This is a genomic window from Accumulibacter sp., from assembly GCF_036625195.1.
In the GTDB taxonomy this organism is placed as follows: Bacteria; Pseudomonadota; Gammaproteobacteria; order Burkholderiales; family Rhodocyclaceae; genus Accumulibacter.
This window is the reverse complement of the sequence record NZ_JAZKUG010000001.1, coordinates 1,088,968-1,144,664: the sequence shown is the minus strand read 5'-3', so window position 1 is coordinate 1,144,664 and position 55,697 is coordinate 1,088,968. Positions and strand designations below refer to the sequence as shown.

Annotated in this window: 58 protein-coding genes and 2 pseudogenes (2 of these 60 only partly in view); 48 read left to right on the top strand and 12 right to left on the bottom strand. The window is 63.8% G+C overall.

Going from position 1 to position 55,697, the window contains the following annotated elements:
• Together V5B60_RS04990 and V5B60_RS04985 are read left to right on the top strand one after the other, a co-directional pair.
• Window positions 1-329, top strand: partial view of a hypothetical protein gene (locus V5B60_RS04990; RefSeq protein ID WP_332345924.1) — the end only. It extends 403 nt beyond the left edge of the window; 329 of the gene's 732 nt are visible here — the last part of the coding sequence; the start codon falls outside the window, past its left edge; its stop codon occupies window positions 327-329.
• Window positions 330-339: 10 nt separating this feature from the next.
• Entirely contained in the window at window positions 340-924 is a 585-nt protein-coding gene (locus tag V5B60_RS04985) for a methyltransferase family protein (protein ID WP_332345923.1), read from the top strand.
• A gap of 51 nt (window positions 925-975) precedes the next feature.
• Here the strand turns inward: V5B60_RS04985 and V5B60_RS04980 are convergent, their stop codons facing one another.
• On the bottom strand, window positions 976-2,589 hold the full coding sequence (locus tag V5B60_RS04980; RefSeq protein ID WP_332345922.1) for a methyl-accepting chemotaxis protein: 1,614 nt from the start codon (window positions 2,587-2,589) through the stop codon (window positions 976-978).
• Between the two features lie 232 nt (window positions 2,590-2,821).
• Here V5B60_RS04980 and V5B60_RS04975 point away from each other — a divergent pair, with 232 nt between their 5' ends.
• Window positions 2,822-3,277, top strand: coding sequence for an FmdB family zinc ribbon protein (locus V5B60_RS04975; protein WP_332345921.1), 456 nt, complete (start codon window positions 2,822-2,824; stop codon window positions 3,275-3,277).
• 122 nt (window positions 3,278-3,399) lie between these two features.
• Here V5B60_RS04975 and V5B60_RS04970 read toward each other — a convergent pair whose 3' ends face one another.
• Window positions 3,400-4,206, bottom strand: coding sequence for a DUF2189 domain-containing protein (locus V5B60_RS04970; RefSeq protein ID WP_332345920.1), 807 nt, complete (start codon window positions 4,204-4,206; stop codon window positions 3,400-3,402).
• 433 nt (window positions 4,207-4,639) lie between these two features.
• Between V5B60_RS04970 and V5B60_RS04965 the strand changes: the two genes are divergently transcribed.
• From V5B60_RS04965 to nudB, 6 genes are read left to right on the top strand one after another with little or no spacing between them, the layout of a single operon-like run.
• Window positions 4,640-4,969, top strand: coding sequence for an FmdB family zinc ribbon protein (locus tag V5B60_RS04965; protein WP_332345919.1), 330 nt, complete (start codon window positions 4,640-4,642; stop codon window positions 4,967-4,969).
• A complete protein-coding gene (locus V5B60_RS04960) occupies window positions 4,954-5,610 on the top strand; it encodes a DUF502 domain-containing protein (protein ID WP_332345918.1) in 657 nt (218 codons plus the stop codon). The genes V5B60_RS04965 and V5B60_RS04960 overlap by 16 nt, the downstream gene beginning before the upstream one ends.
• A 13-nt stretch (window positions 5,611-5,623) precedes the next feature.
• The gene (gene aspS, locus V5B60_RS04955; protein ID WP_332345917.1) at window positions 5,624-7,426 is read left to right on the top strand and encodes an aspartate--tRNA ligase; all 1,803 of its coding nucleotides are present in this window, start codon (window positions 5,624-5,626) and stop codon (window positions 7,424-7,426) included.
• A gap of 9 nt (window positions 7,427-7,435) precedes the next feature.
• Window positions 7,436-7,837: a ribonuclease domain-containing protein gene (locus V5B60_RS04950; protein ID WP_332345916.1), complete on the top strand. Its 402-nt coding sequence runs from the start codon at window positions 7,436-7,438 to the stop codon at window positions 7,835-7,837.
• Window positions 7,834-8,277 (top strand): barstar family protein, encoded by a 444-nt coding sequence (locus tag V5B60_RS04945; protein WP_332345914.1) that lies wholly within the window; start codon window positions 7,834-7,836, stop codon window positions 8,275-8,277. The genes V5B60_RS04950 and V5B60_RS04945 overlap by 4 nt, the downstream gene beginning before the upstream one ends.
• The gene (gene nudB, locus V5B60_RS04940; RefSeq protein ID WP_332345913.1) at window positions 8,274-8,723 is read left to right on the top strand and encodes a dihydroneopterin triphosphate diphosphatase; all 450 of its coding nucleotides are present in this window, start codon (window positions 8,274-8,276) and stop codon (window positions 8,721-8,723) included. The genes V5B60_RS04945 and nudB overlap by 4 nt, the downstream gene beginning before the upstream one ends.
• 188 nt (window positions 8,724-8,911) lie before the next feature.
• Here the strand turns inward: nudB and V5B60_RS04935 are convergent, their stop codons facing one another.
• The 3 genes from V5B60_RS04935 to bufA2 form a co-directional block, all read right to left on the bottom strand.
• Window positions 8,912-9,682, bottom strand: coding sequence for a DNA-binding domain-containing protein (locus tag V5B60_RS04935; RefSeq protein WP_332345912.1), 771 nt, complete (start codon window positions 9,680-9,682; stop codon window positions 8,912-8,914).
• Window positions 9,679-10,518, bottom strand: coding sequence for an MNIO family bufferin maturase (gene bufB, locus V5B60_RS04930; protein WP_332345911.1), 840 nt, complete (start codon window positions 10,516-10,518; stop codon window positions 9,679-9,681). The genes V5B60_RS04935 and bufB overlap by 4 nt, the downstream gene beginning before the upstream one ends.
• Window positions 10,519-10,585: 67 nt before the next feature.
• Window positions 10,586-10,846: a BufA2 family periplasmic bufferin-type metallophore gene (bufA2, locus tag V5B60_RS04925; protein ID WP_034941564.1), complete on the bottom strand. Its 261-nt coding sequence runs from the start codon at window positions 10,844-10,846 to the stop codon at window positions 10,586-10,588.
• Window positions 10,847-11,120: 274 nt separating this feature from the next.
• Between bufA2 and rpoH the strand changes: the two genes are divergently transcribed.
• Window positions 11,121-11,984, top strand: coding sequence for an RNA polymerase sigma factor RpoH (gene rpoH / locus V5B60_RS04920; protein WP_332345910.1), 864 nt, complete (start codon window positions 11,121-11,123; stop codon window positions 11,982-11,984).
• An 83-nt stretch (window positions 11,985-12,067) separates the two neighbouring features.
• On the opposite strand, the gene V5B60_RS04915 is transcribed toward rpoH, so the two are convergent.
• Window positions 12,068-12,727, bottom strand: a complete 660-nt coding sequence (locus V5B60_RS04915) for a c-type cytochrome (protein WP_332345909.1) — start codon at window positions 12,725-12,727, stop codon at window positions 12,068-12,070.
• 177 nt (window positions 12,728-12,904) lie between these two features.
• Between V5B60_RS04915 and V5B60_RS04910 the strand changes: the two genes are divergently transcribed.
• From V5B60_RS04910 to cyoE, 6 genes are all read left to right on the top strand, one after another.
• Window positions 12,905-13,672: a cytochrome c oxidase subunit 3 gene (locus V5B60_RS04910; RefSeq protein ID WP_332345908.1), complete on the top strand. Its 768-nt coding sequence runs from the start codon at window positions 12,905-12,907 to the stop codon at window positions 13,670-13,672.
• 65 nt (window positions 13,673-13,737) lie between these two features.
• Window positions 13,738-14,454 carry an SCO family protein gene (locus V5B60_RS04905; RefSeq protein WP_332345907.1) on the top strand — a complete coding sequence of 239 codons (717 nt, stop codon included), beginning with the start codon at window positions 13,738-13,740 and terminating at the stop codon, window positions 14,452-14,454.
• Window positions 14,447-15,238 (top strand): cytochrome c oxidase subunit II, encoded by a 792-nt coding sequence (locus tag V5B60_RS04900; RefSeq protein WP_332345906.1) that lies wholly within the window; start codon window positions 14,447-14,449, stop codon window positions 15,236-15,238. The genes V5B60_RS04905 and V5B60_RS04900 overlap by 8 nt, the downstream gene beginning before the upstream one ends.
• Window positions 15,239-15,258: 20 nt before the next feature.
• Complete coding sequence (locus V5B60_RS04895; RefSeq protein WP_332345905.1) at window positions 15,259-16,830, top strand: cytochrome c oxidase subunit I; 1,572 nt, start codon at window positions 15,259-15,261, stop codon at window positions 16,828-16,830.
• Between the two features lie 66 nt (window positions 16,831-16,896).
• Window positions 16,897-17,529, top strand: a complete 633-nt coding sequence (locus V5B60_RS04890; RefSeq protein ID WP_332345904.1) for an SCO family protein — start codon at window positions 16,897-16,899, stop codon at window positions 17,527-17,529.
• A 98-nt stretch (window positions 17,530-17,627) separates the two neighbouring features.
• The gene (cyoE, locus tag V5B60_RS04885) at window positions 17,628-18,530 is read left to right on the top strand and encodes a heme o synthase (RefSeq protein WP_332345903.1); all 903 of its coding nucleotides are present in this window, start codon (window positions 17,628-17,630) and stop codon (window positions 18,528-18,530) included.
• A 33-nt stretch (window positions 18,531-18,563) separates the two neighbouring features.
• On the opposite strand, the gene mpl is transcribed toward cyoE, so the two are convergent.
• Complete coding sequence (mpl, locus tag V5B60_RS04880; protein ID WP_434735361.1) at window positions 18,564-20,054, bottom strand: UDP-N-acetylmuramate:L-alanyl-gamma-D-glutamyl-meso-diaminopimelate ligase; 1,491 nt, start codon at window positions 20,052-20,054, stop codon at window positions 18,564-18,566.
• Between mpl and V5B60_RS04875 the strand changes: the two genes are divergently transcribed.
• The 7 genes from V5B60_RS04875 to V5B60_RS04845 all read left to right on the top strand — a co-directional run bounded on the left by V5B60_RS04875 (window position 20,053) and on the right by V5B60_RS04845 (window position 26,181).
• Entirely contained in the window at window positions 20,053-20,661 is a 609-nt protein-coding gene (locus V5B60_RS04875) for a hypothetical protein (RefSeq protein ID WP_332345901.1), read from the top strand. The two genes, mpl and V5B60_RS04875, sit on opposite strands and share 2 nt — an antisense overlap.
• 139 nt (window positions 20,662-20,800) lie before the next feature.
• The gene (gene aroQ, locus V5B60_RS04870) at window positions 20,801-21,292 is read left to right on the top strand and encodes a type II 3-dehydroquinate dehydratase (protein WP_332345900.1); all 492 of its coding nucleotides are present in this window, start codon (window positions 20,801-20,803) and stop codon (window positions 21,290-21,292) included.
• A gap of 86 nt (window positions 21,293-21,378) precedes the next feature.
• Entirely contained in the window at window positions 21,379-21,834 is a 456-nt protein-coding gene (accB, locus tag V5B60_RS04865; RefSeq protein ID WP_332345899.1) for an acetyl-CoA carboxylase biotin carboxyl carrier protein, read from the top strand.
• 14 nt (window positions 21,835-21,848) lie between these two features.
• A complete protein-coding gene (gene accC, locus V5B60_RS04860) occupies window positions 21,849-23,213 on the top strand; it encodes an acetyl-CoA carboxylase biotin carboxylase subunit (RefSeq protein WP_332345898.1) in 1,365 nt (454 codons plus the stop codon).
• A 16-nt stretch (window positions 23,214-23,229) separates the two neighbouring features.
• On the top strand, window positions 23,230-24,120 hold the full coding sequence (gene prmA / locus V5B60_RS04855; RefSeq protein WP_332345897.1) for a 50S ribosomal protein L11 methyltransferase: 891 nt from the start codon (window positions 23,230-23,232) through the stop codon (window positions 24,118-24,120).
• 2 nt (window positions 24,121-24,122) lie between these two features.
• Complete coding sequence (locus tag V5B60_RS04850) at window positions 24,123-25,097, top strand: DUF3426 domain-containing protein (protein WP_332345896.1); 975 nt, start codon at window positions 24,123-24,125, stop codon at window positions 25,095-25,097.
• Window positions 25,098-25,245: 148 nt separating this feature from the next.
• Complete coding sequence (locus V5B60_RS04845) at window positions 25,246-26,181, top strand: carbohydrate kinase family protein (RefSeq protein WP_332345894.1); 936 nt, start codon at window positions 25,246-25,248, stop codon at window positions 26,179-26,181.
• A 135-nt stretch (window positions 26,182-26,316) separates the two neighbouring features.
• Here V5B60_RS04845 and V5B60_RS04840 read toward each other — a convergent pair whose 3' ends face one another.
• Window positions 26,317-26,739, bottom strand: a complete 423-nt coding sequence (locus V5B60_RS04840) for an MliC family protein (protein WP_332345892.1) — start codon at window positions 26,737-26,739, stop codon at window positions 26,317-26,319.
• Window positions 26,740-26,925: 186 nt separating this feature from the next.
• Between V5B60_RS04840 and V5B60_RS04835 the strand changes: the two genes are divergently transcribed.
• The 3 genes from V5B60_RS04835 (at window position 26,926) to V5B60_RS04825 (ending at window position 29,572) form a co-directional block, all read left to right on the top strand.
• The gene (locus tag V5B60_RS04835) at window positions 26,926-27,855 is read left to right on the top strand and encodes a DUF3616 domain-containing protein (protein WP_332345891.1); all 930 of its coding nucleotides are present in this window, start codon (window positions 26,926-26,928) and stop codon (window positions 27,853-27,855) included.
• 106 nt (window positions 27,856-27,961) lie between these two features.
• Window positions 27,962-29,035, top strand: a complete 1,074-nt coding sequence (locus V5B60_RS04830) for an alkene reductase (protein ID WP_332345890.1) — start codon at window positions 27,962-27,964, stop codon at window positions 29,033-29,035.
• A gap of 135 nt (window positions 29,036-29,170) precedes the next feature.
• Entirely contained in the window at window positions 29,171-29,572 is a 402-nt protein-coding gene (locus tag V5B60_RS04825) for a bacteriohemerythrin (RefSeq protein ID WP_332345889.1), read from the top strand.
• A gap of 616 nt (window positions 29,573-30,188) precedes the next feature.
• Here V5B60_RS04825 and V5B60_RS04820 read toward each other — a convergent pair.
• Window positions 30,189-30,377: a hypothetical protein gene (locus tag V5B60_RS04820; protein ID WP_332345888.1), complete on the bottom strand. Its 189-nt coding sequence runs from the start codon at window positions 30,375-30,377 to the stop codon at window positions 30,189-30,191.
• Between the two features lie 505 nt (window positions 30,378-30,882).
• On the opposite strand from V5B60_RS04820, the gene V5B60_RS04815 reads away from it, so the two are divergent.
• The 3 genes from V5B60_RS04815 to V5B60_RS04805 all read left to right on the top strand — a co-directional run bounded on the left by V5B60_RS04815 (window position 30,883) and on the right by V5B60_RS04805 (window position 33,284).
• Window positions 30,883-31,056: a hypothetical protein gene (locus V5B60_RS04815; RefSeq protein WP_332345887.1), complete on the top strand. Its 174-nt coding sequence runs from the start codon at window positions 30,883-30,885 to the stop codon at window positions 31,054-31,056.
• 99 nt (window positions 31,057-31,155) lie between these two features.
• Entirely contained in the window at window positions 31,156-32,781 is a 1,626-nt protein-coding gene (locus V5B60_RS04810) for a methyl-accepting chemotaxis protein (RefSeq protein WP_332345886.1), read from the top strand.
• A gap of 161 nt (window positions 32,782-32,942) precedes the next feature.
• The gene (locus V5B60_RS04805; RefSeq protein ID WP_332345885.1) at window positions 32,943-33,284 is read left to right on the top strand and encodes a DUF995 domain-containing protein; all 342 of its coding nucleotides are present in this window, start codon (window positions 32,943-32,945) and stop codon (window positions 33,282-33,284) included.
• A gap of 133 nt (window positions 33,285-33,417) precedes the next feature.
• On the opposite strand, the gene V5B60_RS04800 is transcribed toward V5B60_RS04805, so the two are convergent.
• Window positions 33,418-33,843 (bottom strand): YqaA family protein, encoded by a 426-nt coding sequence (locus V5B60_RS04800; protein ID WP_332345884.1) that lies wholly within the window; start codon window positions 33,841-33,843, stop codon window positions 33,418-33,420.
• Window positions 33,844-34,039: 196 nt separating this feature from the next.
• Here V5B60_RS04800 and V5B60_RS04795 point away from each other — a divergent pair, with 196 nt between their 5' ends.
• From V5B60_RS04795 to V5B60_RS04730, 15 genes and pseudogenes are all read left to right on the top strand, one after another.
• On the top strand, window positions 34,040-34,402 hold the full coding sequence (locus V5B60_RS04795) for a hypothetical protein (protein ID WP_332345883.1): 363 nt from the start codon (window positions 34,040-34,042) through the stop codon (window positions 34,400-34,402).
• A gap of 442 nt (window positions 34,403-34,844) precedes the next feature.
• Complete coding sequence (locus tag V5B60_RS04790) at window positions 34,845-36,227, top strand: tyrosine-type recombinase/integrase (RefSeq protein WP_332345882.1); 1,383 nt, start codon at window positions 34,845-34,847, stop codon at window positions 36,225-36,227.
• Between the two features lie 260 nt (window positions 36,228-36,487).
• On the top strand, window positions 36,488-36,982 hold the full coding sequence (locus tag V5B60_RS04785; RefSeq protein ID WP_332345881.1) for a hypothetical protein: 495 nt from the start codon (window positions 36,488-36,490) through the stop codon (window positions 36,980-36,982).
• Window positions 36,983-37,116: 134 nt separating this feature from the next.
• Window positions 37,117-37,548, top strand: a complete 432-nt coding sequence (locus V5B60_RS04780) for a hypothetical protein (protein ID WP_332345880.1) — start codon at window positions 37,117-37,119, stop codon at window positions 37,546-37,548.
• A gap of 93 nt (window positions 37,549-37,641) precedes the next feature.
• Window positions 37,642-38,253, top strand: coding sequence for a hypothetical protein (locus V5B60_RS04775; RefSeq protein WP_332345878.1), 612 nt, complete (start codon window positions 37,642-37,644; stop codon window positions 38,251-38,253).
• Between the two features lie 257 nt (window positions 38,254-38,510).
• Window positions 38,511-38,864: pseudogene (locus V5B60_RS04770) on the top strand (JAB domain-containing protein); the annotation flags it as partial.
• 134 nt (window positions 38,865-38,998) lie between these two features.
• Entirely contained in the window at window positions 38,999-39,499 is a 501-nt protein-coding gene (locus V5B60_RS04765; RefSeq protein WP_332345877.1) for a hypothetical protein, read from the top strand.
• 2 nt (window positions 39,500-39,501) lie between these two features.
• On the top strand, window positions 39,502-39,780 hold the full coding sequence (locus V5B60_RS04760; protein ID WP_332345876.1) for a hypothetical protein: 279 nt from the start codon (window positions 39,502-39,504) through the stop codon (window positions 39,778-39,780).
• A gap of 200 nt (window positions 39,781-39,980) precedes the next feature.
• Window positions 39,981-41,429: a hypothetical protein gene (locus V5B60_RS04755; protein WP_332345875.1), complete on the top strand. Its 1,449-nt coding sequence runs from the start codon at window positions 39,981-39,983 to the stop codon at window positions 41,427-41,429.
• Between the two features lie 288 nt (window positions 41,430-41,717).
• Window positions 41,718-42,347, top strand: a complete 630-nt coding sequence (locus tag V5B60_RS04750; protein WP_332345874.1) for a hypothetical protein — start codon at window positions 41,718-41,720, stop codon at window positions 42,345-42,347.
• A 381-nt stretch (window positions 42,348-42,728) separates the two neighbouring features.
• The gene (locus V5B60_RS22140) at window positions 42,729-42,977 is read left to right on the top strand and encodes a BRO-N domain-containing protein (protein ID WP_434735303.1); all 249 of its coding nucleotides are present in this window, start codon (window positions 42,729-42,731) and stop codon (window positions 42,975-42,977) included.
• A gap of 191 nt (window positions 42,978-43,168) precedes the next feature.
• Window positions 43,169-43,915: a hypothetical protein gene (locus V5B60_RS04745; protein WP_332345873.1), complete on the top strand. Its 747-nt coding sequence runs from the start codon at window positions 43,169-43,171 to the stop codon at window positions 43,913-43,915.
• 371 nt (window positions 43,916-44,286) lie between these two features.
• Entirely contained in the window at window positions 44,287-44,913 is a 627-nt protein-coding gene (locus V5B60_RS04740) for a hypothetical protein (RefSeq protein ID WP_332345872.1), read from the top strand.
• Window positions 44,906-45,652, top strand: coding sequence for a hypothetical protein (locus tag V5B60_RS04735; protein WP_332345871.1), 747 nt, complete (start codon window positions 44,906-44,908; stop codon window positions 45,650-45,652). Before V5B60_RS04740 ends, V5B60_RS04735 begins: the two co-directional genes overlap by 8 nt.
• Window positions 45,649-48,366 carry a hypothetical protein gene (locus tag V5B60_RS04730; protein WP_332345870.1) on the top strand — a complete coding sequence of 906 codons (2,718 nt, stop codon included), beginning with the start codon at window positions 45,649-45,651 and terminating at the stop codon, window positions 48,364-48,366. Before V5B60_RS04735 ends, V5B60_RS04730 begins: the two co-directional genes overlap by 4 nt.
• A 349-nt stretch (window positions 48,367-48,715) precedes the next feature.
• Here V5B60_RS04730 and V5B60_RS04725 read toward each other — a convergent pair.
• Window positions 48,716-49,740 (bottom strand): annotated as a pseudogene (locus V5B60_RS04725) (IS91 family transposase).
• 10 nt (window positions 49,741-49,750) lie between these two features.
• A complete protein-coding gene (locus V5B60_RS04720) occupies window positions 49,751-50,599 on the bottom strand; it encodes a tyrosine-type recombinase/integrase (RefSeq protein WP_332345869.1) in 849 nt (282 codons plus the stop codon).
• 861 nt (window positions 50,600-51,460) lie between these two features.
• Between V5B60_RS04720 and V5B60_RS04715 the strand changes: the two genes are divergently transcribed.
• The 4 genes from V5B60_RS04715 to V5B60_RS04700 all read left to right on the top strand — a co-directional run.
• Window positions 51,461-53,140, top strand: coding sequence for a Mu transposase C-terminal domain-containing protein (locus V5B60_RS04715; RefSeq protein ID WP_198301804.1), 1,680 nt, complete (start codon window positions 51,461-51,463; stop codon window positions 53,138-53,140).
• A 2-nt stretch (window positions 53,141-53,142) separates the two neighbouring features.
• Window positions 53,143-54,051: a TniB family NTP-binding protein gene (locus tag V5B60_RS04710; protein WP_089416951.1), complete on the top strand. Its 909-nt coding sequence runs from the start codon at window positions 53,143-53,145 to the stop codon at window positions 54,049-54,051.
• Entirely contained in the window at window positions 54,048-55,265 is a 1,218-nt protein-coding gene (locus V5B60_RS04705; RefSeq protein WP_089416609.1) for a TniQ family protein, read from the top strand. Before V5B60_RS04710 ends, V5B60_RS04705 begins: the two co-directional genes overlap by 4 nt.
• A gap of 61 nt (window positions 55,266-55,326) precedes the next feature.
• Window positions 55,327-55,697, top strand: the 5' portion of a protein-coding gene (locus V5B60_RS04700; RefSeq protein WP_003155741.1) for a recombinase family protein. It continues 253 nt past the right edge of the window; 371 of the gene's 624 nt are visible here — the first part of the coding sequence; it begins with the start codon at window positions 55,327-55,329; the stop codon falls past the right edge of the window.

Here is a 55,697-nt window from a genome sequence, read left to right as displayed (position 1 = left end):
TCGAGGCTGTCCATTCGCGTGGCGTCGTCCATCTCGACACGCGGGGTGCCGGCAATCTGCTGATGCTGCCGGACGGAGCTCCGGGCATCATCGACTTTCAGGCGAGTGTGTCGACGACATGGATGCCGTCCCGCCTGCGGCGATTGCTCGAAGAACTGGACATGGCCGGTGTCTACAAGAAGTGGGCCGCATGGCAACCACAGGCGATGGATCGCGAACGGCGCGCCCGTTTCGAACGCAGCAACCGTTGGCGCAAATTATGGTTGCCGCGCGGCTATTTTGGCTTGAGCAAGAGGCGGCGCGCCAGTCGCCGCGAACCGAGCTCATGAAAGGCTAGGAATGAAGGAAACCTCGAACGGACTCTTCCACCATCCCGGTTTGCGCCGCCTTCTGGTACGCCTGCGGGCGCCAATCGTCATTCTTGGCATGATCGTCGTCGCCCAGTTCGTGCGCAGCGACTGGTTGCTGCCGGGCTTCGTCGTCTCGATGTGTGGCGAGTTCATCCAGCTCTGGTGTTTCGCCTCGCTCGACAAGAACTCGACGCTCACCGCCCGTGGTCCGTACACGATGGTACGCAACCCGATGTACCTGGGTCGCTTCTTTATCCTTCTCGGCTTCCTGATGCTCTTGGCGAGCGTCTGGATCCTGCTCGCCTACACGATCATCTACTGGCTCTACATGGACGCGCGCGTGCAGCGTGAGGAGGCGCATCTGCGGCCGATCTTCGGCACCGCCTACGAGCATTACTGCACGACCGTACGCCGCTTCCTGCCCGCCTGGCCGGCCACCGGCGAACCGGTCGGCTACTGGAACTGGCGGCTGTTTCGCCAGAACAACGCCGGTTTCAACCTGGCGGCGACGTTGGCGGCCTGGGCCGCCGTCGCCGTCTGGGCGCTCTGGGGCCAGCCGCTGTTCGCGGCGTGAGAACGGATCTCGCCGCTCGGATTGGCGGTTGCCCCTGACGCAACTCCTGGTTCAGATCCGGAACTGGGCCACCGAGTTGCCCAGACCGTTTGCCAACCCTTGGAGTTGCTTCGCTGCGGCGGCAGTCTGCTCGGCGGCGGAGCTGTCCTCCTCGGCGGACTGTGCCACCTGCTCCACCCGGCGGGCGATCTCCTGGCTTGCGACGGATTGTTCGGCGATCGCGTTGCCGATTTCGCTGACCGCGGCCACGAGCTGTTCGACACTGGCGCGGATGTTGCGGATGGCCTCGCCAGCGGTGCCGGCCAGTGCGACCCCCTGGTCGACCTGCTGGACGGCGGTCGCCATCGAAAACAGGGAATTGCGTGTCTCCTCCTGGATCTGCATCACCATCGCGTTGATTTCGCTGGTTGCCCTGCCCGTGCGCTCGGCTAGTTTGCGCACTTCGTCGGCGACCACCGCAAAACCGCGGCCCGACTCGCCAGCGCGTGCGGCCTCGATGGCCGCGTTCAATGCCAGAAGATTGGTCTGATCAGCTACTTCCTTGATTACCTGTACGACCGTCGAGATCTTCGCCGAGCTCTCGTCGAGGGCGTGCATCGCCTTCGAGGTCTGGCGAACGGTATCGGCGATGCGGTTGATTTCGTCCGTCGCCTGTTCGATCACGTCCCTGCCGGCATCCGCAAGACCGGAAGCGGTGCTCGCCGTTTTGAGTGCGGCGCGGGCGTTGTCGGTCACCTCGCTGATACTGACCGACATTTCCTCGACCACCGCTGCCATCGACGCCGCGGAGTCGCTACTCGAGTGCGAAGCTTGTGCAACCTGCTGTGCCGAAGCGACCAGCGACTGCACCGCCTGCTGCGTGCTGGCGGCCGTCGTGGAAACGTCTTTCAGCATCGCCCGCAGCCGTACCTGCATCCGCTGCTGATGGGCCATCACGCTCTGCGTGTCGCCCGTCAACAGCGTGAGGTCCTGGCTCACGTCGCCGCCGGCAATGCGCTCGACCAACTGTCGTGCCCACTCCGGTTCGCCTCCGAGCTGGCCGGTTATCCGGCGAGTGACCAGGAAAGCGACGCCGATGGCCAGCAGCAGTGCCACGGCGAGCAGCGCCAGCATCAGTCGCTCCGCCAGCGACTGCGCCTCGGCTGCAGCCTTTTCGGCCTGAATCTTGCGGTCCTGCTGAACCTGGATGAACCTCTCGCTCTCGCCTGCCAGTTCGCGCTGCAGCGAGCGTGCCTCGCCTTGGACCAGGGAACGCACGGCATCGATCTGGCCCTCCCTGGCCAGCGACTTCACCCGTTCGTTGCCTTGCGCGTAGCGGTCGCTGAGTTCGCGCATGCGGCCCGCGAGCTGCCTCGTTTCCGGGTTGCGTTGCGTCTTCTCGAGATCTTCGGCGAGACGGGAAGCCTCCCTGCCCGCCGTCGTCACGCGTTCCAACTCCTGGTCGCGCTCGTCGGCGGTCACCACCAGCGCATTGAGCTGGTAGCGGCGCATGCTGTTGACCTGCGCTGCGATGTCGCGCGCCAACGACTCGTTACGGGCGGCGCGGACGATGTTGTCGACGTGCCTGTCGATCAGGTTCATCTGCACCGTCGCAGTCACGACGAGAGCGGCCATCATGATGGAGACCGCCGCGAAACCGCTCCAGAGAAGCGTCTTGATCTTCATTCTTGTCGTCTCCGGTGCACGAAGGGCGGTACGACGGCGTGCCCAAGCGCGTAGGCGGGCACACCGCGCGCCCGGCAGTTTCCGTCACCCGGCGCGCGCCTGTCAAGCACGTCGCGGCTTGCGGTCGGCGGTCGCGCTCATGACCTGCCGCTGACGGCTGGCAACCTGCAGAGCCATTGAAACAATGCGAATCCGTGCCGCCGGGACGGCCCTGACAAGCAGGAGCGGGGACATGCTGACGGGCGAGTTCGACGCCGAAATTCACTCTCCTTGGAACCTTTGGCAGCAGGTGCCGACCAGCTGTCCGCGCCCCGGCACATACTCCGCGAAATCGTTCGACCGCCGGCGCCGCGCCTCATCCGCACGCAGGGCGAAAGCTGGTAGCATGTGCCGCTTGCCTTGGCTACCCGCAACTTCGCGGACCGCCGAGACCCTCGGCACCTTTGGGAGGATCGACACCATGCCCATCTTCGAATACGAGTGCGTTGCCTGCGGGCAGGAGTTCGAGAAGCTCGTGCGCCAGTCGTCGCCGCCGCCGCACTGCCCGCAATGTAGCAGTACCGACCTGCGCAAGAAGCTGTCGGCCTTCAATTCCGCCAGCGCTGTTCCGACCAGACGCAGCGATCTGCCGGCGCCCTGCGGCAGTTGCGGACACCCGGACGGGCCCGGCGCCTGCCACCTGCACTGAAAGCCTGCCCTTCGTGATCCCCGTGCCAGCCAAGGCTCGCTGCCAGCCGCCATTGCTCGCCCGCAGCCAGCAGTGCGGCATGACAGGCACGCGGTTTTTGCCGCGATGACCGGACGACCGCCTCATGGCGTTGCCAGAGCCTCGTCCTCATGTTCGGCGACCAGTTCGCGGTAGGCATGCCAAGTGGCATGGCCAACCAGCGGCGTGGCGATGACCAGGCCGGTGAACAGCGTCGCAAAACCGATCCCGACCAAGAGCACGATGCTGCCGGCCCACAGCAGCATCGGCCCCGGGTTGCGGCCACAGACGACAAGGCTGGCGATGGCCGCGGTCACCGCATCCGTCTTGCGATCGAACATCAGCGGCAGCGAAATCGCTCCAATGGCGAAAACGAAGGCAGCGAAGAAGCCGCCGACCGCGAAATAGACGAGTGAGAACTCGGGTTGCTCGAAGGTCAGGACGCTGCGCACGACGTCGGCAAAGGTTGGCAGACCGCCGGTGAAGAAAAGCGCGAAAACGACCATCGACGCGCGTGCCCAGATCAGCAGGACGATCGTCAACAGGGCTGCGAACAGGCCGACGTTGGGGAGATTGGGCCGCCAGGCAGCCAGTGTCGGTACCAGTCGGGGCGATTCACCACGTTCGATGCGGCGACTGAGGTCGTACAATCCGATCGCGAGGAAAGGACCGACCAACAGAAAGCCGGTCGTCAGCCCGGCAAAGAGCGCGTAGGCTTCGGCGAACACGAAGTACATCAACCAGCCCGCGGCGGCGAAACAGACCCCGTAGAAAACGCTCGCGCCCCCCGCCCTGCGGCAGTCACGCCAACCGGCCCCGAGCCAGCGAGGGATCGCCGCGGCATCGACGCTGCGGATGACGGGGAAGTGGCTCGCCGGGTGCTCGGCTTGCCCGCTGTCATTGTGGCTCATTCCTCTACCCTCCTCTGGCTGAGATCTCGGCCGACCGTGCCGCGCCGCCGGTGGGGCCGACCCGGAACGTGTGGCGGGTCGCTCTGCTGCGGCCGGCCGACTGGCGGCTTGCGGCGCGCCAACCGTGGCGCCGGCCTACGAGCGGCGTCGTCGGGCTCCTCCGACCCGTCCTGCCGCGAGATGGCAGGCGATTGCCGCAAGCAGAGAATAACATCAGCTGCCGGCGCTGGAAGACCTTCAGCGGCGCCAGATCGGCAGCGCTCCCGCCAAGGCGGCAGCGACAGCTTGTCCGCGGTGCAGCCACCGGCCACCAGTGCCGCTCGTTCCGCTTGCAGAGCCCGGGCGGGTGGGGGTAGGCTCGGCCGGGGTGCTGCCGATCCTCCCGGCGATCGCGTATAATCACGCTTTTCCCTGTTCTTTCTGAAGGTTAGTCATGCCCATCTATGCCTATCGGTGTGCTTCCTGTGGCTTTGCGAACGACCACCTGCAAAAACTCAGCGACCCGGCCCTCGAGAACTGTCCGGCGTGTGGCCAGGCGACCTATGTCAAGCAGCTGACCGCCGCCGGCTTTCAATTGAAGGGCAGCGGCTGGTACGTCACCGACTTCAAGGGCGGCCAGAAGCAGCCGTCGAGCAAGGAGACATCCGCCGCCAGCGAAGCGACAGCGGCTGCCGGTGACGGGGCGCCTGCTGCTGACAAGACTGCCGCGCCAGCGCCGACGGCCACCAGCACCGACGGAGCCAACGCGTGCGCCGGCAACTGATCAAGCGCTATTTCATCACCGGTCTGTTGATCTGGGTGCCGTTGGCGATCACCGCCTGGGTGCTCACGATGATCATCGGCACCATGGATCAGTCGCTCCACCTGTTGCCGGCAGTGGTCCATCCACGCAGCGTTCTCGGCTTCGACATTCCCGGCAGCGGGGCGATCCTGACCTTGCTGATCATCCTGCTGACCGGTATCATCGCTGCCAATTTCATCGGCCAGCGGCTCGTGGCCTGGTGGGAAAGCTTGCTGGCGCGGATCCCGGTCGTCAATTCGATCTACAACAGTGTCAAGCAGGTTTCGGACACCCTTTTTTCGTCGTCGGGCAACGCCTTCCGCAAGGCGCTGCTGATCGAGTACCCGCGCCGCGGCGCATGGACCATCGCCTTTCTCACTGGCCGCCCCGGCGGCGAGATGGAGCGGCATCTGGCTGGTGAGTACATCAGCGTCTACGTACCGACGACGCCGAATCCCACTTCGGGTTTTTTCCTCATGTTGCCTCGAAGCGAGGTCGTCGAACTCGATATGAGCGTTGACACGGCGCTCAAGTATGTCATCTCGATGGGCGTCGTGGCTCCGCAACCACGGCCAGACGTCGCCGGCATTGCCAGCGGCCTGACGATCAACCGCAACAGCTGAAACGGATCAGAGCATGCGAACACATTACTGTGGGCAAGTCGATGCACGGCTCATCGACCAGGAAGTCACCCTTTGCGGCTGGGCTCACCGGCGTCGCGACCATGGCGGCGTGATCTTCGTTGACCTGCGTGATCGCGCAGGCATTGCCCAGGTGGTCTGCGATCCCGACCGCGCGGAGATGTTCCGCACTGCCGAGTCCGTGCGCAACGAATTCTGCCTGCGCGTCCGGGGCCGCGTCCGCGCCCGGCCGCCCGGCACGGTGAATGCCAACATCGCGAGCGGCGAGATCGAGATCCTCTGCCACGAGATGGAGGTTCTCAACCCCTCGCTGACGCCACCGTTCCAGCTCGACGAAGAGAACCTGTCGGAGAACACTCGCCTCCTGCACCGCGTGATCGATCTGCGGCGGCCGCAGATGCAGACGAACATGCAGTTGCGTTACCGCACGGCGCGCGCCTTCCGACGCTTTCTCGACGATGCCGGCTTCATCGACATCGAGACGCCGATGCTGACCAGGAGCACGCCTGAAGGCGCCCGTGACTACTTGGTTCCGTCGCGGGTCCATCCCGGCCAGTTCTTCGCCTTGCCGCAATCGCCACAGCTCTTCAAGCAATTGCTGATGGTTGCCGGCTTCGACCGCTATTACCAGATCACCAAGTGCTTCCGCGATGAGGACCTGCGTGCCGACCGGCAGCCGGAGTTCACCCAGGTCGATATCGAGACCTCGTTCATGGACGAGGGCGAGATCATCGGGCTGATGGAGGAACTGATTCGCACGGTATTCGCCGAGGTGATGGCGGTGGAGTTGCCCAGGCCCTTCCCTCGCCTCAGTCACCACGAAGCGATGCTGCGTTACGGCTCCGACAAGCCGGACCTGCGGGTGACCCTCGAGCTGGTCGAGGTTTCGGACGTACTTCGGGATGTGCCGTTCAAGGTCTTCGCCAATGTCGCCAACAGTGAGGGCGGCCGCATCGCTGCGCTGCGGGTTCCCGGCGGCGCCAGCCTGACGCGTGGCGAGATCGACGCCTATACCCAGTTCGTCGGCATCTACGGCGCGCGTGGTCTCGCCTATATCAAGGTCAATGACGTCAGCCAGCTGAACGAGACCGGCTTGCAGTCGCCGATCGTCAAGAACCTGCACGCTGCCGCCCTGCAGGCCATCATCGAGCGCACCGGTGCCACCTCCGGTGATCTGATCTTCTTCGGCGCTGACCGGCGCAAGGTGGTCGACGATGCACTTGGCGCGCTGCGCGTCCGCATCGGTCACGAAAAGGGTTTCGTGAACGGAAACGCATGGGAGCCGGTGTGGATCGTCGACTTTCCGATGTTCGAGTACGATGACGAGGCGCGCCGCTGGAATGCCTGCCATCATCCGTTCACCAGCCCGAAGGACGAGCACCTCGGGCTGCTCGCCAGCGACCCGGGGCGTTGCCTCGCCAAGGCCTACGATCTGGCGCTCAACGGCTCGGAACTCGGTGGTGGCTCGGTCAGGATCCACCGCGCCGAGGTCCAGGAACAGGTGTTCAAGGCGCTTGGCATTGCCGACGACGAGGCTCAGTCCAAGTTCGGCTTCCTGCTTGCGGCCCTGCAGTACGGCGCGCCACCGCACGGCGGCTTGGCGTTCGGACTCGACCGCATCGTCACGATGATGGCCGGCGCCGAGTCGATCCGCGACGTCATTGCCTTCCCGAAGACGCAAAGGGCGCAATGCCTGCTCACCGATGCACCGAGCAGTGTCGATGAGAAACAGCTGCGGGAACTGCACATTCGTCTGCGCCAGAGGGTCGACACGCAGGTGGAGATCGGCAAGGCCTAGGTCGTGGCGATGGCGAGAATCCTGGCCGTCGTCCGGCTGCTCGTACTGGCGATCGCCGGCTGCTGTCTTGCCGGCACGGTGGCGGCGCGCGACAGTCGCGAGATGGGCAGCATCGCGCTTGGCGAACTGCCTCCCGAGGCCAGACACACCCTGCTGCTGATCCGTCAGGGCGGGCCCTTTCCCTACCCGCACAAGGATGGCAGCGTTTTCGGCAACTTCGAGAAGCGCCTGCCGCTGCAGCCGCGCGGCTACTATCGCGAGTACACGGTGCCGACGCCCGGCCGGCGTGATCGGGGGGCCCGGCGCATCATTGCCGGCGGCGGCCGCGGTGGTGACGTTGCCCGTTCCGGCGAGTACTACTATACTGCCGACCACTATCTCAGCTTCCGCAGGATACGCGAACAGCCATGAGCCTCGATGAGTTGCTCGCTGTCCTTGAAGACGCGAACGCCGCCGGCGTCTTCCAGCTGCCTGCGCATTGCCGTGAGGCGGTCGGGCGCGCCGCCGCAGAAGCCGGCTTTGCCTGCTTCGAAGTGAGTCTTGCCGACTGTTCGCGCCTCGACGAGGTGCTCGCCAGGCTTGGCGACGATCTCGACTTTCCGGGCTGGTACGGACACAACCTCGACGCACTCAAGGATTGTCTGACCGATCTTTCCTGGGTGGAGGCGGCCGGTTACGTGCTCTTCATCGACCATGCCGGGCCATTCCTCGTGCGCGAGCCCGAGGGCTTTGCCGTGCTCGGGGAGGTTCTTGCCGTGGCCGTCGCCGAGTGGCGGGCCCTGGGATATCCGATGTGGATCTTCTTCGATGCGCAGGCAACCGCGCTGGCTGTCTTCGCCGCGACGGGATGAGTCGCTTCAAGCGGCCGGTATCGGTGCTGGTCGTCATCCATACGGCCGACCTGCAGGTACTGCTGCTGGAGCGTGCCGCGCACCGCGGTTACTGGCAGTCGGTCACCGGCAGTCAGGAGGCCGGCGAGGAACTTCTGGCGACCGCCGTGCGGGAAGTCAACGAGGAGACGGGGATCGAGGCAGTGGCCGCAGAGCTGTGCGACTGGCGGTTGAGCAACCGCTACGAGATCTTCGCCGAGTGGCGGCACCGCTACGCACCCGGCGTGCGTTACAACACCGAGCACGTATACTCGCTGCAGAGGGTGGCGACCGACGCCGTGCGGTTGGCAGCCGGCGAACATCGGGCGTACTGCTGGCTGCCCTGGCGCGAAGCGGCAGAGCGTTGCTTCTCGTGGAGCAACCGCGAGGCGATCCTGATGTTGCCGGAGCGGCTGGCCGGGCGGTAGCCCTGACCCGCCGTTCCAGGCAAGCCCGCCAATAGCACTTCGAACAGCGCGCCGGAGCGCCGGCCATGAGGGGTAGCTCAAGACACCGGCAGGCTGCCTGTGCCACCACCATGCCACAGGTGAAGGGAGCGTCACATCGTGCGCAGCGCTTTTCACCGCCGCTCACGTCGGGCCGTGGCACCGGGGAATCACACACGGGCCAACAGACCGTCGGCGATCCACCTCTGCAGGAAGCCGACGGCGGTTACCGCCGGTTCGGTGTCACCCGATTCAGCAATCAGTTCGCAGCAGGCGGCAAAGGTGGCACCCTTGGCCACGGCTTCGAGGACGTGGGCTTCGAGGCCAGCCGCCGATCGCCAGTGGCACTCCAGCTGCGGGCGCCAGACGAGGAGCAGATGTGGCCCATGTGGCGGTTCTTCGCTGCTCGCGAGTGGGTCGGCATCGAGCGCCTTCCAGATCGGCTCGATCTGCCAGTCGAGCCGCAGCATCTGCAATGACGGCAGGAGAGAGAAACGATGCTGCGGCCAGTCCGCAGCGCGCAGTTCGGCGAGGTCGCCGACAGTGAGGGGTTCGCCGTCGGCGGCGTCGAAAGCCGCCCGCGTTGCCCAGTCCATGCGGGCCAGGTCGACCAGCGAGGGATGCGTCAGATGTTCGGCCGAGGAAGCGAGGAAGTCGGACAGGGCGTCACCGAACCATCGAATCGACCTGAAGCGCGACGGCTTGCTGGCGATGTAGGCGTTCGCCAGCGCAGCAAAGGCGTCATCCCCGAGCGCGCGCAGCAGGACCGGGTAGTTGTCCCGCAGGGCGGCGCTCAGGCGTGCGCGGTAGGCTTGCAGGTAGATGCCGAAGCCACCGTCGCCGGAGTCTTCGTCCGCGAAGAGGCCCGGCAGCGGATCACCGTCGAGGATCGCCTGCTGGCAGCGCTGCTGCTGCTCGCCGAGCGAGTTGGTGGCTCTCATGCGGCGCACCGCGTATCGCCGCTGGCGGTGCTGCTGACACGGCGCGCCCGGTCCAGTTCGGCCAGCAGGGACTCGAGTGGCGGGATGTCGTCGTCACGCTCGATCATCGTCGCCACCGGACCCAGGCGGCCGATGGTGTAGGCATAGAGATCCCACACGGCATCGCAGACCGCATGGTCGTGGGTATCGATCAGGTACGCGCCGTGGTCTTCGTGGCCGGCGAGGTGGATCTGGCGGATCGCTGCTGCCGGCATGGCGTCGATGAAGCTTTGCGCGACGAAGTCGTGGTTGACGCTGCTGACGTAGACGTTGTTCACGTCGAGCAGCAACTCGCAACCAGTCCGCCTGACCAACTCGGCGATGAACTCCCATTCGCTCATCTCGTCCGCGCGGAAGCGGACGTAGCTGGAGACATTCTCGAGGACCAGCGGCCGTCCGAGAAACTCCTGTACCTGCTGCACACGCGGCACGAGGTGCCGCAGGCAGGCCTCGGTGTAAGGCAGCGGCAACAGGTCGTGCAGGTTGAGTGAAGAGGTGCCGGTCCAGCACAGATGGTCGGATACCCAGGCTGGCTGAATCCGCTGCGTCAGGTCGCGCAACTGCTGCAGGTAAGGGCGGTCGAGGGGATCGCTGCTGCCGATCGACAGCGACTCGCCATGCATCACCATCGGATAGTCCCGACGGATGCGGTCGAGATGGTGGATCGGCTTGCCGCCAGCGACCAGATAGTTCTCCGAGATCACCTCGAGCCAGTCCACCCGTTGCGGGGTGGCGATGAAGTCGCGATAGTGCTCGCTGCGCAGGCCAATCCCGAAGCCGCAAACAGGTTCGTGCATCAGCTCTCCCTTCGCTGAGCTGCGGGCGCCGCCGGCGCTTCATCGCCGCCGGCGCCAATTGCGTGCCTTACTTGACGACCTTGCCGCCGGCGTCGGTGCATTCCTTGGCGCTGCCTTTGGTCACCCAGCCCTGACCCTTGCAGGAATTGGTTCCCTTGCACTCGCTCTTGGCGGTCTTGCACTCCGAGGAGCCCTTGCACGAGTTCACGCCCGCACAGCGCACCGTCGCCGCATCGGCGGCGTGGGCGATCGGTGCCAGCAGCGTCCCAGCGGCAAAGAGGGCTGCGGCAGCAGCGGCGATGGCGACACCAGACTTTTGATTTGACATGTGTTTCTCCTTTCGGTGGATGGGGTGGGTCAGACCCGGCCAGATCGCAACCGGTTAGCTGACAACCCTTAGACGCTGGAACCGAAGAATTACTTACATTTGCAGCAAGTTTTTTTGTCTGACCGACGGGTGCCCGTACGATCGGCCATGCGCGCAGCGGAACGACCCCGCCACGGGGGAAATGCGGATCCCGCGAACTCCCGCGGCGATTAGCAGTCTCAAGCGCCGAGTGCTAAAATGATGGTAACGCATGATTGCAGGAGGAATGACTCACATGAACCAGGCCCTGACCTTGCCGGTCGTTTCGGCAACTGGCAGCATCGATTCCTATATCCAGGCGGTGCGGCGCTTTCCGATGTTGAGCGCCGAGGAAGAGGTTTGCCTCGCCACCCGTTACCGTGAGGAAGACGACCTCGAGGCTGCCCGGCAACTGGTTCTCTCGCACCTGCGGCTTGTCGTGGCCGTGGCGCGTGGCTACTTGGGCTATGGACTGCCGCATGCGGACCTCATCCAGGAAGGCAATATCGGTCTGATGAAGGCGGTCAAGCGCTTCGATCCGGGGCACGGCGTGCGCTTGGTCTCCTTCGCCATTCACTGGATCAAGGCCGAGATCCACGAGTACATTCTGCGCAACTGGCGCATGGTCAAGGTCGCGACGACCAAGGCACAGCGCAAGCTGTTCTTCAACCTGCGCAGCCTCAAGGGCAGCAGCGATTCACTCAGCCAGCCGCATGTGGCCGACATCGCTCATCGCCTCAGCGTCAAGCCCGAGGAAGTGGTGGAAATGGACTCGCGCATGGCGGGGCACGATCTGGCGCTCGAGGGCGAGAGCAGCGAGGACGGCACGTTTGCGCCGATCGACTATCTCGCAGACCCGTCGAGCGAGCCCTTGCGAGTGCTCGAGGCGCGGGCGCGCGACCACCTGCAGCAGGATGGCCTGCAGACAGCGCTCGCCGGACTCGACCCGCGCAGCCGGCGAATCGTCGAGGCGCGCTGGCTGAACGATGAGCATACGGCGACGCTGCACGAGCTTGCCGCCGAGTTCGGGGTCTCCGCCGAACGCATCCGGCAGATCGAAGTCAAGGCGATGCAGAAGATGCGCAGCACCCTGGAGCCCATGGTCGCGGGTGTTCGCTAGGGGCGCGGCGAGCCGGCGTCAGTTGTCGCCGGCTTCCCCCCTTGGCGGCAGTTGAGCCCGCTGCCGCACGGCTTCCCGCACGACTACTTGCCGCGTGTCGCGGCATACTCGGCAACTGCGGCGATATCGGCATCGCTCAGGCGCGCCGCAATGTCGCGCATTACCCGGGCTTGGTCATTAGTCCGGCTGCCGTCCCTGTACGCCTTGAGCTGCGTCTCGAGATAGTTCGCATGCTGGCCGCCGATTGCCGGTGCCAACACGGTCGGAGCCCTGCTCATCAGCTTGCCCCAGTCCCGGTTTCCCTCACCCGATCTGCCGTGGCAGCCGATGCACGCCGGCACCACTTGCGGGCGGCCCTTGCCCTTGAAGAAGATCTGCTCTCCCTTGGCCAAGAGTTCCTTGTCGCTGACCTCGTTCGCCTTCATCGTCTGCTTGGCAAAGTAGGCGGCGATGTCGGCCAGGTCCGCTTCGGCGACCGCCTGCGCCTGTGGTGACATCTGCTCGTTCTTGCGCCGTCCGGATTTGAAGTCGTGCACCTGTTTGATGACATACTCGGGCAACTGACCAGCCAGCTTGGGCCAAGGGTCGGCCGGCGGCGGCAGCGCGATGCTGTTGCCATCAGCGCCGTGGCAGGCGGCGCAGACTTCCGCCTTGGCCTGGCCGAGATCAGCGTTCCCTGCGGCGAGCGCGGCGCCGGTTACCCCAAGAAACGCCACTCCGAGCATGGACGCAGTCTTGAACATGTTCCTTCCTTCCTCCCCACGGGGCAAAAACCAGACTTTGCGCGACGCCGTGCATTCTGTCATAATTCTGCGACAAATTGTCACAGTCCGGGTATTATGAACAGTCGTTGCCCGGCTGGCAACCGGGCTCGAGGAGCGCCCGCCGTCTCAACCAGGACCACGAAGGGAGGATTCGCGATGTCCCAGCACGACGCTGCCCACCACCATCCCGGCCATGCACACGCCCACTGGGAATACAGCATCTGGCCGGCGATCATCAGTATCGGCGTCCTCGCCTGGAGCCTGGCGTTCTGCTTCCAGTTCGTCTATCACATGCCCTTCGCGGCCCTGATCGCTTTCGGCCTCGGTTTGCCGATGATTCTGGGCGGTGTCGCCGGCTGGACCAACGAGGCGATCGGCAAGGGTGAGGGTCTGTCGTATGGGGCGATGGGCTGGTTCATCCTCGCCGAGGCGATGATCTTCTTGTCGTTCTTCGCGTACTACTGGTTCATGCGTCTTTCCGCCCCTTCATGGCCACCGGCGGGCACGCCGACGCTGCCGATCGTCTACCCGCTGGTGATGACGGTGATCCTCGTTACGTCCTCTGTCACCATCCACATGGCGGAAGAGGAAGCGATGCATCGTGGTGACCGCGGAACGGTTCTCAAGTGGTTGTTGCTGACCATGCTGCTCGGCTTCACCTTCCTTGGCATGTCGATCTACGAGTGGGGCCACCTGATCGCTGAAGGTTTCACCATTTCCACCAACAGCTTCGGGACGACCTTCTACTCGATCACCGGACTGCACGCATCGCACGTCATCGTCGGCCTGGCGATTTTCACCGCCGGGCTGTTTCCTGCCCTGAAAGGCACCATCCCAGCGGCGTTCTGGCGACCGGCCAGCCTCTACTGGCATTTCGTGGACATCATTTGGTTCTTCGTCGTTTCGCAGGTCTACTTCTGGTAATGGTGTCGGCATTGGCGTACGCAGTGGGCGAGCCAAGCCGCAACAGTTCGCCGGACACCTCCATCATGCGCATCGACGAACCGCAGTTCCTCGGCGCGCGGCTGGACGGTGCGGTCGCGTTCACCGACAGCGAGGGGCAGAGCTTCCTGTTGCGGCAAGTGTTCGGCAAGCCGCTGATCCTGTTGCTGTCCTACTACGGTTGCGACGGGACCTGTCCGACGATGAACAGGGAACTGGCGAAGGTGCTGGCGAAGGTCGACCGGTTCAGTCTGGGGACTGATTACCGCGTCCTGACCGTTTCCTTCGACAAGCGCGATTCGAGCCGCACGGCGGCCGAATTCCTGCGCCAGACGGGAGGAATCCCGGAGCAGTGGCATGCTGGCTGGCGGCACGCAGTCCTCGCTGGCGACGACGTTGAAGCCTTCGTCGCCAGCGTCGGTTTCCGTTTCTTCTGGTCGGATGCAGCGAAGGCCTTCCTGCATCCGAACGTGCTGGTCTTCGTCACACCCGAGGGCCGGGTCGCGCGCTACATTTACGGGACGCGGATGGACGCCACGACCATCGAGATGGCGCTGACCGAAGCCGACTGGGAACGCATCGCCAATTCGACGGCCGTCTTCGATATCGTCACTGGAGCGTGTTTCAGCTACAACTATGAAGAAGGCAGGTACCAACTGAATTACTCGCTGCTTGCGGGTGTGGGGTCCCTGATCCTGGGTCTCGCGCTGATGGGCCTGGGAGCATGGGGATATCGCAGGAGGATGGGGAGGTTGCATGAATAGGTTAGTCAAGCACTGGGCCGCGCTGGCCATGGTCGCAGTCAGCAGCGTTGCCATGGCGGCAAGTGGCGATGGGCAGGGCAGCGCGCAGGCGGCGGCGTCGGGGAAGATGCCGCTCGTTCAGTATCTGCAGAAGGGCGAAGCCCGGATCACCGACCCGGCCCCCGGGTGGGATTACCTCTGGAAAGAGGTGCTGATCGACATCACGGTCATCGGCATCCTCTTTGCGCTGATGACGGCCTATTTCATCTGGCGCTATCGACGGGTTCCAAGCGGACCACAGGTGGGCAGCGCGCCGAAGCTCTCGCCCGCGGCGGCGGTCGGCTGGGTGGTCATCCCGGCCTTCGTCTTCCTTGCCGACGACCTCTTCCTCGCTGCCAACGGCTGGGTGCTGTGGAACAAGTACCGCGACGTGCCGGCGGATCGTCTCGAGATCCACCTCGAGTCGGGGATGTACAGCTGGGACTACACTTATCCGAACGGCGTGCAGACGCAGAACGAGCTGATCGTTCCCGCCGGCAAGCCGATCCTGCTGCGCATGACGAGTCGCGACACGCTGCACAGCCATTTCATACCGGACTTCCGGGTGAAGGAGGACTCGATGCCGGGCCGCACGACCTTTCTCTGGTTCCTGCCGCGAGAGGCCGGCAAGGAACACATCGTGACCTGCGCCGAATACTGTGGTGTCATGCACTCGTACATGGCTGGTCGAGTGATCGTGAAGACGCCGGAAGAGTTCAAGCAATGGTATGAAGCGGGCGGGGCTGCTGCCAAGAAGAGTAGTTGAGTGACGGGAGGAAGTTGGACATGAACCTGAAGGAATGGATCTTCACCACCGACCACAAGCGCGTGGGCGTGCTTTATCTGATCGGCTCCATGGCTGCTTTCATCGTTGCCGGCATCATGGCGATGTTGATGCGGATCGAGTTGTCGACACTGGGGCCGACGATCACCAGCAATCCGTCGAGCTACAACGTCTGGCTCTACGCGCACGGTGCGGTGATGATCCTTGGCTTCCAGATTCCGGCGTTGACCGGATTCTTCGCCAACTATTGCATTCCGCTGATGATCGGGGCCAAGGATGTCGCGTTTCCCCGCGTCAATGCCCTGTCGGTGTGGTTGTTCTACGTCGGCATCATTCTCGCACTGCTAACCTTCTTCATCCCGGATCCGCCGGACGTCATGTGGACCGGCTATCCGCCCTACTCGACGATCACCGCCGGCAACACCGCGCTCTATTCCTTCACGGTGCTGATTCTCGGCTTCGCGTCGATCATCGGTGGCGTCAACTTCCTGACCACCATCGCCTACATGCGCGCACCGGGGCTGACCTGGAACAAGCTCAACATCTTCGTCTGGTGCACCCTCGGTGCCTTCGTTCTGCAGCTCATCTTCGTTCCCGTTCTGGGGACGGCGGTGACGCTGATCAGCATGGACAAATATCTTGGAACAGCCTTCTTCGACCCGACGCGCGGTGGCGACGTCCTCACTTACCAGAACCTCTTCTGGTTCTATTCGCACCCGGCTGTCTACGTCATCTTCCTGCCCTTCTTTGGCGTCCTGTTCGAGATCGTCGCCACCTTCGCCAAGAACCGGGTGTTCAACTACCACGCGGTGGTCTATGGCGGCATCGGCGGCATCATCCTGCTGTCAGGCGTCGTATGGGTCCACCACCTGTACGTGTCCGGCATGATCGACTGGATCCGCATCGGCCAGATGGTCACCACGCTGATGATCTCGGTGCCTGTCGGCCTGATGCTGATCGGCCTGGTGGGAACGCTGTACAAGGGGTCGATCACCTTCGAGACGCCGATGCTCTACGCGCTGGGCGTGCTGTTCCTCTTCCTGATCGGCGGCCTGACCGGGATCCCTCTGGCGCTGCCCTCGCTGACGCTGCACCTGTCCGAAACCTACTACGTGGTCGGACACTTCCACTACGTCATGGCGGTTGCCGGAACCTTCTCGATCTTCGCCGGCGTCTATTACTGGTTTCCCAAGATCACCGGCCGCATGTACAACGAGTTCTGGGGCAAACTGGGTTTCTGGATCACCTTTGTCGGTACCAACATCGTCTTCTGGACGATGATGGACATCGGCGTCAAGGGAATGCCACGTCGCTACTATGACTATTCGCACTTTTCGCAGTTCGAGCATGCGCATCAGCTGATGACCCTTGGTGCAGCCATTGTTGGTGTCGGCTTTGCCATCGCCCTGGTGAACTGGATCGTCGGTGCCATGAAGGGCCCTCCGGCCGGCGATAATCCATGGCAGTCGATGTCGCTCGAATGGACAACGGTGTCGCCGCCGCCGCATGGCAACTGGCCGTCGCCGCCGAGCGTCAGCGCGGAATGGACGCCGTACGCCTACGACAGGCGCTGACTTGCGCGCGTGGATCGGGCGCCTGCGGGCGCCCTTTTTCTTGCCATCGTCGCCGGGTCGCCCGGGATGAGCAGGCGCTTCTGGTTGGCCATCGCGGCAGCCGGGTTCCTCCTCGTGCTGCTTGCTGCGAGCCTCATCTGGCGGGCACTGGTGGTCGAGCGCGCGGCGTCCCTGGACCCGACGCAGATGCGTCTGCAGTCAGCCACGTTGCTCGATGACGATCGGCCGCTGCCCGCCTTCGAACTCGTTCGTGAAGGCGGCCACTTTGCCAACCGCGATCTCATCGGTCGGTGGACGCTGCTGTTCTTTGGCTACACCTTTTGCCCGGACATCTGTCCGACCGCCCTCGCCCTGCTGAAGGAGCTCAAGAGCAGGCTTAGCGAACGGGCGCTGCTCGTGCCGCAGGTACTCATGGTTTCGGTGGATCCGCGTGATGACCCGCAGACGCTGCGTCGCTACACGGGCACCTTCGATCCGGATTTCATTGGCGCCACTGCTGACGACGCCGGATTGGCGCCTCTGGTGCAGCATCTCGGCGTCTACTATTTGCGACACGACAAGGACGGAAAGACGGACTACGCGGTGGACCATTCGGCGGCGATCTACCTGATCGATCCGCGCGGGCGGCTGAAGGCCGTTTTTCCGGCACCGCAGAGCTTGCCGGTGATGTTGCAGGATTACCTGGCACTGGTGCCGTGAAGGCGGGTAAGGAAGTGCCGAGGATCAGGCCGAGATGCTGCTCGGCGCCAGCGCGCCAACGACGCGAATGATTGACCATCTCGATTGCATGAAAGCCCATGAAAGCCACGACCTTTTTCCGCTTGCAACCGACTCTTCGCCGTCTGGGCGCCTTCGTCGCTCTGACCAAGCCGCGTGTGGTTTCGCTGATCGTGTTTTGTGCCGTCATCGGCATGTTCCTGGCCTCGCCGGGGCCAGTGCCGATGCCGGTGCTGGTCTTCGCGACGGTCGGTATCGCTTTCGTCGCCGGTGCCGCAGCGGCCGTCAACTGCCTCGTCGAGGAGCACATCGACGCGCGCATGGCGCGTACGCGGGCACGCCCGCTGCCGCTTGGCGAGGTCAGCGCCTTCGAGACCTTCTTCTTCTCCGGTATCCTGGGCGGGGCGGGGTTGTCGCTTCTTTACCGTTTGGTCAATCCGGTGACGATGTGGCTGACCCTCGTCACCTTCGTCGGCTATGCGGTGGTCTACACGCTTTACCTGAAGCCGCGGACCTCGCAAAACATCGTCATCGGCGGTGCGGCCGGAGCAATGCCGCCGGTTCTCGGCTGGTCTGCCGTGACCGGGCAGGCACCGGTCGAAGCGTGGCTGCTGTTCCTGATCATCTTCGTGTGGACACCACCTCACTTCTGGTCGCTGGCGCTCTACCGTGCCCGCGAGTACGAGGCGGCGGGGCTGCCGATGCTGCCGGTGACCCACGGTGCGGCCTACACCCGCCGCCACGTCTTCCTCTACACGGTCGCCCTGAGCGGCGTGACGCTGCTTCCCTACGCCATCGGGATGAGCGGCCCGCTCTACCTGGCGGCCGCCATCGTGCTCGACGGGATCTTTCTGGCCCATGCCTGGATCATCTGGCGCGACTACTCCGACCTGGCGGCACGCAAGACCTTCCGTTGGTCGATCATCTACCTCGCCCTGCTCTTTGCTGCCTTGCTCATCGATCACGCGTTCGGATTGCGCTAGCGTCATCGCCGCCAAGCCGCGGCAGCAAAGCGCTCAGGCCGGTGCCGGCTTGCCGGCGAGGCCGGCAAGCAGCTTGTCGTGCAGGCCGCCGAAGCCACCGTTGCTCATTACCAGGATCTGGTCTTCCGGCCTGCTCGCCGCGCAGATTCGCTGAACCAGACACGCGAGATCGTCCTCGACATGCAGGCCCTCGCCAAGCGGCGCAAGGGTTTCGCCGGCATTCCAGCCGAGTCCTGCGCTGTAACAGAACACCAGGTCCGCTTCCCGCAGGCTGCCCGGCAACAGGTCCTTCATCACCCCCAGTTTCATGGTGTTCGAGCGTGGCTCGATGACCGCCAGAATGCGCCGTTTGCCGACCTTGTCGCGCAGGCCCTTGATGGTCGTCGCGATGGCCGTCGGGTGGTGGGCGAAATCGTCGAACACCGTTACGCCGTTTGCCGTGCCGCGGACCTCGAGACGACGTTTGACGTTGCTGAAGCCGTGCAGGGACTGCAGCCCGCGCGTCAGCGGGACACCGACGTGACGCGCGGCGAGCAGGGCGGCGACGGCGTTGCTGCGATTGTGTTCCCCGCTCAGATTCCAGGTCGTACTGCCGATCAACTCGCCAGCCTGCAGCAGATGCAGGCTGCCGTCACCGTCACTGCCCTCCGCGTACCAGCCGACGGGGTCGTTGAAACGCTCGACCGGTGTCCAGCAGCCGCGGGCCAGCACCCGCGAGACACCGGTTTCGGCGGCGTTCGCGACGATCAGGCCGGAGCGTGGCAGGGTGCGAACGAAATGGTGGAACTGGGTCTCGATCGCTGCCAGATCGGCGAAAATGTCGGCGTGGTCGAACTCCAGGTTGTTCAGGATGGTGGTCCGCGGGTGATAGTGCACGAACTTCGAGCGTTTGTCGCAGAACGCGGTATCGTACTCGTCGGCCTCGATGACGAAGAAAGGCGACCTTCTGAGCTCCCCGGGCAGACGTGCCGAAACGCCGAAGTTCAACGGTACGCCGCCGATCAGGAAGCCCGGGCTGAGGCCGGCTTCCTGCAGGATCCAGGCGAGCATGGCGGCCGTCGTCGTCTTGCCATGTGTGCCGGCGACTGCAAGGACCCAGCGCTGCCGCAGCACGTACTCGGCCAGCCACTGCGGGCCGGAGACGAAGGGCAGATTGCGGTCCAGGATTTCCTCCAGCAGCGGGTTGCCGCGCGAAATCGCGTTGCCGACCACGTAGCAATCGGGATCGATTGCCGTCTGCGCGGCGTCGTAGCCCTCTATCACTTCGATCTCGGCGGCCGCCAGTTGGTCGCTCATCGGCGGATAGACGCCGCTGTCGCAACCGGTCACATGATGTCCGGCAGCCCGCGCCAGTTGCGCGACACCCGCCATGAAGGTGCCGCAGATGCCGAGGATGTGGATGTGCATGTCGCGAATCCTAGTAGAATCAGCTGCCGAAGGCGCGATTGTAACCTTGCCCGCTGGCTCTGGGGCCGGGAAGGGCCCGACCATCGGGCAAAGCGCCACGCTTCGGGAGCCGTCGATGAACAACAGTCAGGATCGGCAGCGCAGCGCGCCGTTGCGCACTCAGCTTGCTGCCCTCGCAGCGCGCCTGCTGGCCGAGGACGGCATCAGCGACATCGCCCGCGCCAAGCGCAAGGCGGCGCGTCAACTCGGGCTGCCGCAGAACGCTGCCCTTCCTGACGACGCCGAGGTCGAGGCGGCGTTGCGGGCGCACCAGCGGTTGTTCCACGAAGAGGAGCAGCAAGCGCGGCAGCAGCAGCTTCTCGCCATCGCCGCGCGCCTGATGACCGTGATGCAACGCTTCAATCCTTATCTCACCGGGGCGGTACTCGACGGTACCGCCGGGCGCTATGCCGAGATCGACATCCAGCTCTTCGCCGACAGTGCCAAGGACGTCGAGATCTTCCTGCTCAACGAGAAGCTCTGTTTTCGCCACAGCACGCCACGCACCGAACGAGCGGAGGCCGTCCTCACCCTGGTCGCCGACGAGGCGACCGTCAACATGGTGATCTATCCGCGGACTGAAGAACGTGTGAGCTTTCGCACGCGTGACGGCAGGCCGCGCACACGGGCACGTCTCGCGACGGTTCGCCGGTTGCTCGCCGAGGCCTCGGCTGTCAGCCGCTGACCCGCGCAACAACCCGTCTGCGTCTCTTCCGGCGCCGCCCTCAGGTGGCTGCAACCGTCGTTGGTGCGGTGCCGCACGAACCGCGTGCGGCCAAGGTTCTGCTGGACAAAATGCTGCCATTTGCGGCAAACTCGCGCCCATGAAGAAGCAAAAGGACCCGTCGTCGACCGCCGGCCAGCCGCCGGAAGCGCCGCGTCTGCTGGTCCTGCATGGCCCAAATCTGAACCTCCTCGGTACCCGTGAACCAACCCATTACGGCTTGACGACCCTCGCCGAGATCAACATGGCGTTGGCGCATCGTGCGGCTGCCGCCGGCGTTCACCTGGAGGCCTTCCAGAGCAACCATGAAGGTGCCCTGATCGAACGTGTGCACGCGGCGCGGCAGCAGGGCATCCGCTACCTGATCGTCAATCCCGCCGGGTACACCCACACCAGCGTCGCGCTGCGCGACGCCCTCGCCGGTACCGGCCTGCCCTTCGTCGAAGTGCACCTGTCGAACGTGCATGCGCGCGAGCCATTTCGTCATCACTCGTATTTCTCCGACCTGGCGATCGGGGTCATCAGCGGCTTGGGCAGCGAGGGCTACCTGTTGGCGCTCGAGTATCTGTTGCGCCAGATGGCGGCCGAGTGAGCACTTTGTTTACGTCACGTCGCGGTCACCTCTCGGGCGGCTGCATGGTCCTGACCGCAAGAAGGGCAATCATCTGGAGCAAGTGAATGGATCTGCGGAAACTGAAGAAACTCATCGATCTGGTCGAGGAGTCAAGCATCACCGAACTCGAGATCAACGATGCCGAGGAGAAGGTTCGCATCGTCAAGCACGGCGGCATGGTCTCCCATCACTATGCCATGTCGCCGCTCGGGTCGGTGCCGGTGACCGCCGCTCCGGCCACGCCGGTGGCAGCGGTGGTGGCGCCGGCCGAACCGGAACTGCCTGAAGGCGACGCCGTCAAGGCTCCGATGGTCGGCACCTTCTATCGGGCTCCAAGCCCGGGCGCCGAGCCCTACGTCGAAGTCGGCAGCACTGTCAAGGCGGGCGACACCCTGTGCATCATCGAAGCCATGAAGCTGCTCAATGAGATCGAAGCCGAGCGCTCGGGCACCGTCAAAGCCATTCTGGTCGAGAACGGTCAGCCGGTCGAATTCGGTGAAGCGCTCTTCATCGTCGGCTAGGAGATACTTTCACCATGTTCGGGAAAGTCCTCATCGCCAACCGCGGGGAGATCGCCCTGCGCATTCAGCGCGCCTGCCGCGAGCTCGGCATCAAGACCGTTGTCGTGCATTCGGAAGCAGACCGCGAAGCGAAGTACGTCCGGCTGGCCGATGAATCCGTCTGCATCGGCCCGGCGCCCTCGGCACAGAGCTACCTCAACGTGCCGGCAATCATTTCGGCAGCCGAGGTCACGGATGCGCAGGCGATCCACCCGGGTTACGGTTTCCTGTCTGAGAATGCCGACTTCGCCGAGCGCGTCGAGTCGTCGGGTTTCGTCTTCATCGGGCCGCGGCCGGAGACCATCAGGCTGATGGGGGACAAGGTCACCGCCAAGGAGGCCATGCGGATCACCGGCGTGCCCTGCGTGCCGGGATCGGAGGGGGTTCTCCCCGAGGATCCGCGCGACATTGCGCTGCTCGCCAGGGCGGTCGGCTACCCGGTGATCATCAAGGCGGCTGGTGGTGGCGGTGGCCGCGGGATGCGGGTCGTGCATACCGAGGCGGCTCTGATCAACGCCGTCAACATGACGCGGACCGAGGCCCAGAGCTTCTTCGGCAATCCGCAGGTGTACCTCGAGAAATACCTCGAGAATCCAAGGCACGTCGAGATCCAGGTGCTTGCCGACAGCTTCCGCAACGCCGTCTATCTCGGCGAGCGCGACTGCTCGATGCAGCGCCGTCACCAGAAGATCATCGAGGAGGCTCCGGCTCCCGGTATCCCCACCCGCCACATCGTCCGCATCGGCGAGCGCTGCGCCGAGGCTTGCCGCCGGCTCAACTACCGCGGTGCCGGCACCTTCGAGTTCCTGTTCGAGAACAACGAGTTCTATTTCATCGAGATGAACACGCGCATCCAGGTCGAGCATCCGGTGACCGAGTCGATCACCGGCGTCGATCTCGTCGCCGAGCAGATTCGCATCGCCGCCGGCGAGAAGCTGCGTTTTCGCCAGCGCGACCTGACTTTCCGCGGCCACGCAATCGAATGCCGCATCAACGCCGAGGATCCCTTCAACTTCCTTCCCTCGCCCGGAAAGGTCAGTTTCTACCACCCCCCAGGCGGCCCCGGCATTCGTGTCGACTCGCACATCTATCACGGCTACACCATCCCATCGCATTACGACTCGATGGTTGCCAAGGTGATTGCCCACGGCGACAGCCGCGACCAGGCGCTGCGTCGCATGCGTACCGCGCTGTCGGAAATGAGCATCGACGGTATCAAGACCAACATCGCCCTGCATCAGGAACTGCTGCAGGATTCCCGTTTCATCGAGGGCGGCACCAGCATCCACTATCTCGAGCAGTGGCTGGCTGCCAAGGGTGAGGTCAAGAAGGGCGGCTGACCAGCGCCGATGACCGATGGCCTGGCTATCCCTGAGCATCCGCACCGATTGCCTGCACGCCGAGCGGCTTGCCGATGCCTTGCTCGAAGCCGGGGCCCTCGCCGCCAGCATCGAGGACGCGGATGCCGGTACGGCCGACGAGCAACCGCAGTTTGGCGAGCCTGGCTCCATCAGTCGTCCGGGGTGGCAGCGCTCGCTGGTCGTTGCCCTGCTGCAACCGGAAGCCGATGCCCGTGAACTCCTCTTGTGCTGCAGCGTGCAGGCTGGCCTCGCCGAGTTGCCTCCGTACAGCCTGGAAGAAGTGCCCGAGCAGGACTGGGTGCGACTGACGCAATCCCAGTTCGAACCGATACGCGTTGCACAGCGCCTGTGGATCGTTCCTTCCTGGCACACCGCTCCCGATCCCGGGGCAATCGTCCTCGTGCTTGACCCCGGGATGGCATTCGGGACCGGTTCCCACCCGACGACGCGGCTCTGTCTCGAGTGGCTCGAGCGATCCGTCGGTCCGGGCGTGTCTGTGCTCGACTATGGCTGCGGCTCCGGAGTTCTGGCCATCGCTGCCGGCCGACTCGGTGCGAGCGAGATCGTCGGCGTCGACATCGAGCCGCAGGCGGTCGTCGTTGCCCGGACCAACGCCGAGGTCAACGGGGTCGCTGCCCGCTTCCAGGAATCGGCCGATCGACTGAGTGGCCAGTTCGACATCGTCGTCGCCAACATTCTTGCCAATCCGCTGCGGGTTCTGGCGCCGGCTCTCTGTGGCCACCTCCGTATAGGCGGAATGTTGGCACTGTCCGGAATCCTCGTCGAACAGGCCGATGAACTGATCGCTGCCTACAAGCCCCATCTGACGCTGACGGTAGTCGGCACGCGTGATGGCTGGGTCTGCCTGGCCGGCAGCAGGAAGTAGCCATGCGCACCTGCTGCCCGACCTGCCAGACCGTATTTCGCGTCACTCCGGAGCAGCTTCGGTTGCGGGCCGGCAAGGTTCGCTGCGGTCAGTGCAGGGCCGTCTTCAACGCCATCGAGAACCTCGTCGATGGCGAAAGCAATGCGTCATCGCCGACAGCGCCGGCGCAGGCGACGCCCGCAGTCACCGTGGCGCCATCGGCTGCACGCGCCAGCGCTCGCACGGAGCCGGCGCCGAGCCTCGCCGGTGCGGCGCCGGTAACCCCAGTCGTCGCCGGTTTTTCGGCCGCCGCGGGGGCGACCGACCACGCCGCCGCGCCGTCGCCGCCCGCGCCAAGTACTGACGAGCCGGCCCTGGCGGGGGACGAATCACGCTCTGCCGAGCGTCAGCTGCCGGATGCCACGACCGGCGATCGTTCGCCAGCTGGCAATGGCGAGGGCCTGCCGGGGTCGTCGCAATGGCTGACTGAGATGCCCGGGGCGCCAGTGTCGGCGGAGCGCAGCGTGCGCACGACCTTCGTCGTCGCGGCCGTCCTCCTCGCCAGCCTCCTGATTGGACAGATCGCCTTCCACCTGCGTGGCAGCATCGCCATCAGCATTCCGGTTCTGCGGCCGGCGCTCAAGGCGCTGAGTGCGGTCTTCGGCAGCGAGATCCCGTTGCCGCGCCAGGCGGCGCTGGTCAGCATCGAGAGTTCGGACTTGCAGGCAGATCCGGGGCGCGACAAGCGTCTCGTTCTGCAAGCCACGTTGCGCAACCGGGCAGCCTGGGCGCAGGCCTACCCCGCCCTCGAGCTGACGCTCACCGATACGCGTGACAAGGTCGTCGCACGGCGTGTTCTGCTGCCAGAGGAGTACCTTCCACCGGCCGCGATAGAGGACGGCTCCTTCGCGCCAAACGCCGAGATCGAGGTCAAATTGTGGCTGGACGCACAGCAGGTCGAGGCAGCGGGCTACCGGCTGTACGTCTTCTACCCGTAAGGCATGCTGCAGGAATCGTCGCAATCCGGCCGAGATGCCTGGCGGTAAAAGACCCCTGAGCGGGACACTTGGCCGCGACGCCAGGACCCTGTGAACGTCGGTGTTATACTCGCATCCACCCCGCATCCTCCGACCGACACCAGATCCCATGTCCACACTCATCTGCGGCTCCATCGCCTTCGACAACATCATGGTCTTCCATGATCGCTTCAAGAATCACATCCTGCCGGAGCAGATCCACATCCTGAACGTCGCTTTCCTCGTACCCGAGATGCGGCGGGAGTTCGGTGGCTGCGCCGGCAACATCGCCTACAACCTCAGGTTGCTCGGTGGTGATCCGTTGATCATGGCCACTGTTGGCGACGACGCCGATCCCTATCTCGTTCGTCTCGACGACCACGGCGTCCCGCGCACCCATGTGCGCCGGATTACCGGCAGTTATACGGCACAGGCCTTCATCACCACCGATCTCGACGACAACCAGATCACGGCCTTTCACCCCGGGGCGATGAGCTACTCGCACCTGAACCGGGTTGCCGACGTGCACGGGGCCACCCTGGCGATCGTCGCACCCGATGGGCGTGACGGCATGCTGCAGCATGCCCGTGACCTGGCGGCGGCGGCCGTTCCGTTCGTCTTCGATCCGGGACAGGGGCTGCCGATGTTCTCCGGTGACGAGTTGACGGAGTTCATGCGCCTTGCCACCTATGCGTGCTTCAACGACTATGAAGCGAAGCTTCTTTGCGATCGTACGGGGCGCTCGCTCGAGGAACTCGCCACCATGGTCGAGGCGCTGATCGTGACGCGCGGCGGGGCCGGTTCCCACATTCATGTCGGGGGTCTTTGCATGGACATCCCCTGTGTTGCGGCTGTGGCCGTCGTCGATCCGACGGGCTGCGGCGACGCCTATCGCTCGGGCCTGCTTTACGGCATCGCAGCTGGTTGGGACTGGGAGAAGACCGGGCGCCTGGCGGCGGTCATGGGTGCGATCAAGATTGGCCATCGTGGTGGGCAGAACCACCGCCCACAGCGCAGCGAGATCGCCGAGCTCTATGGCAGAGCCTTTGGCAGCGCTCCCTGGTAGGCGCTCAGTCTGGTGCGGACGGGCGCGCGGCAGGGCTGGCGCCGCACCGTGCGGCCTGGTGGTGCGTCGCCGGTAACGCCACGCCCGAGGCAGACGCATGACTGGCTACCCGGCGACGCCAAGGAGCGGTCGGGATCAGCCGCTGGCCGTCCTGTTTGCCGCCGGCTTGCATTCATTGGCCAGCGGACGCCCGCTGTGAACATCCATCAGCACGCTTTTCCACGGCAGGTCGATCCACAGCAGACCGTTCTGCCGGTCCTCGTAACGCGGCAGTCCGGACGAGGAAGCCTGCCGTTGCAGGGTATGCCGCTTGCCCTCCCAGCGCAGTGCGATTGCCCGGTCATCGCGCCCGTGCCGCTCCACCTCGACGCTCTGTCCCAAGTCGCAGCGATAGGTCCCGCTGGCGAGCCGGAAGTCGAGCTGTTTGCGTTCCGACCGTGGGCGAGACTCCTTCCTGTCGCTGCTTTCCTGCGACGACTGCGTACTGCTCGTCGCGCAGCCGCCGAGCAGCAGGGCAAGCAAGGGCAATGAACTGCGCACAAACCACAGCATCGGCATGGTCCTCCACTCTGTCGCGAAGAACGATACCACGTCTCGCCGCTGGCTGACCAGATCACTGGCGCGTATGGCGGCTGCCACTGGCTTGCTGGGCACGGCCTGCGGTGCCGGTCCGTTCTTGCCACCCACCCGCCCGGCCATGACGCGCCTCGCGTCTGTCCGGGCCTGTCAGCCGGGGCGGCGCCGATGAGTCCTGACGATCACCCCGGTTTCCGTCCATTGACCGGCTGCTACGAACCGTCGGGAATCTTCCAGCTGGATGACGGCCGCTTCATCGTCGTCGAGGACGAGGAACAATGGCCGCTGAGCCTGCTGCAGCTCGATGCCCATGGTCCGGTTGACTGCACCCGGCTGCGCCTGCCGGCCACCGCCGGTGACGATGGGGATCGCTGGCGGTTCGACGATCTCGAGGCGGTCACGGGTGACCATGCGGGGTGCGTCTACGCCATCACCTCGCATTCGCGGAGCAAGGCGGGTGACGCGAGGGCGGCAAGGGAAAAGCTGTTGCGCTTTCGCGTGGCGGCTGGCGAGATGATCGAAGCGCGGGTGGTGGTCGATCTGAAGCAGGCGCTGACGGCTGCACACCCCCTGCTGGCCGCGGCCGGCGATATCCGCCGAGTGAAGAAGGACGGTGGCCTGAACATCGAAGGACTCGCGATGCGGCCGGATCGGCGCGTGCTGATGCTGGGTTTTCGCAGTCCGTTGTTCGACGGGCGGGCGATCATCGCCTGCATCGACAATCCGGACGCCATGTTCGACGCCGGACGGCAGCCGCAGATTGCCAACCAGCTGTTCAGCCTCGACCTGCATGGACAGGGCATCCGCGCCGTGGCGCATGTGCCGGTACTCGATGGTTACCTCGTCGTCGCGGGTCCCGTTGGCCGTGAGCCGACGCCTTTTGCCCTCTGGTTCTGGCGCGGTGGGCAGCAGGATCCGCCGCAGCGCGTGAGCGTGCGCGGGCTGCGGGGACTCGGACACGCCGAGGGGGTGGCTTCGGCGCAGATCGGCGGTCGCCAATGGGTCATTCTCGTCAGCGACGACGGCAGCCGGGCGGACGGGCGCTGTGCGAACTACCTGCTTCTTGATCCGCGGCAGCTGCAGATCGGACACGGATGATTGTCGCGAAGTGCCGCGGCAGCGGCAGGTCCGCAGGGGAATCGCCGCCCGCAGCACGCGCCCTTGCGCTAGTATTCACACTACCCTTTTCCGGAGACCATCAGGCATGTCCTCCCTCTTCAGTCCGCTCAGGCTCGGCGCCCTGAGCGTCGCCAACCGCATCTTCATGGCGCCGCTGACACGCTGTCGGGCGGACGCCGAGCACGTCCCGACGGCATTGATGGCAGAGTACTATGCGCAGCGAGCGAGCGCCGGGCTGCTGATTGCCGAGGCGACCATGGCAATGGAAGGAAACTCGTCGTTCTGGACAGAACCCGGAATTCACTCGCCGGCCCAGATTGCCGGCTGGCGGCGCGTCACCGACGCGGTGCACGCGGCCGGCGGCCTGATCTTTCTCCAGATCTGGCATGGCGGGCGTGCCTGCCACCCGTTGCTCAATGGCGGTGTCCAGCCAGTGGCGCCGAGCGCGATCCCGATCACCGGCGACGAGGTGCACACGCCGGAGGGAAAGAAGCCATACGTCGTGCCGCGTGAGCTGCGCGACGATGAAATGCCGTTGATCGTCGCCGGCTTCCGACAAGCTGCCGCCAACGCGCGCGCGGCCGGCTTCGATGGCGTCGAGGTGCACGCCGCCAACGGCTACCTTCTCGACGAGTTCCTGCGTGACGGTGCCAACAAGCGTACAGGTCCCTATGGTGGCCCGTTCGCCAATCGTGCGCGACTGCTCTGTGAAGTGCTTGCGGAAGTCTGCGCCGTGTGGAGCAGCGATCGCGTCGGCGTGCGCCTGTCGCCGCTCAACAGCTACAACAGCATGGTCGACAGCGACCCGATCGGGCTTGCTTCGTGGCTCGCCAGCCGGTTGAACGACTTCGACCTCGCTTATCTGCACCTCATGCGCGGTGACTTCTTCCAGCAGCAGAGCGGCGATGTGCTGACGCCGGTGCGGGCCAACTACAGAGGCACGCTGATCGGCAACATGGGCTACACGGCGGACGAAGCGGAGCGGGCCATCGGCGCCGGCCAAGTCGACGCCGTAGCCTTTGGTACCGCGTTCCTCGCCAATCCTGATCTGCCCGCTCGAATCAGGTCGGGTGCGCCGCTGAACCCGCCCAATCCGGCGACCTTCTACACGCCCGGTGCGGCCGGCTACACGGATTACCCGGTCTGGGTTCCCGGTTGATCGTCAAGTCCGAGCGGGGTGACGCACCGTTTCAGCAGTCGCGACGCCGTCGCCCCGAGGGTGTCGCCAGCGGCCGCCGCCGCCCACGTCATTCAACCACAACCTCGGGGCCGCTGGTCAGGCAGGAGAAGAGTCATGAAAGACATGGTCTGGGACAGGATACTGAGTGTCGGGGTCGACGAGATCGATGACGATCACCGCAAGCTGGTGAGTATTTTCAACATCCTCAATCACGCCGTGCTCGACGGAGAGTCACCGCGCTATGTTGCGGCGGTATTGGCAGAGCTGATCAACTGTACGGTCTGGCACTTCAGCCATGAAGAGCGGCTGATGCTGAAACATCGTTACGACGCAATGGACGAGCACCAGGCGGAGCATCAGGAACTGATCAAGAGCGCTCAGGATCTGCAGCAAGTGCTCCTGCGCGGCGACAAGCCGATGGTGGATGAGCACATTGAATTTCTCGAGCACTGGTTGACCGAGCACATACTCACCGCCGACTTGCGGCTGGGTTCCTACCTTTCCCAGGTTGTCTAGGCGGTAACGGACGAGGGCCTGCCGCGGCAGTGGCAACGGCAGCAGGAGCATCACCAGAGACCGCAGACCAGAGGACAGGGCACTTACCCAGCCGTCCCACTGCTCGCCCGTGTTGCCGCCAGCCCTCATCAGGCCTGCCGCCGGCGTACCGTCTGGCACGCCGGCGAGCGCCATCAACTGTGCCGGCAGCGGCGCGTTCGGCGTCAGCACCCCACAGTAACGATGCCCGCGCTGGCGTCGAGCGAGAAGCCGCCGCCGTGCTCCCAACTCGCCATCGTCTCGGCGCCTTCCGGATCAAGCACACTGCGGCGCTTCAGCACGCGCAGCAGACAACGGCGGATCTGGGTCCAGACTTCTTAGAGTAACTTCTGGACGGGGCCACTCCTTGAGTGAAACGTCGCTGATCCCGACGCGTCCGCCGCGAAGACGCCCGCGATGACGAGGCAGTGGGTGTGTTCATGCCTCCTCCCTCGAACCAATCGGCATTTGGCAAGGAAACCAAACGCGTCGAAGAGAGACCCGCCGGGAGATGGAGCAACTGGGTTTCCGAACTCTCGTCGGCTACATGCCGCCGGAAGCCGATGGCGAGCCAGCCGGGGAAGTCGATGTCCTTGCATCACGTGACGGTCATCTCTTCATCTTCTAGATCAAATCCGGCCAAATGCGCCAGGCACTGGAGGCGGCATGACATCATCGACCCACAACGCTGCGCAAGGCAGGAAAGCAACTGGAGCGGGAACTCGCTACGCTGGTTGACGTTTTCCCTGGTGATGGCATCCAATCCTCGAAAATCGCCTGTTGTCATTGCTACTTGCAAGGCTCAACCCGCCACATCCGTATATGCTGATTTGTGCGGATGGGGCTGCTGCCACCGAATCGATCGAAGTTCTGCAGGCGGAAACAGCTGTCGCTCGCCGCCAGTGCCGTGAGCACCCGCTCATGGCCGGAACCGCAATTCTGCTCTGGAGCTCAGGAGCTGACCCTCGCGGAAGATGGAGCCGGCGCAAAGGACCGCTACCTGGTCGGGTTGCCAATTCACGCGTCCGGCCAGCAGCCGCCTATCACGACCGGCAGTTTCTCGGCGGGCGAACATCGACGCTGCGATGCCGGAGCAGCCGGTGATTGAGAAGGTCTTCATGCACTTGGGGCTGGAACCGCAGGCGCCGCCCAAGGCGCCGGCACGCAAGTCGGTGCCCCGTCGCGCGGGCTGAGCCGCACCCGCTGTCAAGACGCACGCCTCCACGGTCGCCACGGATTTCCGGGGCGAAATTCGAGATTGACGCCCCTTGATGAAGGCTCATATACTTTCGATGGTGCAGTTGGATTTCCTATCCGTCATCGGGCTTGGCGGCGGCTGCCTGCTTGGCATCACCGGCCTGCTCAGCCCGGCGGGCGGCGCCGCCGGCGTCTGGCTCGCGGCCACGGCGAGCCTCGTGCTCGCGGGAGTGCTGGTCTTTCTATTTCCTGGCGATGTCCCGTCCTGAGACCGTGGGCCGGCTTCACGGCCTATCATGCGAAGCTAATATTTCTCACGGCATTGGGGGCTACATGGGGCCTTCAACCGATTGACATCCGGGGCGATCATGTCGTTCAGAAGCAAGCTGTGGCTGTTGGTTGCCGTTTTTTCCGCCGGTTTTGTCGCCTCCGGTCTTTTCTGGCTCGTGACCTTGAACCACGTGAAGGTCAACGGCCCGGTCTACCGGCACATCGTCCAGCAAAAGGACTTGCTGGCTGACATCCTGCCTCCCCCTGAATATCTGGTCGAATCGTTTCTGGTCAGCCTGCAAATGGCCCAGGTGGACTCGGCCCGTCTGCCCGGCTTGATCGACAAGGCCAACCGGCTCGCCAGGGACTTCGACTCCCGCCATCAATATTGGGAAAAGGAACTGCCAACGGGGCCAACCAGGACGCTGCTCATCGAAAAGGCCTACCAGCCTGGACGCGAAATGCTCGACCTGCAACAGCGCGAGTTCATCCCGGCGCTTCAGCGGGGCGACGCCCAGGCGGCCAACGCCGCCCTTGCCCGGCTCAGCGAACGGTACGAGAGCCACCGCGCCGCCATTGAGGAACTCGTCAGGATCGCCACTTCCGAAGCCGCAAGGCAAGAAGCCGAGGTCGCCACCACCGTCGGCCGGGAATCCTTTCTGGCCGGCGTTTTGTCCGTGGTCTTCCTGGTGCTCGGCGCGGGCGTTTCGTTGTGGATCCTCCGCGATGTAATGCGCCAGCTCGGCGGCGACCCGGCGTATGCCTCCGAAACCGTCCTGCGCATCGCCCGCGGCGACCTCTCCTTCACGATCGATACCCTGCCGGGAGACGACAAAAGCCTTCTGGCCGGCATGAGGCAGATGCAGGCCTCCCTGCACGACGTCATCGTCCAGATCCACAATGCCGCCGAGCGCCTTGGCGACGCCGCGCAATCGCTGGCCTCGACGGCCCAGCAGGTGGCCGACGGCTCCAGCCAGCAAAGCGATTCGGCCTCCTCGATTGCCGCTTCGGTCGAGCAGATGACCGCCAGCATCGGCCAAGTCAGCAACAGCGCCCGATCCGCCCACGCGCTGGCGGACGAGGCGCGCCGGCTCTCACTCGAAGGCGCCCGCCACGTCAGCGAAACCGTCGGCGAAATGAACACCATTGCCAGCGCGGTGGATAGTTCGGCCAGAGTCGTGCGCGAACTGGGCGAACAATCGCAGAATATTTCGCGCATCGTCGGCGTGATCCGGGAAATCGCCGACCAGACCAACCTGCTGGCGCTCAATGCCGCCATCGAGGCCGCGCGGGCCGGGGAGCAGGGACGCGGCTTCGCGGTGGTAGCCGACGAGGTGAGGAAGCTCGCCGAGAAGACCGCCTCCTCGACCCAGGAAATCTCGGGAATGATCGACGGCATCCAGCAGGGCACCCAGACGGCCGTCAGGCAGATGGAGGCCGGCTCGTCCCAGGTCGAAACCGGCGTCAATGTCGCCAACGCCACCGGTGAAGCCATGACCCATATCGAAAGCGGCGCCGGCAAGGTGCTCGTCGCGGTGGACGACATCTCGACTGCGTTGCGCGAGCAGGCCGTCGCCAGCGACCAAATTTCCCAAGGCATCGAACGCATCGCCCAGATGACCGAAGAAAACAGTGCCGCCGTCAGCGCCGTATCGCGGGCCGCCAGCGAACTCCAGCATCTGGCCGCTGGACTGAGGGACAACGTCGACCGGTTCCGCCTGTAGTTCCTCCGAACTCCGACACGCCCCGAGGTAAATCGCGGCGGCCAAATTGACCTCCCTCCCGAAGTCCATGATCGTCGTTCCAACCGACGGTTGCTGCCGATCGCCGGTAGGCGAAGCCGACATCAAGAGGTGGAGGTCGCCATGAACCATCTCAGGGCCGCGTGTTTCACATCGCACTCTTGTTTGCCGCCCCGGTTGCGCTGCCGGGGGAGCCGGCTGCAGTATTCGGGGACCTTGATGCCCTGCATCCGCAGAAGCTGAACAAGGAGCAGGTCGAACAACTGCGCACGGGCGCCCGGATGAGCCGCGTGACGCCCGGCGGCGGCGCGAACAACTGGATCAACGAACCGGGTGGCGCCTTCGCTGTTTCGACCGACAGTCGATCGCGGATCGCGGCGACCACGATGATCCAAGTATCGTCATCGCCCGGAACCTGGAATATCTTTGCGGAAGGGCAATACTGCCTCACCATCGAATGGACGAGGGTGCCCACCGAGAGTTAGGTGGTGCCGCCATGTCTTCAAGAACGAGGACAGCTACTGCTCTTACCGCTCCGACCAGAACCGAGCCGACAAGGCCCACCGGTACGAAGTCAATGGAAAGTTGAAGGCGGCGTCCGCTGATCCGGCGACCCGCTCAGACAACCGAAGCCCCCCAGGCCACGAACAGATAGCGTAGCCCCTTGCCCAGCGCCATCCAGAACGGGCCGGGCAGGGCAGGCAGGCGCAGGGCGCTGGCCGCCGCGCACAGCGCATCGCCGATCACCGGCATCCAGGCGAACAGGAGCGAGATCGGCCCCCAGCGACGCATCTGGACGAGACGCGCCGACGAAAGGCGGTCGACGAAGCGCTGCGGCAGCAGGTGGGCCAAGCCATAAGTGGTCATGCCCCCGAGCGTATTGCCCAGCGTGGCCAGCAGCAGTGCCTCCGTCGCTTGCTCCGGGTGCAGCTTCACAAGCGCGAACAGCACCCCTTCCGAAGCGCCGGGAAACAGCGTTGCCGCCAGAAAACCGGAGATGAATAGCCCGAGCAGGCCCGCCTCCGGCGTGATCCAGGATTCCATGGCCACATATTACGGCCTGTGAAGGAAGGTGGCCGGCGCGCTGCCAAGATGTTGTCCGAGCCGTCATCGGTGATCAGGTTGTCGACCGCCGCGCCGACGAGGGTGAAGACGACTTCGTGGAACCGGCGAGGGTCGAAGCACTGGCGCGCGCCGAGCGTCCGTGCCGCGTACTCCTGCTGCCCGATCAGGTACTGCAGTGAGCGCCCTGCAATGTCGCCTCGCGAGACTGGAAGACGTTCTGCTGTCGAAGCCCAGACCGGTGGTCTGCCTGTTGAGTGAGCCGGCGAGCGATGCTCCGGCCGCGGTGTGGGCGGAATACCGGCGACAGGTTCAGGAAGCGACGGCTCGCGGAGCTTTCCTCATCCTGCTGGTGCAGATGAGGCCGATCGACGGGCCGCGCATCGGGAAGGGTGTGACTTACGGCGGCAGCGAATTCGAGGCGCAGCTGGCTGCGGCGTCGATGCATCGGTCCAGGCTGGGCAACGAGAGCCTGCCGAGCGACGTGATGAAGAGCTTGTCTGCAAACGTGATCAGGCCGGTCCATGCCAACGAGGCATAGACACGGTCTAGCTCAGCGACGCCGAGTCAGAACACCACCCCTGTTCCTTGCTCGGTAGCTGGTCGGTTGCCCGAGCATGCCTCACACACGTGGCGTCGCAAGCCGGTTTCTTGCTTGGCAGCGTTGATCCGAATGGCCCGAATCCGCTTACCACTTGCTTGCCGAAGAAACAGAAACCGAAAAGCCCAACCTTGTTGGTCAGGCTTGCGTATTGATCCAGTTGGTGGTGATGGGTGGAATCGAACCACCGACCTAAGGGTTATGAATCCACACTTCTAAGCGTTTTTCGACGTTGAAGGGTATGCGCGAACTGTAGTCAAAACTCGTGCAAACAAGCACTTGAGAAAAACAGGCATTGCTTGATGTTGAACCGGGTTGCTGTAAAATGGCTACATGGTGGCTACACGGAACCGCCCGTGTAGCCAAACCCGGAGACGATGACATGAACCGCGAACGCCTGACACCCGACCGCATCCGCCGCTTGACCCTGCCCGAGGGCGCTGGGCAATCCTTCACCTGGGACACGGACGCGCCGCGGCTGGCCGTTCGTGTGACCGCTGGCGCCAAGTCGTTCATCTTTGAATCCAAGCTGAACCGGCGGACGGTCCGCGTGACCATCGGCGACACCCGAGTGTGGACGCTGAGCGCCGCCCGTGACGAAGCGCGCCGGCTGCAAGCGATGACCGACCAAGGCCTAGACCCGCGCCAAGAGAAGCGCGAGCGCATCGCTGCCGCACAAGCCAAGGGCGCTGAAGAGGAAGCGAAGAAGATCGAATTGGAGCGCATCGCTAAGCCGGCACTCGACGCATGGCAAGCCTACCTTGCTGCGCGTTCCCCTCGGTGGAGTCAAAGCCATATCGGGGACCATGCGACCGTGAGCAAGGAAGGTGGCGAGCCGCGCACCCAAGGACGCCGGCCCGGAGAGAGTGACAAGACGTTGCCGGGCATCCTTCGCCCGCTGCTGCTGCTTCCTCTGGCGCAGATCGACGCCGACCGGGTACGCGCATGGCTCCAAGATGAATCGGCACATCGCCCGACACACACCCGGCTTGCCTTCGGGCTGCTGCGCGCCTTCCTGAACTGGTGCAGTGACCGCCCCGAGTACCGCGACCAAGCGCACAAGGACGCGTGCATCACCCGCATGGCCCGCGACGAACTGCCGAAGAAAGCATCGAAGGACGATTGCCTGCAGCGCGAGCAACTGCCGGCGTGGTTCGCCGCCGTGCGCCAGATCGGAAACCCTGTCATCGCCGCGTACTTGCAGACAACGCTACTGACTGGCGCGCGCCGTGAAGAGGTGGCCGGCATCCGGTGGGAAGATGTCGACTTCACGTGGCAATCGCTGACCATCAAGGACAAGGTCGACGGCGAGCGCACGATCCCGCTGACGCCCTACGTTGCTTCGCTGCTGGCTGCACTGCCGCGCCGCAATGCGTGGGTCTTCTCAAGCACCGCCGCGGCATCAGGAAGGATTCAGGAGCCGCGCATCGGACACAACAGGGCACTGACCGCTGCCGGGCTTCCGGCGCTGTCGATTCACGGCCTGCGCCGCTCCTTTGGCACGCTGGCGGAATGGGTGGAGTGCCCCGCGGGAGTCTCGGCGCAGATCATGGGCCACAAGCCGAGCGCGACCGCCGAGAAACACTACCGCGTTCGCCCGCTCGATCTGCTGCGCCAGTGGCACACCAAGATTGAAGACTGGATTCTGGCGCAGGCCGGAATCGAGCAGCCCTCCGAGGGGCGCTCCCCTGGCCTGCGGGTGGTGTCCAAAGAAGGCAGCAGCGAGATCCCTGGGTCATCAATGACGACTATCCATGTCGCTTGACATCCCCTGATCCGAGGGTAAAATTTGAACTGTTGCGCCGATTTGAGTTTCAGCTTGCGGGCGCCTTACAAATACGGCTAAAGCGAGGGGAACCCGTCGTCAGCTGTTATGGCTGGGCGGGTTTTTCTTTTTCTGAGGAATACTGATGCGATCGCTTTGAAAGTCTTTCGAGCTGGCGACATCTCTTGCACAGGGACAGGTACGTCCTAGTCGTTCGTGCATAGGGATGCCGTGCTCTTTAACTTGTCAGGAGATCGCAGATGCATACCAACACAAAACCCCGCGTGGGCTATGGTCAGGGCTGGGCTGAAACGGCCGAAATCACCGCACCGGTCGTTCGCGTTCGTACCGGCGTCACCGTCCAGCGCGGCGAGTACCGCGGCATCAACGGAAAACCCGCCGCCTTCGTCTGGAGGGACGAAGTCACCGAAGTACCTGCCCGCGAGATTATCGTCCGGGTCGGTCGTGAAGGCGCCTGGCTCTGGGAAGGTCGAACCCGGATCGACGTCAGGACAGCCTTTCCGAACAACAAGGAAGCAGCGCGTCTGGTTCGCTCCTTTCAGGATTGGCAACGCTTCTTCGAGAAGTATTACGACGTAAACAGGCCCCAGCGCTTCTTCTGGGGCCGCTACCACCAGGAAGGGCTGAGCCTGGCGCGGCAGCTGCAGGCCGCACTGATTGATGTCGCGGTCGTGCGGTACCAGCGCCCGACAGAGGATCCCCAGGCCCATGCGGTTGAGGAGCTCGATTTGTAACCACCGGGGGCTTCGGCCACTGTCGCCGAGTTAAGACAACTTGCAGGGCGACTCACAAATACTGCTAAAGCGTCGCTCGCTTCTCCACCCCTGGAAGCCGGCTGCGCCGGATCATCAGGGGTGAGGAGCCAACCATGAAACCGCCGCCGCATTCTGACCACCATCCACACGCATTCCGTGAAATTCCCCTGCCCTCGGGCACGGTGCTTGGTCTCTGGGCTGACCCGTTCATTGAACTCGCCACTAGCGGCGACTGGCGGGTTGCCTGCGCCTTCAGTCGCCCGATTGCCGTCACTGACTTTCTCGTCATCGTCTCCTGGACCGGTGCCACCTGGAGCGACACGAGCGTGAGGCTGGGCAGGGAGACCAGCCTTCAGCTATCGTCGGATGATCAACAGATGTTCCAGGAATGGCTGGCGGACGAGCAGACGATCGCCTGGTTCGCCGAGCTCCAGCAGGTGGCAGAGTCCGCCGTGACCGCCCTGCAGGCGACTGCCGTCACGGCTCTGACACTGGCAATCCAGAACCCTGCAACGGTCTATGTGGACAACGACGTGCCAGCATGAAGGTCCCCGGGAACCAGCTTGCCCGGAAACGCCTTGGCGTGCAGGCGCCCGTCGATTCACCCGCTCCGGTGCCGACGCCGGAGCGTGTTTCCATTGGCGATTCGTAACGTGTGGCCATTTGCCAAACGCGGTACCCGTGTCGATGCCGCCCCCAACCTGTCGTTACCCGCCATCTTGCCAGCCGACCTCTCGGTTTTTGGCACCAATGACGCCGTGATCAAGCTTTGGCTTCCCGAGCGACTGACTCTGGCCCTTGAAAGCCTGAGCGCCAGCCAAGGCCTGAGTCGCCCCGATGTCCTGCGCTGGCTGCTGTTCGAGCACGTCTATGGCCGTACCGCTCTCGGGCAGTTGCAAACCTGGAAGCGTAAGAAGGAGGCTGAAGTGGCGGAAGCTCGTCGTCGCGCGCTCGATCAGACAGCGGCCTCCGGAGCTTGCTTCAGCCCGGCACGGGCGGTTCCTGCCGAACGAACGATCACCGCCCGGCTTCTCGGCAAATCTGTCGAGGATTTCAAACTGTGGCTGCCATTGGCGCTGAAGATTCAGCTCGACGTACTGGCAACACTGGAAGGTCTCGGGCTCTCCGATTACCTGCGCAAGACCCTGGTGCGCCTCCTGCTCGGCGAGGCCTTCCACCACCAGTGGCGGACTGCTGTCGGCAACTTACCGAAGGAAGTTCGGCGATTCGAACAAGGCGGCGACATTTGAGGGGAATTTCTCCCCGGACAGCAAGCCAGCCGCTACAGTGATTCCATCGCCGAGTTATCGATACTTGCGGGCGATTCACAAATTCAGCTAAACGTCGCCAAGGCACCTCCACCCCGGGGCCCGGCGAACGCCGGAAAGACCGGGGCCAGGAGCATCAAGTGATCTTCAAGCAGCAAGAACGCGATGTGATCGCTCCCGTTATCGCGATCCTCGAAACGCGGGCGCGCTATGACGGCATGATTTTCTCGGCACCGGATTCTGTCGGCGACTATCTGCGTCTGCGTGTCGGCAGCGTCGAACATGAAGTCTTCGGCGTCCTTTGGCTCGATGCGCAGAACCGGCTCATCGAAGCGGAGGAGCTGTTCCGGCGCACCTTGACCCAGACGTCGGTCTATCCGCGTGAAGTGGTCAAGAGCGCTTTGGCAAAGAATGCCGGCGCAGCGATCCTGTATCACAACCATCCCAGCGGCAGTGCGGAGCCCTCGCGGGCCGACGACTTGCTGACCACTACGCTGAAGACCGCGCTCGGTCTGGTGGAGGTGCGCGTGGTTGACCACTTCGTCGTCACCGCGGGCCAGGCGATTTCCTTCGCCGAACGCGGCCTGATCTGAGCAGAAAGGCGAGGCGCAAGCAGCGTGACGCGCCAGCACTCTCAAAAGACTGGTCCACCTCATGGGCCGGGGGGATTTAGTCCGAATTGCGGCCCCCGCCACCTGGCAAAGCCCGCTAAACAGGAGAAAACATCATGGCCGCCATTTCGATTCAAGTCACTCCCCAAGGCATCCGTTCCGTCATGGTTGAACAGGAGCTCGTATTCTTCATCGGGCCGTCACCCGACAACCCGCTCGGTAGCGTCCCTGACTACGGTCGTCGCGTCGAGGACGTCCTTCCCTTCCTTGCCGAAACCGGTGCCCGACACGCCGAGTTCCAGGCAGCCGTTGCCGCTGCACTGGGCGTGCCGATCAAGCATCTTGAGACATCCCTCCGCAGCGGCGGCAAGCACGGCGTGATATGTCCGAGCCTTTGCCTCGACCTCGTTGCCTCCGAGGCAGCGGATGGCACGCCCCTGTTCCACCTCAGCAGCCCGCGCAACGGTGCGGCACTGTGCCGAGCACTGATCCACCTGCTCGACGCCGACTGGGTCGACGTGTGGTGGATCGGCACCCTCGGCATCGCCCAGATCACCTGCGAGCGTGCGGGTCGCGTCGTGTGCTTCAAGGGCAACGGCAAGACGGAGAAACTGTGATCATGACCACCACTCTCCAGCAGGCCGTGGCGGCTCGCGGCAGCGACGAGAGGCGCGCTGCCGCCCATTGGCGCCGACGCAGTCCTCGCCTCGCTGGCGACCGCTCCAAGAGCTGGCCGGACACCAGGATGATCAGCCTGTCCTTGCGCGACCATCGCGATGTCAATGCCCACGCCCAGGCGCTGACAGACCTCGGAAGCCACGCCTTCACCAGGTCGTCGGCCGGGGTCTCGGCCAGCGTCGCCGCCTGGTCGCTGCTCAATCACCTGAAGGGAGCCTGACCATGACGGCCACCTTCCTGCGAGACGCCACGCATGCGCCACGCCCGACAGCCCTGCTGGCACGTCATCCGGGTGCATTGATCCCCGAACGCCTCGAGCACGCCCTGGAACTCATCTGGGACCACCTGCTCGCCCAGTTGGCGACCCCTATCGTAACCAACGACACCCGCGCCCGCCGGGTCGCCGAATTCTTTGGCTGCGTGCGCTACATCCGCAGCAAGCGAAGTGGCGGGGTGAGTCTCACCCACTTAACGCCACTGGTCGGTCAGCGGAAGTTCGTCCCGGCAAAGTATCGCTGGAGCCTCGATCTTCCGATGCTGCCCAATGGCGGCTTCCTCGAACACTATCTGTGTGGTTGGTGGCGGGTGCTCGGCGACGTGTTGCGTCACCCGGGCGACCAAGACGGGGCGGAGGCTTTCCTCGTCTCGGTCCAGAACGAGCTGTGGCAATCCCTGCGCCGCAGCACTTACTGGCAGCGCTTGCGCTACGCCTTGCGCGAAGCGATCCAGCCTGATCCACAGATCCTCGCCTGGGCTCGGGCAGGCCGCCCGCGGCACCTCAATCACTTTGTCTGCAACCTCCTCTACAACCGGACGATACGTTACCAGGCGCAGTACGCGCAGGTGCAACGAGACAACCCGCGACTGGTCTGGCTGCTGACGTTCCTCCTCGACGAAGGTCTGTGCGGTGCGAGCGATCAAGTGGTTGCATGGATGAAGCGTGAAATCGAGCGCGGGAGGGTCAGCCCGGCGGGCTGGCGTCTGCTCGCCAACGGACAAGAGAAGGACTTTCGCCATGTCCGTGACTGGATCGGTCCGGACGGTGAGGTCACCGGGCGGAGTCTCGAACTTGCTTGCTGGCTGCGCTGCCTGATGGCTCTGCGCCGAACAACCCCGATGGCACCGGCGATCCAACGGCTCCTTCTTCACGACGCGTTTGACACCGCAGGTTGTGCCATCTGTTTCCGGAATGTGCGCCTGCCGGTGCCGGTAGTCCGCATCCTGCTGGCCGAGGCGGAGCGCCGGCTTGGTGCAGGCTCGCTGGCGCCATTCGTGCGCAACGATCTGGTGGAAGTGATGACCTGGTTGGAGGCCGGGCAGCCGGTGCTCGTCAAGAATCAGCTCAAGGCAGGCTGGGAGCATCTGACTCGGCGGGCGGCGGAATGGAAACGCGAAGCTGAGGCGTCGGCAGCCCTCGGGCACCTCGAATGGGTCTCGGCCCTGGGCACTGTTCGCGCCGGAGAGTGGACCATCACGCCGCTCACGAATGTGTGGCAGGTGCGGCGGGAAGCGCTGCGGCAGCACCACTGTGCCGACCGGTACCTTGAAGAGTGCGCGGCAGGGACCATGCGCCTGTTCAACGTCACCAACGCGGTGGGCAAGCCCGTGGCAACGATCGGGATTGAGCGTAAGAAGGACCGCTGGACATCCATCGGCATCCGCGCCAGCTGCAATAGAGCGGTGACCGGCACTCTGGTGGGGCTGGACGAAACGGTGGTCCGGCGCTACACCGATGTCTGGCGTCTTGCGCAGACGGTTTCGCCTGAGCCATCTGAAGTCCTGACGCCAACCGCCGAAGCGGAAGAGAACGATCAAGCCATTCTCAGGCATCTAGATGCAACGGCTGGCCATCCTTACCGACCCGGATGACCCGATGTTGCCAGCAGCGATCGCCATAGAACGGGCACTGATGGCGATGAAAGGAGACCAGCGCACGTCGTAGCTACCGACCCTTGTAAGAGCGAACGCGGCCTAATCCACCGCCCGAACGGGAAACGGATCGGGGGGATTTCGTCTGACTTGCCGCCCCCGTCATTTTGACACCGCGGCTAAACCGGAGAAGAAAATGAACCGTCATGCATTGCTGAAGTCGCTTGCCGTCCTTGGCCAAGCCATCGCTGTCCCACGGAATGTCCTCGCCCCGGCGCCGGAGCGGCGATGATGGAAATCGATCCCGACTTCCGCCCTTCGGGCTACTTCTGGCCGCTCAGCCTGGAGACCCACCTGCTGGGAACTGTAAAAGGTGCCGAGCGTCAGCGGCATATCCGGATACTGCGAGAACAGGGCCGGCTGAGCGAACTGGCGGACTGGCTGGCCGCTGAGTCGCTCAGCGACGACGTGCGTGCGTCTCTCGGCCGCATCCACCCTAGCCTCATGGGCGGCGAGTACCTTCCCGACCTGGGTTGGAGTGAGGTCGAAATCGCCCGTATCAGCCTGCGCTCCGTCACCGGTGACGTCATCAGCGTGCGGGCGACCAAAGGGAAACGGCGAATCTATTACCGTATCGTTGATGAGTACAAGGGCGGCACGCTGACCGAACATACCCGGCGAACCTCGATTCGACCGCTGACGCTGGGCCAACTCGAACAATTCATCGAGCGCGCCGCTTTAACGCTGGGTATCATCGCCCGTAACCTGGACGTCGGCAGCGACCTCGACCGGCTGAAGGATTTCCTGACCGCCAGCTCCCCGTTTTACCCCGAACTGGCGGCACTCTATTGCAAGCGTTTCACCGAGTGGACGGAGGGCATTCAGGCGCAGCGAGCAGGCGAGGACGAAGAAGAATAGGACTAGGAGGACGGCCTGGAAATCGGGAATGCTGTGACGCCACCGATTTGGGACCGCGCGTGCCCTCGAACAAGGTCTTGGCCTCCTCCTGGGTCGCCTTCTTCCACTGCCCAACCTAGACCGGATGAACCCCTTGGTCCTGGGCAATCTCGTTAGCAGCTCGTACGTCCGCCACGTTGAAAGGACTGATAGGGTCGAGGATCCCGCTCACGGCGAGGAAGAACGCCGGAACGGAGCTGGAAGGCCGCTGGGACGCTGGAGGAGAAGGAAGGTCTGGGACACACCGCTTTCAGAGGATCATTGCCATGACCACCACCGCCCCCGGCGCGTCCACGCCTACCGGGTTCCTTTTCCACACCTCCGAAGTGCGTACCCTTTCCCGTGACGACGAGCCTTGGTTCGTCCTCGCTGACCTCGCCAACGTTCTTGGCTTCTCGCGCAGCCGGGGCGCCGCGCATCCTCGACGACGAAAACGGAGCGCACATTCTGCGCACCCCCGGCGGCGATCAGGAAGCGACCATCATCATCGAGCCCGGCAGCTACGCACTGGCACTTAAGAGCCGGCGTCCAGAGGCGCGCGAATTCCGCAATTGGGTCACGGCGAAAAGGTGCGTATCAGCAGTTCCCTAACGCAAGATGCGGCGCACCTGCTCCTGAAACGGTTAGAGGACGAATTCCGGGAGGCGCAGGATCGCAGCGACCGGAGACGGTGCAGTACCAAGGCGGCCGGGAGTGAGGGTTTTACCGCATCAAACTCGGCGGAACGAACTACGGAAAGCCTCACCGAGAGCGTCGGGGGGGTGTGAGAGAACGAGAGCACCATGTCTGCACGGACCATCATCAGCATTTCCGATCTGCCTCAACTCCTGAATGAGGTCTATCCTACCCCCCGCCCCAATGCCAGTCCTGCGCCTGAGTCTGTCCCGGTCGTTGGACCCGAGGTCGATCTAGACATCACTTGCAAGCCAGATGCGATCGAACGTCCTGCGGTGACGACGTACTTGGGGGAACGCAATTGGATGGGATATGTGATCCGCGCAGGGCGTAGGGGCAAGTTCCCTGTAAAGGACTCGGTCGGAAGGCCGATTGCCTATTCCGACGACACTATCGGCGTGAACTACACGACGGTTCAGGCCGTGGCGAAATGGTTGACCGAATACTGCGACATGGATGGCGACCTATTTTCCGCTTGGTACGAAACAACGTCGGCCTCCGATACCGAGTTGCCGGTACCGGAGGCATCCGGAGCACAGCGAGAGACTCGACCCGGACTCACAAAACAGGAAATACTCTCAGTCGAATGGCCCCTGCCTCCCAGAGCCCCACCGCTCAAGAAAATCCTTGACGAGATACCGAAGTGGGTAGATGGCGCCTGTAACAGAGTGGGACGACCGGGTAAAGGGGTCGGTGGCTCGCACCTCTGGAATCCAGCTCTTCTCGCCCATTGCCTCGCCACACCGACGCCGCACAAGAAATGGGTAGTTCGCAAGCCAGAGCTGACCAAGTTCCTGAACGACTACTTCCCGGATTTCTTGCCGCAATGGGAAGACAGCGCTGAGTACCTTTGAACACCGGGTGCTGTTTCCGGTTGAAATACCGGGTGTTCGGCTGGTAATCCTTGCCAATACAGGGAATCAATACCGGCAGTAATGCCCCGCGGAAGGCCCGTAATTTGAAATGCGCTCCATACCGTGCAGACGGGTTAATTGGAGTCGATTCAAATGCGAAACACCAACACCGCGCCGAGTACCCGCCCGGCGGCCGCAAGACTTTCTACCGAATCCGCCGCTGCCCGGCTGTTCCTTCGCCCGCAAACCTTGCGGGCAGCCCTTTGCCGCAGCGGCCATTTCATGGGCATGATCCCGCTCAAGCTGCCGAATGGTCGCCTTCTCTGGGACGCTGACGCCGTTGAGCGACTGCTGTCCGGAGAGGTGGCCAAATGAACAAGATCCACGAACTCTCACTGGTCCTGCCGCTTGTGGCGATTGCTGCCGACGTACAGTCGAAATCCTGCGACTGTTGCGAAAAGGTCGCGCCGCTGTCGGCACTGACCTGCTGGATCCTGCATTGCGAGGGCGAGTGGCTGATCGCCTGGATCTGCCGCGATTGCCTGGTTAAGGTAAAGGCGACGAACGGCGCAAGTATCAAGCGCGGTATGCCGATTACGGAGGAGGAGATCGACGCCACACTTCTCTCTGCAGCCGAATGGCTGGACGGCGAACTCCTCAAATGGAACAGAGGCGAGTCATTTGTCCGCCGACCCACGTTCGCAGAGACTCAGCGCGCCCGCAAGGCCGGTCAAGTGGTTCCCGAGGGGGCTGCGGTGGTTATCTCCCGGAACAACGAAACTCACCTGCGCCGCCGTCCTCTGCCGATGCCTTTTTCCTGGGAGGCAGATAGCGAATGGATAGCGGGGCCGGGAGCGGCACGGGCAGCGCTTGCCATCGCGGATGCGATTGAGCGAGGGGAAGCCAGCATGGTCGTTCTTGCTGGGGGTAACCAGTTGGTCATGACCAACTCCCCCGAGATTGTCGATGCACTTGAGAGAGGACATCACCATGACTGAGATCCTCCACACCCTCAGGCAGGACCAGGACAAGGCGATGACGACAGCGATTCAAGCAACGCTCCAGAGGCCGTCGTTCAGACCAGAAAATGAGCCCCTTCGAAACGCGCCGAACAGCATCGCCAATCTGAGTCGCGAGCAACTGCTTGGACAGTACCGCAGTGTTCAAGCCATCGAGTGTGAATTCGGAATCGATCACGCGACATTGCCGCAAGCCGCTGCTCATGCAGCTGGTCATGTGATTGTAGCGAAAGTCATGGGAGAGACCATTTGTGGGGCTCGGTTGTTCCGGCAGAGTTATACCGGGAAGCCCGTCTGGCTTGGCCGGAATACGCGAACTTGGCGCGGCGATGATGGTTTGAGAAAGTACGCCAGCGAGAACCCCGTGCTCCTCCTCAGGGCGGCGATCAACAACATCGCCGGTTACTTTGCCGAAGCCGTCGCGGGACTCTCTCATCAAGCGTCCAACCTGGATGAGCGCTTCAACGCGGCACTGTATCCAGAAGCCATCGGCGATGCCGTCGGTCTTCCAGCTCTCGCGGTCAAATGTGTAATGGCAGATTTTGTGCTGAGCACGTTGGATGTCCACAGGCGGCAGCTCGACGTGGTCCGCGGTCACTTGGCACGGAAGCGCCGCATGACGCAGCGAGATGCCGGGCGAATGCTTGCCGGCGTCAAGGAGGTCTGCGTGGATGACCTGCTGGAGAACTTGCTGAGCATGGGAGGAGTCAGGTCATGAGTGGAGGAAGCTGCACATTGCTTACAGCAAGCAAACCGAGGATTGTTGGGAAAGAATTCTGGCTGGACAAAGAGGGGAAGCTGCAGAAGAAGACGACGGCTTACGTCTCAACCGGACAAATGGAGACGGAAACGTTCCAGAATCTGGAAGATTTTTCCAACTTGTTGCAGAGCCTGGCAACCAATCAGTGTCTCGTCTATGGACTGACGCCGAGGAGCCCGATCCGTCTTGTACCCGAGGCTACCTGGAACCGCTTAGGGAAACCGCAAGACAAAATGCCACGCAGCAAAGCGATGATGCACTGGCCTGCGGGCCCGGGCATCCTCATGCTCGACTACGATGCCCCAAAGGACGACAGCCCGCCCTTTGACAAAAATGGTTTGCTCCAGGCGCTGAGGGAAGCAGTCCCTCAGTTCCTCGACTTCGAACTGCTGTCGTGGCCCAGCACGTCCTCCTGCATTTTTCATGGTGACCGGGAACTGATCGGCGTCAAAGGCCAGCGCATTTATGTGATGGTCAGTGATGCGCGGGATATTCCTCGCGCGGGACAGGCACTTCTCACCAAACTGTGGGCGATGGGGTATGGCCGTTACGAGGTCAGCAAGTCAGGCTCCCTGCTTGAGCGCGGGCTGTTCGATTCATCCGTATGGGAGACGAATCACATCGACTTCGCGGCCGGTGCAGAGTGTCGCGGTGCTCTGGAGCAGCGTCGCGGCGAACCGGAGTTGATCGAGGGATACCTTGGTGGGGCGATGGATACCCGGAACATTATCCCGGGTCCGACCGCCGAAGAGAGCGCTGCTGCTGCGGCAAACAAGGCGGCAGCGAAGGCTGCTCTGAAGGAGGCGGCTGCAATAGCGCGAGAGCAATGGTCCTGCGAGCGCGTCTCGGAACTGTGCGCGAATGCTCCCGGCACTGACGACGTTCAGGCCCGCCAGATTGTCAAGCGCGCTGCCGAGCGACGGGAACTCATGTCCGACTGGACCATCATCGTCTGGGACGACGGCCAGGAGCGGCAGGTCACCATCAAGACCGTTCTCGCTGACAAGGGTAAATACAGCGGGATGCAGACGCTCGACCCGCTTGAACCGGATTATGACGGCCGTCGTCCGGTTGGGAAACTGTACTTGGACGGTGCCCAGCCACGCCTTCATTCGTGGGCGCACGGCGGAACCACCTTCAAACTGTATGGCCAGCAGGTGGAGATCGAGATTGTCGAGGGCAAGGAGTCTGAGGCCACCGACGCTTTGCTCCAGGTGTTGCGCGACGCTCCAGCTGTCTTCGATTTCGGTGCGGAGCTGGTCACCATCGGTGATGCAGGCAGACTGATGCCGCAGGACGAACATGCTCTGCGGTATCTTGTCGGTGGTCTGGTGCAATTCTATTCTCTTCACCCTCAGAGGGAAGGCAGGCCTCCGAGACGCAAGCTCGAAAACCCACCTCCAAGTGTTTGTCGGAGCGTCTTGGCTTTGCGAGACACGCGACGACTGAAGCCTCTTGAAGCGGTGATCAGCGCTCCGACTGTTCGGCCTGATGGCAGTTTGTTTTGTACACTCGGATACGACGCGAATACTCACCTGTTGTTCGACTGCGACCAGACACCGCCCTTCGTTCCGGAGACTCCGACGGTCGAGCAGGCGCGGCAGGCACTCGATCGTTTGTGGCAGCCGTTCAAGTATTTCCCCTTCGTGGGCAACATTGACCGAGCAGTACACCTGGCTGCACTTCTGACGGCGGCGGTTCGTGCTGTCCTGCCTACCGCGCCTGCTTTTGGCTACGATGCGCCGGTACAAGCATCAGGCAAGACCCTGCTTGCGCGCAGCGTGGGCGTTCTGGCCGCCGGCAGTGGCCTGGGTGTCTGGCCGCATACCTCAGGTCGCAATGATGATGAGGTTCGCAAGCGCCTATTCACCGTGCTCCGATCCGGTACCAGGGCACTGGTCTGGGATAACGTTACCGGCATCTTCGATTCGGGTGCCATGGCATCGCTGCTGACCTCGCCCGATTACCAAGACCGCATTCTGGGCGTGTCCGTATCGAGCCTGGTGCCCAACCGTGTGCTACTGCTGATGACGGGCAACAACCTGTGCTTGGCCGGCGACATGGCACGACGCGCGCTCGTTGCGCGTATCGACCCGAAATCGGCCCAGCCGTTTGCCCGGGACTTTGCGATTGATCCGTACGCAGTCTGCGTTGCTGACCGCCAGAACATGATTGCCGCGGCATTGACGCTAATCCGGTTTTACCTGAGCGCCGGCGTCGAGCGCCTTGGGGCAGGGCGGATGGCAAGCTTCGAGCAGTGGGACGACTGGGTCCGCCAAACAGTCATCTACGTCGATCGCGCGCTTGATCCCGGAAAATTCGGTGACATCATGGAGCAGGTCAAGGCAAACCAGGCCAACGACCCCGATCAGGAAGCGCTCGGCGCACTCCTGCGTTCGTGGCAGATGTGTTTCGGAGAGAATGCGGTCACCGCGGCCGAAGTACTGAAAGAAGCCCACTCACCGTTCAACACTGCCGACGCATCGGCAGGACAGCTTGGCGCGGCGCTGGAGGAATTCAACCCCAGGGGCGGGGACTTGTCGTCCAAGTCGCTCGGACGAATTTTGAAATTCCGGCTGGACCGCGTGGTTGGCGACCTACGTCTTGAGCAAGCCGGCCAGCGCGACGGGACGATGTTGTGGCGCGTGCGCGCTCTGCCGGATCGTGTCTGACCCCGCGGAGACGACCGGAATCTAACGAATAGCGTTTATCTGCCGCGCCGAAAGCGTCCGGCCTAGCCTCTGGTGCACCCGCGGCAGATAAACCTCGTTGGACTGAAGCGCCTCGACGGCGGTACCTATGGGGATTGTAAGCGTCCCGTGCCACTGGTCAAGTCACGGGTAAGGCTCAGACGGCTTGGCCAGAGGCAGACGAGCGGCTTCCTGCCGTTCGCGAGCCGGTGACCGGAACGAACCGGGCGCTCCGACAGACAGAAAGCAGCGCCGGAGTGGCGCCTTCGGGACGCAGGCGACGCGCCACCCCCTGGCAGCCGGAACGGCCATCGCCACCCCTTGGCCCTTCTCATGGCGGGCCACGAACCGAGGCGCCCGGCGGCGTCGCCAGGCGCAGCGGCGGAATCCCCGCCGTCGGCACGAACCGTCCCGCGCCGCAGTGGGGACAGCGCACCCACTCGACGCGTCCGACGCGCTGCAGGAACTGCTGCACCGTCGCCGTGATCTCAGCGGATGGGTCGCCGGCAACTGGAGCACGCGTTTGCCCGGCGTCGCGCGCACGCGAAAACGGACCGTCGTCTCGTCCATGCCGACGAGACGCTCGTTCGAGATCGCCGCCCGATGCGTGTAGCGAGCGAGATACTCGAGCACCTGCTCCGGCACGCCGAGCTGCTGCTTCGCGTAGACCACCCAGTCGTGCCGCAGCAGGCGCTGGCGCAGCGCGCGCCTGCGCTTGTCGTCGGCCAGCGCTTCGGCCAACGGCTGGCCGGCGCCCCGGGCGTCACACAGTGCGGCGAGGAACTTGCCCCGAAAGACCGGTGACAGCGCCCGGACCGGAAACAGGAAGCCGCGCTTGGGCGACTTCCATTCTCCCACGGCCGTCAGTGCCCCGCCGGCGACCAGAGCGTGCACATGCACATGTCGCCCGACGTCCTGCTTCCAGGTGTGCAGGACCAGCAAGAACGCCAGCTTGCCGCCCAGCCAGCGGGGATTGGCGGCGAATTCGGTGAGCGTGGCCGACGCGGCGGCGAAGAGCATCTCGTAGATCACGCGCGGGCGTAATCCGATCAGCGCGTTCAGGGCATGCGGCAGGGTGAACACCGGATGGAAATGCGGCACCGGCAACAGCTCCTGGCGCCGTTTCGCCAGCCAGTCCTCCTTGGCGCGGGTCTGGCACTGCGGGCAGTGGCGGTTTCGGCACGATTGGTAGACGTGTCGCGTCACACCGCAGCCGTCACAGGTCTCGACGTGGCCGCCGAGTGCGGCCGTGCGACAGGCGACGATCGCCCGCCAGACCCTGGCCTTGGCCGGTGCCAGAACCTGCTTGGCGAGGTACGCCGGCCCGTGCCGGCGGAAGACCTCGGCCAGGGTCACTGGCGAGAACTCAACCGAGCGGGGCGAGCAGCTCCAGGGGCGAGGTGTTGCCGGTCAGCTTCGAGCGCGCCAGATGCAGGTAGCGCGAGGTCGTCGACAGATGACCATGGCCGAGCAGTCGGCCGATGCTGTAGAGATCGACGCCGGCTTCGAGCAGGTGCGTGACGAAGGCGTGGCGAAGACCGTGGATGCCGCCCTCGGGGGCGATGCCCGCGGCGTTGCGCGCCGCACAGTAAATTCGCTGCGCGGTCTGGATTTCCATCGGGCTGGTGCCGGCCCGGTTGGGGAACAACCAGAGCCGCGGGCGGGCGTCGCGCCAGTAGATCCGTAGGGCTGCCAGCACGTGGGGCAACAGCAGCGTGTAGCGATCCTTGCCGCCTTTGCCCTGGCGCACCTTGAGGCACATGCGATCGGCGGCGCTCCCGATGTCCACGACCTGCAGGGCGCAGACTTCGGACACCCGCAAGCCGGCGCCGTAGGTGGTCATCAATAGTGTTCGCCCGCGCAGGGTTCGCGCCGCGTCGATCAGGCGTGCGACCTCTTCGCGCGACAGCATCTGCGGCAGACGCTGAGGCACCTTGGCCATCGGGATGTCGAAGCCCACTTCCGGGCGACCAAGCACCCGACGATAGAGGAAGCGCAACGCAGAGGAGGCTTGATTGACGCTCACGTAGGCGAGCTTCTTGTCGCGGATCAGGTGCAGCAGGTAGGCTTGGACCTCCTCCACGCGCAGCTCTGCCGGCGATCGATGGTAGAACATCGCCAGTTCCGTCACCGCGCCGAGATAGGATTCCTGCGTCCGTGCCGCCATTCCCCGCAGGCACATGGCGTTACTCATCCGTTCACGCAGCTCACTCATGACTCTCTCCTCGATGGCTGCGGGGACGTCCCCCGCAGCGAGGAGGATCGAGGATTTGCGGGCGGAGTGGGAAGCGAGCCGCGGACCCGTCAGGGTGAGGGCGAAAGCGAATTCAGGGGGCGACAGCGAGAAGAGAAGGAGCGGTGGGCTGTGGTGGGGTGCCCACACCAGCGCGCAGCGCTTTAGTTCAACCTTGGCTGGGTTTGGGGGGGGTTACTGGGTTTGTAAACCATCATTGTGTACACAACAGGAAATTTCTCCTGTTACTGTAATAGTAAACAGTTGGAAACAAACCCGGCAAACCCAATCAAACCCCGTCACCTCTTTCATGCCTACTCGCGTCGGCCAGCACGTGCTGATACGACACGCCGAAACCGGGCGGCGTCTCGTCGGTGGCCGAGTCTCGGAGACAGTCAGCGGACGACCATGGCGCAGGTCCGCAACCTGGACGTCTGATATGCGCGCGGTCGTGGCAGGTTTCGAAGGAAGCACGCCTCATCGGCAGTGGCGGTGGTGATCTCCGCGATCAAACGCGCACCCACTCGTCGCAACGCGCCTAGCGCCGGCCTGATCGGTTCTGCCCTGAGCCGCCCCATCGCTCCGGCGGCGAGGTCACGACACAGCGCACCTCATGTGTGTCGATGGATGTGCGGCTGACCGCTCTCAAAACCGACCGTTTTTGAGAGTACCGGCGAAGCTGTCAGGCGGGCACGCAAACTCTGTCATTTTCAGAAGACGACTGCACCAACTGACGGGGCGTGACGCCAAGTGTGCAGGCCACTCCTGACGGCGTAATATCAGAAGTCATCCGCACCGATCTCGACTATGCTCAATACTCGTGTGCACCAAAGCGAGGTGAGCATGGCGACCGATACCACACCGATTACCGAGCACGGCGTTGCCACCCTGCCAGATCAGGCATGGGAGCGTGCGCGCCGTCGCGCGGAGATCATCGGGCCGCTGGCACAGTCGGAGACGGTAGGGCATGAAGCGGCCGACGCGGCAGCCCAGGTACTGGGTCTGTCCCGGCGGCAGGTCTACATCCTGATCCGCCGTGCCCGGCAAGGCTCGGGGCTGGTCACTGACCTGGTTCTTGGGCAGTCGAGCGGCGGCAAAGGTAAGGGCCGCTTGCCGGAGCCGATCGAACGCATCATCCGCGACCTGCTGCAAAAGCGGTTTCTGACCAAACAGAAGCGCAGCCTGGCGGCGTTCCACCGCGAGGTCGCGCAGGCTTGCAAAGCGCAGAAGCTGCGGGTGCCGGCGCGCAACACTGTGGCGTTGCGGATCGCCGGCCTCGATCCGCGCAAAGTCACTCGCCGCCGGGAAGGCCAGGATGCGTCCCGAGACCTCCAAGGTGCCGGCGGCGTGCCTCCCGCCGTGACTGCGCCGCTTGAGCAGGTGCAGATCGACCACACGGTCATCGACCTGATCGTGGTGGACGAGCGCGACCGGCAACCGATCGGCCGTCCGTACCTCACCATCGCCATCGACGTGTTCACCCGCTGTGTGCTCGGCATGGTGGTCACGTTGGAAGCGCCGTCCGCCGTCTCGGTCGGCCTTTGCCTCGCGCATGTCGCCTGCGACAAGCGCCCTTGGCTGGAAGGGTTGGACGTGGAAATGGACTGGCCGATGAGCGGCAAGCCCATGTTGCTCTACCTGGACAACGCGGCCGAATTCAAGAGCGAGGCCCTGCGCCGGGGCTGCGAGCAGCATGGCATCCGGCTGGACTATCGTCCGCTCGGGCAGCCGCACTACGGTGGCATCGTGGAGCGGATCATCGGCACGGCGATGCAGATGATCCACGACGAACTGCCTGGAACGACCTTCTCCAATCCCGACCAACGCGGGGAGTACGACTCCGAGAAGATGGCCGCCCTGACACTGCGCGAGCTGGAGCGCTGGCTCGCACTGGCAGTCGGCACCTATCACGGCTCCGTGCACAACGGCCTGCTTCAGCCGCCGGCCGCGCGCTGGGCCGAGGCTGTGGCGCGCATCGGTGTGCCAGCAGTCGTTACCCGCGCCACGGCTTTCCTGGTCGATTTTCTGCCCATCCTCCGCCGCACGCTGACCCGCACCGGCTTCGTCATCGACCACATCCACTACTACGCCGACGCGCTCAAACCTTGGATCGCACGGCGCGACCGCCAGCCCTCTTTCCTGATCCGGCGCGACCCGCGCGACATCAGCCGTATCTGGGTGCTGGAACCGGAGGGTCAGCACTACCTGGAAATCCCCTACCGTACCTTGTCGCACCCGGCTGTCACCCTCTGGGAGCAACGCCAAGCATTGGCGAAATTGCGGCAGCAAGGGCGCGAACAGGTGGATGAGTCGGTGCTGTTCCGCATGATCGGCCAGATGCGCGAGATCGTGACCACCGCGCAGAAGGCCACACGCAAGGCTCGGCGTGACGCGGATCGTCGGCAACACCTCAAAGCATCCGCTCGGCCGGACAAGCCCGTTCCGCCGGGAACGGACATTACCGACCCGCAGGCCGACAACCTGCCGCCGGCCAAACCGTTCGACCAGATCGAGGAGTGGTAGCCGTGGACGAATATCCCATTATCGACCTGTCTCACCTGCTGCCGGCGGCGCAGGGTCTGGCCCGTCTGCCAGCGGACGAGCGCGTGCAGCGTATCCGCGCCGACCGCTGGATTGGCTACCCCCGCGCGGTCGAAGCGTTGAACAGGCTGGAAACGCTGTATGCGTGGCCGAACAAACAACGCATGCCCAACTTGCTGCTGGTTGGCCCGACCAACAACGGCAAGTCGATGATCATCGAAAAGTTCCGGCGCACGCATCCGGCCAGTTCTGACGCCGACCAGGAACACATCCCGGTGCTGGTCGTGCAGATGCCGTCCGAACCGTCGGTGATGCGCTTCTATGTCGCGCTGCTCGCCGCGATGGGTGCGCCACTGCGTCCGCGCCCACGGTTGCCGGAAATGGAGCAACTGGCGCTGGCACTGCTTCGCAAGGTCGGGGTGCGCATGCTGGTCATCGACGAGCTGCACAACGTCCTGGCCGGCAACAGCGTCAACCGTCGGGAATTTCTCAACCTGCTGCGTTTCCTCGGCAACGAGTTGCGCATCCCGCTGGTCGGGGTCGGCACGCGCGACGCCTACCTGGCGATCCGTTCGGATGACCAGTTGGAAAACCGCTTCGAGCCGATGATGCTGCCGGTGTGGGAGGACAACGACGATTGCTGTTCGCTGCTGGCCAGCTTCGCCGCCTCGCTCCCGCTGCGGCGATCCTCGCCGATTGCCACGGCGGACATGGCCCGTTACCTGCTCGCGCGCAGCGAGGGCACCATCGGCGAGCTGGCGCACCTGCTGATGGCGGCGGCCATTGCCGCCGTGGAGAGCGGCGAGGAAGCGATCAACCACCGCACGCTCAGCATGGCCGATTACACCGGCCCCAGCGAGCGGCGACGCCAGTTCGAGCGGGAATTGATGTGAAGCCGGCACCACGCTGGCCGCTGCATCCCGCCCCGAAAGAAGGCGAGGCGCTGTCCTCATGGCTCAACCGCGTGGCCCTTTGCTATCACATGGAGGTGCCCGACCTACTGGAGCACGATCTTGGTCACGGCCACGTCGATGACCTAGACACCGTGCCACCACTCTCGCTGCTGGCGATGCTTTCCCAACGGAGCGGCATCGAGCTGGACCGGCTGCGCAGTATGAGCTTCGCCGGCTGGGTGCCTTGGCTACTGGACAGCCTTGATGATCAGATTCCAGACGCATTGGAAACCTATGCGTTTCAGCTCTCGGTGCTGCTGCCAAGACTCCGCCGTAAGACGCGATCCATCACGAGCTGGCGTGCCTGGCTCCCCAGCCAGCCGATACACCGCGCCTGTCCGCTCTGCCTGAACGATCCGGAGAACCAAGCCGTACTGCTCGTGTGGAAGCTGCCCCTGATGCTGAGCTGCCCGCTGCATGGCTGCTGGCTGGAATCCTATTGGGGCGTGCCAGGGCGTTTTCTCGGCTGGGAGAATGCCGATGCCGCCCCACGCACCGCCAGCGACCCGATTGCGGCGATGGACCGGCGCACCTGGCAGGCGCTGACCATGGGGTATGTGGAGCTGCCGCGCCGGCGCATCCACGCCGGATTGTGGTTTCGGCTGCTACGCACGCTGCTCGATGAGCTGAACACCCCACTTTCCGCGTGTGGAACCTGCGCGGGGTATCTCCGCCAAGTCTGGGAAAGCTGCGGGCATCCGCTGCGTGCTGGGCAAAGTCTGTGGCGACCGTATGAAACCCTGAACCCGGCAGTACGATTGCAGATGCTGGAGGCGGCGGCAACGGCAATCAACTTGATTGAGGTGAGGGACATAAGCCCGCCAGGCGAGCAGGCAAAGCTATTCTGGTCCGAGCCCCAAACCGGGTTCACCAGCGGCCTACCGACGAAAGCGCCGAAGCCAGAACCCATCAATCACTGGCAGCGTGCAGTCCAGGCCATCGACGAGGCCATCATTGAAGCGCGGCACAACCCCGAGACGGCACGCTCGCTGTTCGCGTTGGCTTCCTATGGTCGGCGCGACCCGGCTTCCTTGGAACAGTTGCGCGCCACCTTCGCGGAGGAAGGCATCCCTCCGGAATTTCTGTCACATTATGAGCCTGATGAACCCTTTGCATGTCTTAGACAAAATTACGGGTTAAGTGACAAATTTTGACGGCCAGAGCTTTCTGGCTCACACTGTCACATAATCGAACGTATACGTGACGGGTGAAAAGGTGCTGATCGGCTACATGCGGGTATCGAAGGCGGACGGATCCCAGTCCACCAATTTGCAACGCGATGCGCTCATCGCCGCTGGTGTGAGCCTTGCGCACCTTTACGAGGATCTGGCCTCGGGCAGGCGCGATGATCGCCCAGGGTTGGCTGCTTGCCTGAAGGCGCTTCGTGAAGGGGACACGCTGATCGTGTGGAAGCTCGATCGGCTTGGCCGTGATCTGCGCCACCTGATCAACACCGTGCACGACCTAACTGCGCGTAGCGTGGGCCTGAAGGTCCTGACCGGTCACGGTGCGGCGGTCGACACGACGACTGCCGCCGGCAAGCTTGTGTTCGGTATTTTTGCCGCGCTGGCCGAGTTCGAGCGTGA

Coding starts and splice junctions, on each gene's coding strand:
- V5B60_RS04985 (WP_332345923.1), top strand. CDS start 340: ATGAAGGAAACCTCGAACGGACTCTTCCACCATCCCGGTTTGCGCCGC.
- V5B60_RS04980 (WP_332345922.1), bottom strand. CDS start 2,589: ATGAAGATCAAGACGCTTCTCTGGAGCGGTTTCGCGGCGGTCTCCATC.
- V5B60_RS04975 (WP_332345921.1), top strand. CDS start 2,822: ATGCTGACGGGCGAGTTCGACGCCGAAATTCACTCTCCTTGGAACCTT.
- V5B60_RS04970 (WP_332345920.1), bottom strand. CDS start 4,206: ATGAGCCACAATGACAGCGGGCAAGCCGAGCACCCGGCGAGCCACTTC.
- V5B60_RS04965 (WP_332345919.1), top strand. CDS start 4,640: ATGCCCATCTATGCCTATCGGTGTGCTTCCTGTGGCTTTGCGAACGAC.
- aspS (WP_332345917.1), top strand. CDS start 5,624: ATGCGAACACATTACTGTGGGCAAGTCGATGCACGGCTCATCGACCAG.
- V5B60_RS04950 (WP_332345916.1), top strand. CDS start 7,436: ATGGCGAGAATCCTGGCCGTCGTCCGGCTGCTCGTACTGGCGATCGCC.
- V5B60_RS04945 (WP_332345914.1), top strand. CDS start 7,834: ATGAGCCTCGATGAGTTGCTCGCTGTCCTTGAAGACGCGAACGCCGCC.
- nudB (WP_332345913.1), top strand. CDS start 8,274: ATGAGTCGCTTCAAGCGGCCGGTATCGGTGCTGGTCGTCATCCATACG.
- V5B60_RS04935 (WP_332345912.1), bottom strand. CDS start 9,682: ATGAGAGCCACCAACTCGCTCGGCGAGCAGCAGCAGCGCTGCCAGCAG.
- bufB (WP_332345911.1), bottom strand. CDS start 10,518: ATGCACGAACCTGTTTGCGGCTTCGGGATTGGCCTGCGCAGCGAGCAC.
- bufA2 (WP_034941564.1), bottom strand. CDS start 10,846: ATGTCAAATCAAAAGTCTGGTGTCGCCATCGCCGCTGCTGCCGCAGCC.
- rpoH (WP_332345910.1), top strand. CDS start 11,121: ATGAACCAGGCCCTGACCTTGCCGGTCGTTTCGGCAACTGGCAGCATC.
- V5B60_RS04915 (WP_332345909.1), bottom strand. CDS start 12,727: ATGTTCAAGACTGCGTCCATGCTCGGAGTGGCGTTTCTTGGGGTAACC.
- V5B60_RS04910 (WP_332345908.1), top strand. CDS start 12,905: ATGTCCCAGCACGACGCTGCCCACCACCATCCCGGCCATGCACACGCC.
- V5B60_RS04905 (WP_332345907.1), top strand. CDS start 13,738: ATGCGCATCGACGAACCGCAGTTCCTCGGCGCGCGGCTGGACGGTGCG.
- V5B60_RS04900 (WP_332345906.1), top strand. CDS start 14,447: ATGAATAGGTTAGTCAAGCACTGGGCCGCGCTGGCCATGGTCGCAGTC.
- V5B60_RS04895 (WP_332345905.1), top strand. CDS start 15,259: ATGAACCTGAAGGAATGGATCTTCACCACCGACCACAAGCGCGTGGGC.
- V5B60_RS04890 (WP_332345904.1), top strand. CDS start 16,897: ATGAGCAGGCGCTTCTGGTTGGCCATCGCGGCAGCCGGGTTCCTCCTC.
- cyoE (WP_332345903.1), top strand. CDS start 17,628: ATGAAAGCCACGACCTTTTTCCGCTTGCAACCGACTCTTCGCCGTCTG.
- V5B60_RS04875 (WP_332345901.1), top strand. CDS start 20,053: ATGAACAACAGTCAGGATCGGCAGCGCAGCGCGCCGTTGCGCACTCAG.
- aroQ (WP_332345900.1), top strand. CDS start 20,801: ATGAAGAAGCAAAAGGACCCGTCGTCGACCGCCGGCCAGCCGCCGGAA.
- accB (WP_332345899.1), top strand. CDS start 21,379: ATGGATCTGCGGAAACTGAAGAAACTCATCGATCTGGTCGAGGAGTCA.
- accC (WP_332345898.1), top strand. CDS start 21,849: ATGTTCGGGAAAGTCCTCATCGCCAACCGCGGGGAGATCGCCCTGCGC.
- prmA (WP_332345897.1), top strand. CDS start 23,230: ATGGCCTGGCTATCCCTGAGCATCCGCACCGATTGCCTGCACGCCGAG.
- V5B60_RS04850 (WP_332345896.1), top strand. CDS start 24,123: ATGCGCACCTGCTGCCCGACCTGCCAGACCGTATTTCGCGTCACTCCG.
- V5B60_RS04845 (WP_332345894.1), top strand. CDS start 25,246: ATGTCCACACTCATCTGCGGCTCCATCGCCTTCGACAACATCATGGTC.
- V5B60_RS04840 (WP_332345892.1), bottom strand. CDS start 26,739: ATGCCGATGCTGTGGTTTGTGCGCAGTTCATTGCCCTTGCTTGCCCTG.
- V5B60_RS04835 (WP_332345891.1), top strand. CDS start 26,926: ATGAGTCCTGACGATCACCCCGGTTTCCGTCCATTGACCGGCTGCTAC.
- V5B60_RS04830 (WP_332345890.1), top strand. CDS start 27,962: ATGTCCTCCCTCTTCAGTCCGCTCAGGCTCGGCGCCCTGAGCGTCGCC.
- V5B60_RS04825 (WP_332345889.1), top strand. CDS start 29,171: ATGAAAGACATGGTCTGGGACAGGATACTGAGTGTCGGGGTCGACGAG.
- V5B60_RS04820 (WP_332345888.1), bottom strand. CDS start 30,377: ATGACAACAGGCGATTTTCGAGGATTGGATGCCATCACCAGGGAAAAC.
- V5B60_RS04815 (WP_332345887.1), top strand. CDS start 30,883: ATGGTGCAGTTGGATTTCCTATCCGTCATCGGGCTTGGCGGCGGCTGC.
- V5B60_RS04810 (WP_332345886.1), top strand. CDS start 31,156: ATGTCGTTCAGAAGCAAGCTGTGGCTGTTGGTTGCCGTTTTTTCCGCC.
- V5B60_RS04800 (WP_332345884.1), bottom strand. CDS start 33,843: ATGGAATCCTGGATCACGCCGGAGGCGGGCCTGCTCGGGCTATTCATC.
- V5B60_RS04790 (WP_332345882.1), top strand. CDS start 34,845: ATGAACCGCGAACGCCTGACACCCGACCGCATCCGCCGCTTGACCCTG.
- V5B60_RS04785 (WP_332345881.1), top strand. CDS start 36,488: ATGCATACCAACACAAAACCCCGCGTGGGCTATGGTCAGGGCTGGGCT.
- V5B60_RS04780 (WP_332345880.1), top strand. CDS start 37,117: ATGAAACCGCCGCCGCATTCTGACCACCATCCACACGCATTCCGTGAA.
- V5B60_RS04765 (WP_332345877.1), top strand. CDS start 38,999: ATGGCCGCCATTTCGATTCAAGTCACTCCCCAAGGCATCCGTTCCGTC.
- V5B60_RS04760 (WP_332345876.1), top strand. CDS start 39,502: ATGACCACCACTCTCCAGCAGGCCGTGGCGGCTCGCGGCAGCGACGAG.
- V5B60_RS04750 (WP_332345874.1), top strand. CDS start 41,718: ATGATGGAAATCGATCCCGACTTCCGCCCTTCGGGCTACTTCTGGCCG.
- V5B60_RS04745 (WP_332345873.1), top strand. CDS start 43,169: ATGTCTGCACGGACCATCATCAGCATTTCCGATCTGCCTCAACTCCTG.
- V5B60_RS04740 (WP_332345872.1), top strand. CDS start 44,287: ATGAACAAGATCCACGAACTCTCACTGGTCCTGCCGCTTGTGGCGATT.
- V5B60_RS04735 (WP_332345871.1), top strand. CDS start 44,906: ATGACTGAGATCCTCCACACCCTCAGGCAGGACCAGGACAAGGCGATG.
- V5B60_RS04730 (WP_332345870.1), top strand. CDS start 45,649: ATGAGTGGAGGAAGCTGCACATTGCTTACAGCAAGCAAACCGAGGATT.
- V5B60_RS04720 (WP_332345869.1), bottom strand. CDS start 50,599: ATGAGTGAGCTGCGTGAACGGATGAGTAACGCCATGTGCCTGCGGGGA.
- V5B60_RS04715 (WP_198301804.1), top strand. CDS start 51,461: ATGGCGACCGATACCACACCGATTACCGAGCACGGCGTTGCCACCCTG.